Here is a 57,047-nt window from a genome sequence, read left to right on the forward strand (position 1 = left end):
TCGGCAGCAGGCTGGAGTTGAGTACGGCGCCGCGTGGGTCCTTGGCCGGCGCCGCGACCACGTCGGTGATCTGAACCTGCGTGCCCTGCGGGCTCCCAGCGGTTACCGCCTGCTGCAGCAGCTGGGCCACCACCGTGCTCGCGGCCGAGGCGGTGAGCAGTTTCGGGCCCTGCTGGGTGACGACGACCGCGCCGTAGACCGTCCGGGCCTCGATGGCTTCACGGGCCGCGGCTTCGTCGGCGTACCGGTGGATCTCGAACGCGCCCGGCTTCTGCTGCAGTTGCTTCTGCACGCCTTCGGTCGCCGCCGCGGGGCCCGCGACACCGATGGGGAGATCACGCGGTGCCATCCGGCTGGCCGGCCAGGCGAACGCCCACAGGGCAAGGGTCACGAACACCGGGATCAGGACTATGACGGCGATCACACGCCTGCCCTGTGGCGGAGACGGCGGCGCGGAAGTAGCGGAGGAGGTGGACATCGAGGCTCCCAAAACAAAGAGAATGAGCATTCGTTTTAGATGGGTCACTGTGTTGCAGGGCGTGACGCTTGTCAAGAATGAATGTTCGTTCTACGTTGAGTGCATGGCTCGCGTATCCCAAGAACATCTCGACGCCCGCCGCCGCCAGATCTTGGACGGCGCCACGCGCTGCTTCAGCCGCAACGGCTTCCACAGCGCGTCGATGCAGGACGTCCTGCGCGAGGTCGGTCTCTCCGCGGGCGCGGTCTACCGCTACTTCACCAGCAAGGACGAGCTGATCGCGGCCATCGCGACCGAGGCTCTCGCCACCGTCCGGGCCGCGTTCGAGCAAGCTGCCGAGGAGCACCCGCCGCCACTGCCCGACGTACTGCTCACCCAGACACTTGGCAAGGTGCTGACCGGAGGGCTGCTCGGCAGCGGTGGCCCGGGAGCCGGCGACGAGCCCGAGTTTCCCCGAGTGGCACTGCAGGTATGGGCGGAAACGCTGCGCAACCCGGAGTTGGCCAAGGCGCTGCGCCAGGGGTTCGACGAGATGCACGGGGCCTGGAGCAAGATCGTCACGGCCTACCAGGAGGCCGGGCTGATGAGGGCCGACGTACCGGCCGACCGCGTGGCGCGAACCTTGATGGCGCTGGCGCAGGGGTTCATCGCCCAGCAAGCCCTGTTCGGAGATGTGCAGGTCGAACAGCTCCGGGACGGGCTGCGCGGCCTGATGTCCATGACGGGCCCCAGAAACGGCTGACGAGCGGGGGGGCAAGCCGACTCGGCCCTGACAGCCGCCCCCACGCCACCCTTCTGCCGGCACTGGGAGCGCCGTCGGCAGTCAGGCGGTGCAATTAGGGAGATTCGCGAGGCGACCGTATGGAGCCGACGCGACGCGAGATGTATCGCGCTGGCCCTGACGTACGGCTGCAAGGTCCCGACTCGGATGTCACGGAAGTCAGGCACCCTGGACGGGGTGGTTTCAGCAGATGATCAGGGCTGGTCCGCGATCCGGCGGCTGAGGTGTTCGAGGAACTCCTGCAAGCTGGCCGCGACGAGCTCGTAGTCGTCAAACCAGGAAGCCGTGGTGGACTTCCAGACCTGTCCGCTGTCTCCAATCGCGAACAGGCAGCCCCCGCCGCCGCTGGCGAAGACGATCGCGGTCCATTCGCCCTCAATCGGAGCGGGGCCGTACTCGCGGAACTGCTCCGCCGCCGTCGCGGGTGAGTGAATGAAGTACCCGCTGTCGACGTCGGGCAGGGAGGCATCGCTGATCACCCAGTAGAGCGTGGTCAGGTCGGAGGGGATCGGTGTCAGGTCCACAAGTGCGTCCGTCGCCCGGTCGCTGTCGTCGGTCGTGAGCGTCACAGCGTTGCGGCCGGGCGGGAAGCCGTGCGCCGGGAGGAACTCCTGCACTAGCTTCGTCAACGCCACATCAGTCTGCTCCCACCAGGACCGGACCCAATCCGCGTCAAGCCGCTCACCAGGCACGTTTCCCCCTCGACTACGCGTGGGACTCGCCAGCGCGGAGTCTGGAAGAACATAGCCGAGGGGCCGGCATTGGCGCGGCTGAGACCGACCGTCAAGTTCGAGACGCCCTTCGATGTCGGACGTCAAACGGCAAGCTAAGGGTCTTTGCAGAACGTGCGTGAGGGGGCATCCCCCTTGTATGGGTGGGGTGTTGAGGTGGCTGCCGTTGCCGGACCGGGTGCTGCTGGTGGCGGTGTTCTACCGGACGAACCTCACGATGCACCAGCTCGCCCCCGCTCTTCGGGATCTCCCCGGCCACCATCTGCCGGATGATCGACAAGCTCGGTCCGCTCCTGGCGCTGGAGCCGCCACCGCGGCCCACCGACCACGTGCACCATTTGTGGATCGTGGACGGCACCTTGATCCCGGTCCGCGACCGTGCGGTCGCCGCCGCGTCCCGCAGTTACCGGTTCTCGGCGAACGTGCAGGTCATCGTCGATCCGGACAGCCGACTGGTGATCGCATCAGCCCCTTTGGCGTCCGGGAACAAGGCCGACGCCCACGTCTGGCGCGAGTCCGACCTGCCCGCGAAAGCGGCCGGTACCACCGTGATCGCCGACGGTGCCTACCTCGGGACAGGGCCGCACGTCCCGTGCCGTAGGCGAGCAGGGCGCCCGCTCCTGCGCGGGCAGGAGGAGGAAAAGGCCGAACACCGACGGGTCCGCGCCCGCGTCGAGCACCCCTTCGCCCGCATGAAGAACTGGAAGATCCTCCGTGACAACCGCCGGCAAGGAGACGGCCTCCACCACGCCGTCGCCATCATGCACAACCTCGCCACGGGCTCGATGAAACAGCAGGTCAGCCACCCCACCGCTCATCGGTTGATCGGATCTGTCTGTTCAGTTGGTGATCACTGATCAATGTGGGGTCGGATCGAGCCGTTGATGCCGGCCGATCCGGCCCGCGCTCTGCGACGGGCCAACCACCGCCGAACCCTGGAGGCCATCGCGTGGAAGTACCGCACCGGCTCGCCCTGGCGGGACCTTCCGGACGAGCCGGGCTCATTCCAGACCGGGCACGTGAAGACGTGAAGACGTACTACCGCAGGTCCGTGCTTGGCCGGCGACGCCAGTCCCATCCCGGGTGCTGTTCCAACAGTGTGAGGAACTCATGCGCTGGCAGGATTTCGTGATGGTTGGTGTCGACAAGACCGTCAAAACCATCGAGAACGCGACGGAGGAAGGCTCGGGCCGCGTCCATGGACTCGCACGAGACATAGACCCCATATGGCTCACCGATCTCGGATCTCACCTCCTCAAGCTCGTCCGGCTCGTAGTCCGCCAGGATCCTGCCTGAGAGGTCGAGATAGTACGAGTTCCCGTGCCAGTGGAGTCGCTCGTCACCCGTCGCAGCGTCCGGCACGAGACCAAAGGAACGGATTAGCCCCTCAAACGACGGACGTCGCTCCACAGGGGCAAGAACGATCACAGACGGCCAGGACACGAGCTTCCACCTCCACAGCGACCGTATCCGAGCAGTCCCCTGACGTCGTCTGACTTCTCGACCAGCCGGCGCAGCCGGCACTGATTCCCGATCAAGGAGACACGCTCTAGGTGGGCCCCGGGAGGCCGACGGAACTCCTCGAGGACTCGGCGTACCCAGGGGTGCCTGGAACGGGGTGGGTGAGGAGAAGGCGGGCAGCGGGGTGTCTCCCGGGGTGCAGCTCGCCGAGCAGTCGGTCGCTGGCCGGCCTCGATCGGGCCCGGCGTGACGGTGCCGAGCAGTGGGCGGTGTTACCCGCCACGGGTGGTCCTCTATCGGGGCGTCCTGCTCGCGGCGCCTGCGCGTGCGAGCCTGCCGCACGGTCCGGGCAGGAACGGAGATGGCCCGCAGACCACCGCGTTTCACGGGTTGTTCAGTTCGGCGTGCTCGGTGAAACAGGCCCGTGCAACGTGAAGATCGTCTCGTTGTGGGCCCACAGGGCCGGGCCGCCCACCACCCGGCCACCGTGAAGTTCCCCAAGATCAAACGCCACAACGTGTCGTCGCGCGTGAGCGATTCCATCGGGAAAGGCGACTCCAATCGACCGACCGTGAGGAATATCCGTTGGCTGTCGGTGTTCCCTGCTGGAACGATCCTGGGATGACCGACCACCGTGACGCCGTCCTCAGCCTGTGGGGTCGCCAGCTCTATGAGCGTCAGAGCGAGCCACTCGCCTGGGCGGAGGCGGTCCTGGAGGCCACCGGTCGCCCGCCGACCGCCGTCACCGCGGCGATGTCCGGCCGACTCGGCGCCCTCTCTGGTTCCCCATCGGACCGGGCAGATCTACTGTTTCGAACGGTCGCCAAGTTGGCCGCGAACCTGCGGGGCGACGGCCAGTACGACGCGGACGTCGGCACCCGAATCGGCCCCCTGGCCCTGCGACTGGGCGAGCTCGAACCAGCGCTCGCCGGCCCGCTCGGGGACGCCCTGGGCCACCTGCCGGACGGGCCGGCATCCCTCGTCACCGTCCACGCGGCCGAATTGAGCGGGAACCGCACGCTCCGGCTGCGGGCGATCGACGCCCTGCTGGAGTGGGCCGAACTCGGCCATCCGCAGGCCCGGGCCGCCCTGTCCGAGGTCGCCTCCGACCACCGGACGCAGGATGTCACCGTCTGGACCAAGGCACTCAACCGGATCGCGCTGTTCGGCGACGCGAGCGTCGAACCGGGCCTACTGCGCGCGCTCGCCGACACCGGACACCGCGGGGTGCGGTGGTCGGCGCTCGCCTGTGCCGAACTCGGCTTCCGCCGGGCCGTTCCGCTGGTCACCGCCCTGCTGGAGCATCCCGATCCGATGGTCCGCGAGGGTGCCTGCGAGGCGCTCGGCCTCTTCGAGGAACGGTCCGCCGTGCCCGCCCTGACAGCCCGGCTGAACGACGAAACCAGCTGGGTACGCAGCAGGGCGGCCCTGGCGCTCGGCCAAATCGGCGGCGACCGGGCACTCGCTGCGCTCTGGGAGGCCATGATGGAACGCCGGAACCCCAAGGCCGGCCATCTCGCCTCAGCGATTGCGACCTTCGGCCCGCCAGTGGTGGACGACCTGATCGCCCTGACCACCGATCCCGACCCGGACCTCCGAGCACTGGCCTGCCGCGCTCTCGGCTCCACCGCCGACGACTGGGCCCTGCCGGTACTGGAACGCCTCGCTGCCCACGACCTCGCCAGAACCACCCTCGGCGGCCTCGTGGCAACCGCCGCCAAGCAGGGACTGCGGACCGCGCACCGCATTCGCGCGCGCACCGCATCGACCTGAGCTCGACGCTCGTCTCGACGGACGTTCACCGTGTGGAGATGCGTCAGCTCTTCTGATTGCGGGGCGCGGGTCAGGTCGCGGTTGCCTGCTCGGGCGTCCCGAGGTGCCGGCGTGTACTTCAGCCAGACCATGAACAGGCCCAGATCCCAGCCCGCGTCCGGCCACGACCGCCTCGTCGACCTGCACCACCTCAGGTACGGGGCAGCCCCCCCGCCGACGTTGGCCTTGGTCGCCAGTTCGGCCCGGTACCGGCCGAACCGAAGGCTCCACAGCCAGTGATCGGCGGCGGGGACAACCTCCAGGTCGTCATCAAGGACCGTCCGTACATACCGTGGCTGATCTAGCAATTGAGGGAGACGGTTGGCGGTCCGTCCATCAGCGAGCGGAGCTCATGCTCATGCCAAGGTCACCCGCATGCCGCCCCCGACCAGGACGTCGAGGACCTCGGAGAACAGGTCGTAGGGCTGGCCGTCTGCTTGCAGGGTCTGCGACAGGTGCTCGCGCGCGGTCGCGGCGTTCCTCCAGAGCAGGGTGGCGGGGGCGGTGTAGCCGAACGTGCCGCCAAGGCAGTCGTCCAGTGCGGCTAGGCTGCCGCCGAAGTAGCCGCCGGGCCCGTTCACCGCCTCGCCGAGCGCGAGGTAGAGGCCCGCTCCATCGGTGATGGGGCGGCCGTCGAGTTCGTATGCGTGCCCGGCCGGCCGGTCATGGTGCGTGCGTCGGAAGGCTCGCTCCTGTACGAGTTCGAGCCAGGCCCCGCGGAGTCGGGTGTCGAGGCTGTTCCAGGTGCCCAGGGTGTCCGGCGGCCCGGCGAGCCATCGCTCCCAGACGGTCCGGGCGTATTCGGGGACAGGTGTGAAGTGCTCTCCGTCGAGCTCCAGGTCCATCAGATCCGTCCCGTAGGAGGAGGGGCACCAGGCGCTGACTCGGGCCCACAGCAGGCGTTGGGCGAGCGGCTCGCCCTGGTCGTCTCGTATCTCGAGGGCGGCCTCCTCCAGGTCCAGCGCCCGCCGGGTGCCCTTCATCAGCGCCGCCCGCAGTTGATCACCCGGTGCGAGTCCCCGCAGGACGAGTGGGGGCGCCGCCTGCTCGTGCGGCATTACGCGGGCGAACTCCTGGCACGAGCCCAGCCACCGGTGCCCGTCGTGCACGCGGACAGGACCCGTGTGCCCCTCCGGTGGACCTTGGTAGTCGTCCAGACCGGTGAGCACGAGACTGTCCGCCCCGGCGGACTGCCCCAGGCTCTCCGCGTCCTCCAGTAGCCAGGGCCCGAGTGCTTCGTCGTCCGGCACCAGCCAGACCCGACTGCCCACCCAGCCACGCACCTCAGCTCGGTCCGGTACCCAGTCGAGCATTTCGTACGTCCCACGCCGGGGGCTTCCGAACAGCCCCTCCGCCTCGACACAGGCGCCCCAGGCGTGGCCGTGCTCTGTCTCGGCCAGCGTGTACCGCATGCGCCCGCGATGCTTCTCGTGCTCATCCACGGTGGGAATCATGCCCCGACCACGCTCCGACGCTGAAGCCGTGCGTTTCCTCCGGGCAGCCCTCAGCGAGTTCCGAGGAGCGCCTGGAGTTCAGCATCGTCCGCAGCCAGATCCCACCTCGGCTTCGCGGCCACCCAGTGCGCGGCGTACGCCCAGTGAGAGGACCCGTCCGACGGCAGCCACTGCGCCGGGTTCCTGTCCGACTTGGGTCTGTTCGACTTCTCGGTCACGGCGATCAAGATGAGCGGCGCGGCCGACACACCCTGGCCGCGCCGGCCAACGGGAACAGCGCCCGGTCAGGTGCTGGGTGCCGGGTCCGGCATGGGTGGCCGCGGTGGGGGAGCGGCAGCCAGTGGCGCAAGGCCCCAGGCGCGTCTGACCCGTTCGACCAGGACGAGTGCGCTGTACGGGGATACGGCCAGTTCCAGGCGTATGTCCGCCAGGCGCTGGACCGAGCCGTCCGGGTCCGCCCGCTCGACGTCATCGCTGCGTCGGCTGAAGTCCGCAGGGGTGAAGATCTGGAGCAGGGTGAGCACGTAGGCGACGTATGCGCGGGCCTCGGCGACGAGCGGACGCGTCGCTTCCGGCAACGGCGCGTCGTGCGGTCCGGCAACTCCCGGCACGACAGGCGCGGTCGGCGTCACGAAATTCTGCAAGGCGCGTACGAGCACGTCCTCGCCCTGTTGCGGACGAGCACCATCCAACTGGTCGGTAAGGATCCGGTAGTCGACCATGACCGGCGCGGTCTCGGGCGTCCACGGCTGGGCGGCGAGCAGGGTCCGGAAGCCGGCCAGGGTGTCGGACAACTCTTCCGCCAACATGACGAGCGCGATGTCGCGCAGTTCCACGAACGGGGTGCTCTGGCGCAGCTCTACCAGGCCGAGGGCGTAGCGGATGAGGTCCCGCGGGATGCCTCCGGACAGGGCGTGGGCGAGGGTCGCGTAGGGCAGGGGGAGTCTGGGTACGCGCTCCTCCAGGATCGCCACCGACTCGGCATGCGTCATCGGGCGGATGTGGACGACGTCGTCGAAGGCGCTGTCGGTGCTGTCGCGGTGCGGCATGCCACGGCGTACGAACCCCGCGCTGATGTCCTCGGCAACGGACACCAGGCAGTAGACCCGGGGCACGCCGAGGATCGCCTTGACCTCGCTGAGGAACGTCCGCGCCTGCGCCGGGGTGGGCATTCGGTCCAGCTCGTCGATGCACAGGAACACCCGCGCGTCGCCCCGCTCGCCCAGCTCCTGCGCGATCGCCTCGATCATGGACCGGAACTCCGCGACCAGCTGGGGGAAGTTCGGCGGCACGGTGGACAGGGTGGAACCGTGCGCGCTTCCGAAGGGCGTTCCCGAAGCGAGGTTCAGTGCGGCCGTTGTGCCCTGGACCGTGCGGAGCCGGAAGAGTTGGTCCAGGCAGCGTCGTGTCAGGTCGCTCTGCTTCTTCCGCTGCGTGCGCCGTTCGAAGGAGCTGCGGACGAGGACCAGCCCGAGCAGGAGCAGCGCGAGCCGGCCGGGGTTCTCGGGGTCGGTTACGGCGGGCCGGGCCGTCGGGGAGAGCTGCATGAACCCGATGCAGGCCAGCCCCGCCAAGGTGATCGCCAGAAGAAGGCGGTCGCGGACGGTCAGACGTCGCGGGAAGTCCGAAGACGTGACGAGCAGGAACACGAACAGCGACACCAGCAGCGCGGCGAAGAAGACGGTCAGCCCATCGCGGGGCAAAACAGTTCGGCTGCTCCAGCTGATCCGGTCGGGCACGATGTCGACGGCGTCGTACACGGCCACCAGAACGTCCAGGACCGGCGCCGCGACCAGCAACCAGCCGAGTGCCCACAGCAGTACCCAGCCGGCCCGGCGTTCTTCCCTCAGCCCGAGGAACCTTCGCAAGCGCCCCGGCGTACGAAGCCCCCACACGAGGAGGCTCGTCCAGGCGATCATCAGGCTGACCACGACGTACTGACCACGCCAGAGTCCGTCCACCACATGGGTGACGGACTGCGCCCCGTCTGCTGCCAAGGACACGAGGCCCGAACGTCGGCCGCCCCACCAGACACGTACCGTCACAGCTGCGCCCAGGACGAGCAGGGCGGTGGCGGGCAGGGCGAACAGGAGCCACCGCACGGTGCGGTGGGCCAGACCCCTGAAGCGGCGGCCCAGCCGCACGAAACCTGACAGCCGGGTGAAGTCGGGTACGGGCTGCCCGCTCCGCCGCAGGTACTGCTCGCACACGCCGACCAGGCACGAGAGAAGGAAGTCGTACGGCGTGTAGGCGGCGGGTACGGCGACGCGGATCACCAGGTCAGGATGGGCGGCTTCCGCCGTCGCGGGCCGGAGCAGACTGCTCGCGGCGTCCAGGAGGGTGGTCTTCCCCACGCCCCGGGGGCCGCTGAGTGCGATGGTGCCGCCGTCGATCAGACTCAGCTTGCGCGCCAACTGCACCGCGCACAGGCTCCGTACGAAGAATCGGGCGTCCCGCCGCGCCCGCAGCCCGTGATAGCCGTCGTACACGAGCACGGAGTGCGGGTCGTCGCCGAGCAACGCCTCGATCACCTCGAGGAGGACCTGGCGCATGCTGCGTGCGTTCAACTCCGCCGCGAGCCGCTGCAGGGCAGTGTCGACGTAGGAGGTGCTGATCCACACCCCTAACCGGCAACGGATGTAGGCGGGCATGCTGCGCAGTTGCCGACGTGCGCGAGGGCGGCGCCAGAGCCAGGCGCCCACGGCACATGCGGCCACCGCCGCCGCCCCCTGCGCGGTGGACCAGAAGCCGCCGGACCCGTTCAGACTGGCGAGAATGCCGACTGCCACCAGGAGGGTTGCCACCGTGGCCGGTTCCAGCCCGAGCTGGGCCCGGGCGCGGGCCAGGCGCCGCCGCTGCCTCGTCCTCGAGTCCAGCGCCGAGACGACGGCCTCGTGGTCGACCTGCGCGAGCAGCATGACCCGTTCCACGACCGCGGGTCGGTGCATGGCCGCGCGCACCGCGTCGGCTGTGACCTCCGGGCGGCTCTGCAGTCGGTCGACGACGGCCGGTTCGGCCAGGAGCTCCTCGACACCGTTCTCGTAGACGGCGGCCTCCGCCGCATAACGCCAGCCTCTGAAGGGCGGAAGGGGAGTCGCCGCCTCAGGCGCAGTTGCTATCGCGGTCACTAGTCGGCTCCTCACCCACGGCGCAGCCCGGTGAGCGTAGAACACCGGACCCGCTCCGCGCAGACGAACCCCCACCCGGACCGGGCTTGATCCGCTTTGACGGACGTGTTGTGCCTCCAAGGTCTCCCGGACCGCCTGCCCCGTGCACACCGAGTTCGGCGAGCGTGGCGGCGACTTGCCCGAGGTGGGGGCGGGGTCGCGGCCCGGGCGGCGGGGGAGCGGACCCGGTACTACGGGAGGTTCACGGTCACCGCGGAGGTCCGACCTCTGCTGCAAGCGCCAGTGCGTCCCTCGCCGTGGTCGGCCCGAAGATGTCGCGGCCTTGGTGGCGTTCCTCGTAGGCCCCTCGGCCTCGTTCATCACTGGGTAATCCGTCTACGTTGATTGCGGCTGGCTGCTCCACTGAAACCACCAACAAGCAAGGAGACAGACCGAAATGAAGGAACGAGTCCGCGCCGTCCTCGTCACCGCTGACGACACGATGCTGGTCATCCGCCGTACCAGGCCCGATGTCCCTGAGTACTGGGTGCTCCCCGGCGGGGGCGTCGAGCCCAGCGACGAGTCTCGCGAGGCTGCCCTCCACCGGGAGATCCACGAGGAGATCGCAGGGAAGGCCGACATCATCCGGCTCCTCCACACGATGGAGTCCGACGGTGAGCGCGAGCTCTTCTACCTTGCCCGCATCGCGACATGGTCCTTCGAGGACCGCACCGGGCCGGAGTTCAGGGCCGAGGGACGCGGCGAGTATGCCCTGAAGGAAGTCCCGCTGACCGTGGAGGGGCTCGACGGCATCGACCTCAAGCCCGAGGAGATCGCCCACGTCCTCCGAGGCGCCATCGGCGACGGCACCCTTCAGGTAGGGGCCTAGGAATAGCCGCTCGTCTTTGTGGACCTTCTGTCGGGACCAACGCCGAGGTGTGTCGGCTCCGACGGCGTGCTCCGGCTGCCACTCCTCGATGTTCAGTAGCGGGGAGAGGTCTTAGGGCTGAGGCCGAGGACGGAGGGTCCGGCATCTGTGCAGCTGAGGCCTTCGAAGCGCCAGCTCCGCGCCCTCGATCCACACCGTCGGAACTGAAGCTCGGCCATCAGCCGATCGGTCTCCTTTCGGGCCGTCACCAGCAGCGGATCCTCGTTGCACGCGTGGAGCCCGACGATCTTCGACAGGAAGAAGACCGACATCAACTTCCCGTCCCGGCTCTCCAAGTCCGCACGCCGTTCCTGCTGGACGCGGTCCGCGAGCGCCGGGACGGCGAGCGTGTTGCGGCACAGCGTTGCGGCTTCCCATCTCCGTGGAGCCGTACCCCAGTCCTCCCCGTCGATGATCGAGAAATCTGGTCCATCACCTTGGCCCAGGTCAGATCCGCATGAGCCGGTACCCATCGCTCGATCCGCTTATCCAGTGCACATCAGGGCCTTTCTCCGCCCTCCGGCACGTCTTCCACGGGCTGGCTGACGGCGCAGATCCACCTGGGGGGCAACTTCCCAGTCTCGAAGTCAGCCACTCCGGCGCACCAAAGCCGGCCGGATAGGCGGTACCCAGGCCGGCACATCCTGCTGGATGGGCAGCCACATTCCGCCGGGACTGCCCGACCCAGCCGCGATCCGGTCGGCGAGGTGATCCGAAGGGACCCACCCGTGACCCTGAGCGCGTGCGCGCGGGTCTGTGCCGTGGCGGCCAGAACCGCACCCCGGTGCCCAGCGCGCAGAACCTGCCGACGATGGGTTTCTCCGGCCCGGCCCGCAGTGGTGGAGGACATTGCGCGTCTCGAAGGCGGTGGGGTCGTCCGGGTCGTCGTGGCACGAGTACTGCCCGACCTCGACGTGAGGGGACTTCGCCAGCGGCTTCAGCAGCACCATCCGGGGCTGCCCCGGCGTCGGATGGAGGACGTTCGGGCCCGCGGGTACGGGCATGACGGCCGACTGCTCGGCGATCGAGTGGCGGTGACCCTTCCACGATCGTGCGGCGGGGCCGTCCAGAACACCGCATTGCGGCGCGCCCTCACTTGCAGGCCCTCACTTGCAGAAGGTCTCCTTCGCCACGGCCGCACCCTTGGTCCAGCCGTCCGAGAACGCCTTGTTCGCCGAGGCCGGGGGCCTGGCGTCGCAGTTGTCGGCCACGGCGTCCCAGCCCGCGGTCAGTCCGGCCTTGTAGGTGGTGCCCGGCGTGGTGGAGGGCTTGGCACCGCCGGTGCACGGCGTGGTGCTCCCTGCCTGCGTCACCGCGTATCTGTCGTCGGGCTTGCTCCCGATCGTGAAGGCCCCGCCGTCGGGAACGTTGAAGGTCGTCGGCGCCGCACCCGGCGAGGACAACAGGGCCTGTCCCTTCGCGAACCCCTCGCCCGAGAGGCTGACCCGGCCCGCCGGATCCGCGGCGGACACGGTGCAGGCGGCGGTGGGCGCCGCAGCGGGAAGTGCGGTCGCCGTCGGCGCCGCGGCGAATGCCGAGATCCCCAGTGCGATCAGAGCGGCGGTGATGTGCGGGCGTCGGTGCATGGTGCTACTCCTCGTCAGGGGTCCTGACGCGCACGATCGGGCACTGTGCCTGCCCGCGCGTCGACGCGCCGCAGTCACTCCATGGTCCCCCGCAGGGGTGAGGGTGTCGACCGCACGGGGGACCGGCCGGTGATGGCGTACGGGGCATCCGGGCTGGTCAGAGGTCCAGGATGACGGCGTAGGCGAGGAAGAACAGGGCATAGGCCAGGACCATCAGACGATGACCACGAGCGGCGCACTGCTCCAGCCCCGGGTGAGGGGACGGTAATCGCCGTCTCCGGGACCCGCTCCTGCGACCTTGCCGGGCGGTACTGCGACCTTGTCATCGCCACGGAACCGAAACGGGAACTCCTGGAGCAGTTCTTCGCCTACGGCGCCGCGGGCAAACCGCTCACCGGGCCTGGGACAGGTTCCCGTCCGCCCTCTGATTCTCGATGACGACGCACAGGGATGCGCGCCGCCTGGCAGGGCAGGTGCCCAGTGAAGGCGCATCGAGGTCCCCTCCTGCCTCGCCAAAGGCAGAGGACGGCACCTTGGCAAGCGCTCCGCGAGGCCGCAGATCAGGAGAGGCCCATGTCCGACAAGGGACCGGAAGCCGACCGGGACACGCAAGAGCAAGCACCCGCACTACCGGACAAGGGATCGATGGTCGATGAACACGGCCGTCCGCCCGGCACGCCGTCGCGCACGGGCACCGGCTCAACCGCGCCGGCCGCCCATCCGGACCGCGTGGAGCGAGCCGCCCACGACACGGAGTCAGCGGTGGATCGCCGCCGCGAAAGCCCCTAACCCGCGGTGGCGAACGCGGGGTCGCCAACCCCGCCCTATCGGCGGGCTGGAGACGGTGGAGTCACCGGATGCACCTGATGCGAACGCGCTATATGCCCTTGTTGCACCGCACCGTGGTGGTGCGTTCGCCGACTCCGCCCCCCCGGTCTGGCGCGGTGTCATCGAGGTCAACCTCATCGGCAGCGCGGTCACCGCCCGCTGCTTCCTCCCCGACCTCCGCGCGCACCTGGGCGATACAGCCCGCGGCGCCCCACCGCCATTCGGGGTCCTTCCTCGTATTCGGCTCGATCGAGGGTAGGGGCACCACATGATTGCTACCGATTTCCTCGCGGCCGAGGCCGTCAGCTCACTTCTCCTGATCATCGTTGGGGTGGTCGTAGCCGTTCTCTTGATCGGCGCCTTCTGGTACGGCAGTCGGCGCAGCGCGCGCCGCCGCGCCCCTGCCCAGCCGGCTCAGCAACCCCCTGAGGCACAAGCCCGCCAGGACTCCTGGCAGACCCCCGACGACGAGGGGCCCGGCCAACCGCCCCGCACGTGACGGATCGCCGGATCCCAACGCGCAGCCGGGCCTGGGGACCGGCACCCCAGGACGGCGCCCCCGCCCCATTGCCCCCGGTCCGCAGGACCGCCCACCGTGGCAACGGCGCGGCGTGTGGCGCAGGCGCGTCGCTCTTGCGGGCCGATCTCGCCCGACCGCTGGGCTAGGAGGCGGCCCGCCGGGCACCGCCGTCGGGGCGGCCGGCGGCGGCGCCCGGCCCTCGACGCGGCCAACGAGCGCTTCGACGCCAAGATGACGGTCCTCATCGAGAACGTCCGCCATCACGTCGAAGGGGATGAGGAGTGGTTCCTCGGCGTCCGCAAGGCCATGGGGCGCAAGCGGCTCACCGGACTCGGTGAGCAGATGGAGGCGGCGAAGAGGGGCGCCCCGGGCGACCCGCTCGCCGTCCCCAGCACCGAGCACTGATTCCGTCCGCCAGCATGCGGTACCGGCACCGCGGAACTGTTGCGACGAGGGGTCCGGGGCCCGTCCCCTTTCACCGGTCCGAGATCGACTCCTACGCGTGGTCCTCCTGTGCCTGGTCCGAGCGATGTCCCTCTGGTGCTGTAGCCGCTCCGAAGGAGTGCGAGGCCGGGGGCGGTAGGTGCCGCTGCCTGTGGTGCCCGGCTTACGTGTGCCGCCGGCCGGGCCGCTACCAGGGGGCGTAGGCGTAGATGGTCTTTCCGCCGTCGGGGGTGGGCTCGGTGCGTGTGTGGGTGGTGAGGCTTTTGACGAGGTGCATTCCGTAGCCTCCGCTGCCGTCGATTTGGGGTACGCGAGGCTCGGCTGCTGTGGGGCTGGTGTCGGTGACGCGGATCTCGATGTGGTCGTCGTGGAGTTCGAGGTGCAGGGCGGCGGGGCCGGTGGTGTGGCGGATCGCGTTGGTGACGAGCTCGGTGACGACCAGGAGGATCGCGTCGGTGTACTCGGGCTTGGACGGGGTGCGGACCTGCGCGGCGTGGTGAAGGAAGTCGTGAGTGGCGCCCCGTACCGTCGTCGCGGGCCGGCCGGTGCGTGGCACAGGCTTGTCGAGGACGAGCATGGGCGGAAACACAGGGCTCCCTCCACAGGGTGGCTTGCACGGCGCCTGCCCCCTCTGCGGGTCCCCACCCTCATTCGCCTCGGCCCACTGGGCTTTTTCTGCCCCAGTGGTCAGGTGTTCGTTTCGCGGCCTTCGCCGTGAGGGCCGTGCCAGTCCAGACACAGGACGGTGGCGTCGTCCTTCGGCGGTCCGCCGTCGTAGGTGTCGCTGACGGCGCCGACCAGAGTGCGTACGACCTCGCGTGGATGCTCGGCCATGGTCTTGCGCCGGAGGGCCGGGAGGTCGACGGCTTCAGCGTCGCGTTCCCGCATGCCGTCGGTGTGGAGCAGGAGCCGGTCGCCGGGGCGCAGGTCGAGGTCCTGGACTGTGTAGGGGCCGGTGAGGTAGGCGCAGCCGAAGGGGAGGTTCACGGCCAGGCGCAGCTCGGTGACCGCACCCTCGCGCAGGACGAGTGGCCAGGGGTGGCCGGCGTTGACGAGCTGCACGCCGCTTTCGTCGAGTGCGATGCGCAGCAGCTGGCCCGTGGCCATGGTCCGCCGGCCGTGGTCAAGGAGCGCTTGGTGGACCTGGCGGCCAGGTCTTCGCCGGCGCTGGATCTGTCGTGGACCCGGAGCAGGCGCCGGCCCACGACGTCGACGAACAGGAAGGACACGGAGCGCGCGTCGAACCGGTCGCGCAAGTTGCGGGCCACGACATCAAGGGAGTCCACCGGCGCGGCAGCCTCAGCGGTCGCCAGGACTTCGCCCCCGTCCGATTCGGTTGCGCTCCGCGTCAGCCTCCATCGATCACGGACCGGCCTGTCCGCCGGCGCAGCGGAAACCTGGCTGTGTCAGATGCGCATCTCGGGAGTCGTCAGGTCTTCTCGCCCGGACTGCGCTCTGGATGCGCGGAAGGGCCATCTTTTCGGGACCAACCTGACATGAGTGCGCCGCGCTCAGCCGGGCCATCGCGGCAAGGCTGATTCGATGATTGCCTTCAAAGGGGACCAGGACAGCGGGTGCTCGCCGCTGATCCTCACCCCGATTGCGGGGAGTCTCACCGCGGCGGCCGACGTGCGCCTTGCCCTCGGCAGGGCGGCGGAGACTCCCCGTCGGATCCGCTCAGCGGCGCCCGCGCAGGCGGTTGAGCAGCCGTCCGGCCTGAGCGCGCCTGCGGGGGTCAGCAGCGGCCTGTCGGGCCGAGACCGTCAACCGCTGCCCCTGCGGGCTGCGCGCGAACTGCTTGATACGGGTCAACAACGCGGACATGGCGCCTCCTTGGGGATGTCAATCGCGTGTGCCCCGCCCCGGGAAGGCCATGCGTTCCACAGACGGGTTCCTCATCGGGGAGCCCGACGGTATGGGCGGCGGCGAAGAGGAAGACGACACGCTGCCTCGATGGCCCGGCACAGGTCGGGGGTGATGACGCCGCCCCCGGGAACCAGGCGGGTGCAGAGTCCGCGCCGATGGCAGGTGAGGGTGGTGGCGTCGAGCGGGGCTGCGGTAAGCGGTAATAGGCACGCCGAGGCTCTCTACGGAGTGCCCATGGTCGGTCGAGCCGCCAAAAATGCCGTACGGCGACCACGGCTGCGTTTCCCTGTTCGCCCGGGACCTGGGGGCAGACCGGAGCGTGAACTGGTGGGTCGCGACGGCACAGTGATCCCCGCTAGTCGATCCCTTGTACCAAAGCAGGAAAGGACCGAGGCCTCGCCTAGGGGCAGGCTCGCCAGCCTATGGCTTCCTTGCCGGTGGTGAGGCCTCGGTGAGGTCGGCGCCCTTGGCCGCGTCACGTTCGAGGTTGGCGATGCCGTGCCAGTCCAGGCACATGACGGTGGCGTCATCGTCGAGGTGTCCGTTGCCGGCGTCGACGATCGCTTTGATGAGGGTGCGGGCGGCTTCGCGGGGATGCAGTGCGTGGGTGCGGATGATGAGGTCCGGGAGGTCGAGGTGCTCGGCGTGGCGTTCCAGCATGCCGTCGGTCAGCATGATCAGCCGGTCGCCGGGCCGCAGGTCCAGTGTCTGCACGCGGTAGGTGTTCGGCTGTGAGGGGTGGATGTTGAGGCCGAAGGCCCGGTCGACCTTCGGCACGAACTCGTGGACCTTGCCGTCGCGCAGGCGCAGTGGCCAGGGGTGGCCGGCGTTGACGAACTCGGTACCACCGTCGAGGAGGCTGATGCGCAGGAGCTGGCCTGTGACGAAGCCGCCGCGGCCGTGGTCGCGCATGGCCTGATCGGCTTGGCGGGCCTGTTCGGCGAGGTCGGCGCCCTCGCGCCGGGCTCGTCGCAGGGCGCCGATCACGAGGGTGGCGAGCAGCGCGGCGCCGACATCGTGGCCCATGGCGTCGGTCACCGAGAGCTGGACGGTGTCCCGGTCGATGACGTAGTCGAAGGTGTCGCCCCCGACGTGCTCGGCGGGCTCCAGCGCCCCGGCCACGGCGAACTGGGCGGCCTCGCAGGCCAGGGATGCGGGGAGCAGGCGGTGCTGGATCTCTGCGGCCAGGCTCAGGGGCTTGGTGCGCCGACCCCACTGGTAGACGTCGGTGTGGGTTCGGTTGGCGATGACGATGTAGGCGAGCGCGTGCGCGGTCTCGCCGATCTCCCGCATCACTTCGTCGTCCGGTGCTGCGGGGAGGAAGAGTTCGAGGAGCCCGATGGCGTCTCCGCGGTTGGTCACCGGGGCGACCACGCGGACGTGCTGGCTCTCGCCCCGGTGTTCGACCTGTGGCTGCTGGGTGCGGATGACATCGTCGTAGAGGGTGCCGTGCAACGGGATCCGCTGGGGCGGCTCGTCGGTGTCGATGCTGTCGGCGGTCCCCAGCCGTACGACCGAGCTACCGGTGAAGTCGGTGATCAGGAACGACACCGACGCGGCCTGGAGGTGCTCCTTGAGCATGCGTGCGACCACGTCCAGCGACTCCACGGGCGCGGCTGCCTCCGCCGCCTCCAGAGCCCCCGACAACGTCATCGCCTCACCCAGGCGGCTGCCGTCCGCGTCAGGACGAGAGGTCCGCCCGCCACCTGGTTCTCCTGTGGTCACAGCGACCCCTTCCGTTGCTACCGCCCGGGGTTCCCGGAGGCGCGAGGATCCGCGCCAAGCGGCTTCGGATAGGCCCCATTGCACCATGAGGCCCTCAGCGCCTGGCCGGCTCAGTGCCTCGGCCGTCCCCCCGTCGGCCGGTGTCGGGCGTGGGGCGGCCAGAGAGCGACGGGGCATCCGGCTGCCTCGGTGTCACCCGGAGGCTGATCGGCCGGTCCGGTCCGCCGGACAGCCGCCGGTCGTGCGGATCGCCTCGGGCGGGCGAGGAGGGCGCGACGGTCTTCCCGTCGGCATGCCGCGGGGTGAGGGCGGGCTGATGTCGAGGCGGTTGACCATGGTCGGCCGAACCCCCGGTGCCGTCGTTCAGGTCGGGGGTCCGTCCCAGCGGGTGGGCAGCCTGCCGGAGTGCCGTGCCCGCCGGGTCCAGAACCCGGTGATCGCTTCGCGGCCGAGGTACCGGTGTCACACAACGGCCGCGTCCTGGGCATGGTCCAAGGCGGCCGCTTTCGGCCGCCTGGTGGTATTCCGGAGGGCTGCCGAAACGGCAGCCCTCCCTGATCCGCCGGCCGCCAGTCGCGGCTCTCTCGCGGCTAAGGTCGCGAATCGTCGGTGGATGCCGGACTGCTCGCACCTGTGACGGCAGCGACGGAGCCGCTCACCCGGACAGCCCTGGCGCGGCTTGCCTGTGGATCCCGGCCGTCTTCATGCCGGGGATGACGGCGCTGCCAGTACGGATTGTCGTGGGGGAGCTTGCTCGAGACACGGCCGTACATTCCGAAGGTCATGATGATCAAGCCCATGCCGAAGCTGAACATCACGTTCGTCATGCCGAAGCCAAGGATATTGGCGTCCTTGTCGAGGATGAAGATGTGCGCGAACCCGCTGAGCAGGAACAGGGCTCCCACCGTGATGTTGAGGGTGGAGGCGAAGTTTCCGCCGATGACGGCGCCCGCTGCGAGGGCGACCCCGACGACGACGGAGATGACGCTCAGGGTGGTGTTGGTGGTCAGGCCCGCGATCGTCTCGCCTTGCGTGTCGAAGGGGCGTAGGGCATCGGCGAAGCCGAGCACACCGAACGCGACTAGGGTCAGCCCGCAGAGAAGGGCGCCGTATCTGTAGACGGTTGCCAGCCTGTGATCGACTGGGAGTTCGTCGCTCAGCTTCATGCAGACTCCTCAGCTGGTGTAGCCGTGGTGCTTCACTTGCTTCACTTCTCGTAGTGCGCGAGGGCCGGGCCGATGCTTGTCACCCCTGCTTCGTGCAGTTGCTTGACGATCATGACGAAGGCCCCTTCGGATCGTTTCGGGTGAGCGCCACCCCCGTCGGGGGGCCGGTACGGCCGAACGTATCCGCAGCCCGAGTCGATGGGCGACTTGCACCGTTTATGCACAATTTTGAGGTCGCGCCGCGGCTTACCCGCTTTCTGGTGTGGCGCAGTCGATGTGCAGGGCCGCCCACCATGGGCCCGGGTGGGCGGCGGATGCCGGAACCGGAGAGTGAAGGCTCCGGCACCCGCCACGTCTCAGCTCTTCGTCAGGGTGCAGGTGTACGGAGAGCTGCCCGAGCTTTGGTACGCATCGAGCTCGAGGTAGTAGGTGCCGCTTCCGGCGGCGGTTCGGGTGAAGGTGAGGGACTCGTCCGTGCCCACTCCATCGTTCACGGACCGGTCGATGGTGCTTCCGCCGGAGTCCAGCAGGTAGAGGTCGGCGTCATAGGCTCCGTCCGGAATGGCGCACTGGATGCCGACCTGCTCGCCGGTCGAGAAGGAGACGCGGAAGTAGTCGCGGTCGGTGGTCGACTTCATGCTGCCGGTGAGTGAGGCGGGGTAGGCCAAGGCGCTGGCGTCGTCAGCGGTGGCGCGGGTGTCGTTCGCTTCGGTTTCCGCCAGGGTGTTCGTGCCTCCGGGTGGGGGGCAACTGGCCTGTGGGGTACCCGCGTACAGGTTGGGGTCGGCGACTCCGCTGGTGACGCTGCGGAGGTAGTAGCCGCAGGTGGGGCGGTTCTTGAAGTCGTAGGTCTGCCCGGGCCCAAGGCGCCAGATCTTGTAGTTGGAGAAGGTCAGTGGTTTGCCCGAGGAAGCCTGCTCCGGCTGGTGGTCGCCCAAGACGACGTAGGCCTCCTTGCCGTAGAGGGTGGCTGCTCCGTTCTTGTCGAGGAACAGGGAGCTGCCTTCCTCGACCCCTACGCCCCAGGCCTTGCCTCCGGAGGTCCGGCCGTCCTTGATGGCGCGGGCGACGAAGGCCATGGTGCGGCCCATCCGGTCGCGGGTGGTGAAGTGGGAGTCGTTGATGACTCCGCCATAGTTCGCCCAGTCGAACATGCCGGTAGTGAAGGTGATGTAGCTGTCGTACGGGTTGGCGAGGGCTTCTGGGCTGGTGACGCTGCCCTTGCAGGCGTCGTAGACGACGGGGCTGTTGATGTGGTGGCCGGCGCTGCCGCCGCCCGAGCCGCCGCCCTTGGCCACGACGGACTCGACCGATGCCTCCAGCGCGCTGCCCTTCCAGGCGGCGTAGCGGCACTGGTCACCGCCGGCGAAGTAGACGAATTCGGCGTTGCGGATGTCGGTGTTGACCTGGCTGTTGTTGCCGTCAGCGGCGGCGGTCAGGGTCCAGGTGGTACAGGAGTTGACGCCGGGCAGCGCCATGGCGGCGTCGCATTCGGGCGTGGCGCTGCCCGAGGTGGGGGCGGAGCCGGCCAGGACGACGACGTCCAGGCTGCCGGTGCCGCCGCGGATGGCGTCGATGGCGGCCGACATCGAACCGGGGATGATCTTGCCGTCGCCGTTCATGGTGAAGGCGGGCCCCTGCCACGACGTGCGGCTGACGTCCGAGCCGCTGCCCGAGCGGACCCGCGTGGCGGCCGCCTGCGCGCTGCCGGTCGAAGTGAGCGTGGCGGCAAGTGTGAGCAGTGCTACGGCGGTCGAGGTCAGCGAGGCATGTCTGATCCGTGTGCCCATGGCTTCTCCAAGGGGTGGGGGAGGGGTGGGGTACTGCGGGGGAGGCAGGGCGTGGCGACGCCCTGAGCGGCGCTTGGGGAGGTGCGCCGTCCTGTGGGTGCAGTAGCGGAACTTACAAGCCGGTCCGAATGAGCGGTAGATGTAGAGCGGGAATCGATTCACTCTTGCGGTGCGTGGGCGATTTGGTCAGCTCAAGTGCCAGCTCGAAGGGCTCTCGCGGCCGACGGGGTGCCCGTTACTCCAATGTAACGAGCGATACATCTAGCCATCGGTCACATGTTTCTGTAATTTTCGGGTTGTAGTCGACGGCGAGCACCCCGTCGGCCCGAAGACCGGAGAGGCATACGCCTGATGAACACCCGTCTGTCCAGAAACCTGATCGCGGCGCTGACGGCCGCGACCGCGCTGGCCACGCTCACTTCCTGTTCGGACTCCGCCGCCGACACCGCCGAGGCCACCGGCGGACAGCCGGCCCCTGTCGCGGGGGTGGCGGTCGCGAAGGACGCCGCGCTGCACGACGCACTGCCCGGCGCGATCAAGAAGTCGGGCACCGTCCGCGTCGCCACGGACGTGCCCTACGCGCCGTTCGAGATGTTCGTGGCCGAGGGCAAGCCCGAGCTCACCGGGCTCGATTACGACCTGGGACAGGCGCTGGGAGCCAAGCTGGGCGTGAAGTTCGAGTTCGCGCCTCAGAAGTTCGACGGGATCGTGCCGGCCATTCAGGCCGGGAAGTTCGACGCGGCGATGTCGGCGATGACGGACAACAAGGAGCGCCAGGCGGTCGTCGACTTCGTCGACTACTCCGTCTCCGGGTCCGGAATCATGGTGATCAAGGGCAACCCCGAGAAGATCACCACTCTCGATGACCTGTGCGGCAAGAAGGCCGCAGTGCAGGCGGCGACCAACCAGCTGGACCTCCTCAAGGAAAACCAGGCGAAGTGCAAGGCCGCCGGGAAGAGCGAGATTGACATCCAGACCTTCCCCAAGGACTCCGACGCGCAGCTCGCCCTGCGTTCCGGCAAGGTCGTCGCCCAAGTGCAGACCAAGCCCGCCGCGGGCTGGACGGCCAAGACCGCCGACGGCGGCAACGCCTTCCAGGTCGTCGACGATCCCGCTGCCGCGGGCGGCTACGGGGCCTCGCCCAACGGGATCGCGGTCTCCAAGAAGCTGCCCCAGCTCAGCGACGCGATCCTCAAGGCTTTGCAGGCTCTGATCGACGACGGAACCGTGACCAAGATCTTCGACAAGTACGGTGTCGCCTCGATCGCCGTCAAGGAGGCCACCAAGAACGCGGCGGTGGACTAGAAATGACCGCCACCACGGCTCCCGCCGACATCGATCGCCCGACCCCCGAGCCCGAGCAGCTCACCGTCGTACCGCTGCGCCACTACGGCCGTTGGATCGCCGCTGTCGCGGCCATGACCGCACTCGTCGGCGTGGCCGGATCACTGGCGAAGAACGGCAATCTCCACTGGGAGATCATCGGGCGTTTCCTCTTCGCCGACCTGATCTTCTCCGGCCTCGTCACGACTCTGTGGCTCACCGTGGCGGCGATGGCCCTCGGACTTCTCCTGGGCACGCTGGTCGCCGTGATGCGGCTGTCGTCCAACCCGGTTCTCTACGGCATGTCCTCGCTGTTCGTCTGGTTCTTCCGCGGCACCCCGCTGCTGGTCCAGATCATCTTCTGGGGATACGCCGCCGCCCTCTACCAGTACGTGAAGATCGGCATCCCGTTCACCAGCGTCACCTTCTTCCAGGTCGAGACGAACTCCCTCCTCACCCCGGCCGTCGCAGCCCTGCTGGCCCTCGGCCTCAACGAGGCCGCGTACGCCTCGGAGATCGTCCGGGCCGGCATCCAGTCGGTGGACCCCGGCCAGACCGAAGCCGCGCACTCGCTCGGCATGCGACCCGCCCAGACGATGCGCAGGATCGTGCTGCCCCAAGCCATGCGGGTGATCATCCCGCCGATGGGCAACGAGACGATCAACATGCTGAAGATGACCGCCCTGGTATCGATCATCTCGGCGCACGACCTGATGTCCAACATCCAGGACGTGTACGCGCAGAACTACCAGGTCATCCCCATGCTCGTCGTCGCCAGCCTCTGGTACCTCGGCCTGGTCACCCTGCTCAGCATCCCGCAGGCATGGCTGGAGCGCCGCTACGGCCGCGGAACCGACCGCGGCGGCCACGTCTCACCGCTCCGCCGCATGCTCACCGGCGCACTGGCCCAGCCTGCCGGCCGGCCCGCCCGCACGAAGAAGAACACCAAGGAGGCGGCCGGATGAACGTCCCCATGGTCCACGCCCAAGGCGTACGCAAGCACTTCGGGAACCTCGAAGTCCTCAAGGGCATCGACCTGACCGTCGAACGCGGCCAGGTGTGCTGTCTGCTGGGCCCCTCCGGCTCAGGCAAGTCGACGTTCCTGCGCTGCATCAACCACCTCGACCGAGTCGACGGCGGGAAGCTCGCGGTCGACGGCGACCTGGTCGGGTACCGCCAGAGCGGATCGCGGCTCCACGAACTCCGGGAGAAGGAGGTCGCCGCGAGACGACGCGACATCGGCATGGTCTTCCAGCGCTTCAACCTGTTCCCTCACATGACCGCTCTGGACAACGTCATGGAAGCCCCCGTCAACGTCTGCAAGACCGACAGGTCGCAGGCGAGGGACGAGGCGCAGCACCTGCTGGAACAGGTGGGCCTCGGGGATCGGGCGGGCCACTACCCGGCCCAGCTCTCGGGCGGGCAGCAGCAGCGCGTCGCCATCGCGCGAGCCCTGGCGATGAAACCCAAACTCATGCTCTTCGACGAACCCACCTCCGCCCTCGACCCGGAACTGGTCGGAGACGTCCTGGACGTGATGCGCCGGCTCGCGGCGGACGGCATGACGATGGTCGTGGTCACCCACGAAATCGGCTTTGCCCGCGAGGTCGGTGACACCGCCGTCTTCATGGACGACGGCGTCGTCGTCGAATCCGGTGACCCGCGCCAGGTCCTTGTCGAACCTCGGCAGGAACGCACCCGCGCGTTCCTCTCGAAGGTCCTGTGACCGCCCCCTCACGGGAGCAGCTGCACACCAACACGCTGCTTCCGTACGCCGAAGCGCGCCTGGAAGGCTACCTCGCCGACCTTGCCGGCCTGGTCGCCATCGACTCGGGCTCCTACAGCCCCGCCGGCGTGAACCAGATGGCCGACTGGACCCGGAACCGGCTGCTGAGGCTCGGATTCGACGTCGAGCGCGTGGCTCCCGACCCCACCCACGGGCACCCTGTCGGCGATGTGATCCTCGCCCGGAAGGTCGGCGACCTTCCGGTCGAGCAGGGCGGACGACGCCTCCTGCTCGTCGCGCACCTCGACACCGTCTTCGACGACGGAACCGCTGCGGCGAGGCCCTTCCACCTCGACGGCCACACGGCGCGAGGCCCCGGTGTCAGCGATGACAAGGCCGGACTGCTGGCCGGTATCACCGCTCTGGAGATCCTGGAGGAGACCGGGGCAGGGCAGTACGCGGAGCTCGTCTTCCTCGCCACCCCGGACGAGGAGATCGGCTCACCGGCGAGCCGCCCGGTGACCGAAGCAGCAGCCCGTGGAGTCCACTTCGCCCTGGCCCTGGAATGTGCCCGGGAGAACGGTGACCTGGTCATCGCCCGCAAAGGCGTCGCCGACTTCCGTGTGAGCGTCACCGGCCGGGCGGCGCACGCCGGCATCGAGCCCGAGCGCGGAGCGAACGCCGCTCTGACGGCCGCCCACCTGGTCGTGGCCCTGCAGTCCCTCAACGGCCACTGGGACGACGTCACCGTCAACGTCGGCGTCGTTCGGGCCGGCAGCCGCACCAACATCGTCTGCCCGGAAGCCGAACTGCGCGTCGAGGTCCGCTCGGCCACTGCCGCCGGACTCGCCGCGGCCCACCGCGCGATCGAGTCCGCCGCCGCACGGCCCGCCGTCCCCGGCACCACCGCGACCGTCGAGCAGCTGGACCTGTGCCCTCCCATGGAGGACACACCCGCCTCGCGCCGCGTGTTCGACCGGGCCAGGCACATCGCCGCCGGCCTGGGGATCAGTTTGGGAGGCGCGGCGACCGGCGGCGTCGGGGATGCCAACTTCATCGCGGGTCTCGGGGTTCCCACCCTGGACGGCCTCGGCCCGGTCGGCGGCGCCGACCACACCCCCGAGGAATGGCTGGACACCTCGACCGTCCCGGCCCGCGTCGCTCTCCTGGCCTCCCTGATCGCCGACCTCGGCGATAGCCGCACCGGCTGACACCCCCATAGACGTCCCGTACCGGTTTGATCGCGCCATTGCCCGGTAGGGGACCCCAGCCCCGGCAGCCCCTCCCACCACGCACCGGGGCTGCCGGCCCGCGCCGGGACCGCAGCCGCCATCAGCCGCTGCGGTCCCGGCCCCCACCCGACCCCACTCACAGGAGGCATCCCCATGCCCGTCCCGACCGGAGCCCGCCGTACCGCACTGGCGGGCAGCACCGCTCTCCTTCTCGGTCTCACCCTCGCCCCGGCCGCCCAGGCCCACACCGCCACGCCAGCCGGCGGCCGCGGCTCGCTCGTCCTGATCGGCGGCGGCCTGAAAGCCGACAACACGCAGGTCTACGGCGAGATCATCAAGCGCGCGGGTGGAGTGAATGCGCGCATCGGTGTCCTTACCGCCGCCTCGATCCCCGCCAGCCAGGACCCCGACGCGGGCGACCCCGAGAAGTGCAGCAACTCAGCCTGCAACGGCGCCTACTACGCCGGACTCTTCAAGCACCACGGTGCCGCCGACGCCCAATGGATCCCCGTCGACCTCGACCACATCACCCATGCCGACTCCGACGAGGTAGTGCGGCAGGTCAACTCCATGACCGGCTTCTTCTTCGGCGGCGGCGACCAGTACCGCTACGTCACCACCCTGCTCCACGGCTCCGCCCACACCGACTCCAAAGTTCTCGCCGCCATCCGGGCCAAGCTCGCCGCCGGGGCCGTCGTATCCGGATCCAGCGCCGGAGCACAGATAGCGGCCGGAGCCGACATGGTCACCGGAGGAGACTCCTACGAGGCACTGCGCGACGGCAGCAGCCCGGGCTACTTTGACGACCCGGCCCGGCTCGGCTACCTCCCCGAGGGCGGCTTCGGCTTCCTCCGGTCCGGACTGATCGACACCCACACCGGGACGAACGGACGCGAAGGCAGGGCCCTGCGACTCGCCGCCGACACGGGACACGACCGCGTGTACGCCCTGGAAGAGAACACCGCACTCATCGTCGAAGATCCGAGCACGCCCCGCGAGCGACTGCGCGTCCTGGGCCCGCAAGGCGTCGCCATTCTCGACCTCCGCCAAGCCCGCACCAGCAAGAACCCGTCGGCCGGATGGGCCCTGACCGGCGCCCGCTACAACTACCTCTCGAACGGAGACCGCTACGACCCGAACCGCTGGCAGATCCTGCCCGCCGGCGGCAAGCGGCCCCTCATCCCCCTGCCGGCCTCACCGATACCCGCCAACTCGGACGTCTTCTACTCCCCGGCCAACCCCGCGGGCATCCCCTACTCCTTCCTGAACACCGCCCGCGCCCTGGCCGCCAGCACCCGGCGCACCACCACGGCCGGCACCTTCGAGAGCGGCCCCCGATTCACCGTCACCTTCACCAAGCAACCCGGATTCACCGCCTGGACCAGCGACGACGCCACCGCGCACACCGTCACCGGCCTGCGGATAGCCGTCGCTCCGGAGTGACTCTGCCCTGACGCGCTCCGGGCGACAGGGCCGGCCGGAACCCGCGGGTTCCGGCCGGCTTCACCGCTCACGATCGCCAGTAGGCTCGACCTTGAACCTCGAAACCTCGACCGCCCCACCCACGCATACGAAGGAAGACCCAGCGCATGGCCCCTGGCACGCTCGCCGACGAGATCCGCCTCAAGCTGGGCGACGCCAGCCCCGCCGAACGCAAGGTCGCACGCGTGCTACTCGCCGGCTACCCCGCAGCCGGTTTCGAGACCATGGCCGTCCTCGCGGAACGCGCCGCCGTCAGTACCCCGACCGTCCTGCGCTTCATCAACCGGCTCGGCTACCGCGGCTTCCCCGACTTCCAGACCGCGCTCCGCGCAGAGCTCGACGAACGCAACGCCTCCCCCCTCTCCCTCTACGAGGCAACCGACTACGGCCGCAGCCAAGACGGAGGGGAGGACCTTTCCCTCCTCCAGCGCGGCAGCAACGTCTTCAGTGCCGCCGTGGCGCAGACCCTCGCCGAACTGCCCCCGCACGATCTCGAACACGCGATCGCGCTGCTCTCCGACGGCAAACGCCGCATCACCCTGGCCGGCGGCCGGTTCACGAACCTCTTCGCCCAGTACCTCGGTCTGCACCTCATGCAGGTACGCGACGACGTCCGCTTCCTGCCGGACCGGGACGTCGAACGGACCGCGCAGCTCGCGGCGGTGAACCGACGTGATGTCTTCGTCCTGTTCGACTACCGGCGCTACGAGCCGGACAAGGTCTCCTTGGCCGAACTCGTCCAGGAGCAGGGCGGCAAGGTCATCCTCTTCACCGACGTATGGCTTTCACCCGCGGCCGCCCACGCACAGGTGGTCCTGCCGAGCCAGGTCGCCGCACCCTCTCCCTACGACAGCCTCGTCCCTACGCTCGCCATCATCGAAACGGTGGTCGCCGGCGTGCTCACCGCCCTCGGCGAAGGCGCCCGCCAGCGGATGCAGCACGGAGAGGACACCGCCCGCCGGATGGGCCTGTACTGACCACCACCTGTGCACACCCCCTCCCACCCATGAGTCGGCGCAGCGGTTCAGGCCATCACATGGATCAGTCTGCCCGCCGCTTGCGCGGGGCCGCGTGAGCGCACGTGCCGCCGCAGTTCATCGAGGGCGTGCCGGGGTGCGTCCAAGAGCGCGGAGACGGCACGGCCCGCGCTGCCGGCGTCCAACCCGTTCGGGTCGAGACACACCGCCGCCCCCGCCCGTTCGGCATCGTGCGCGATGGAGAACTGGTCGCTGGAGAAGGGGAGGAGGAGGGCGGGCACCCCGGCGGCCAGGCACTCGGTGAAGGAGTTGTTGCCGCCGTGGTGGACCATCGCATCCACGCGCGTGAGCAGCGCTTGCTGCGGTACGGTCGCCGCGATCGAGACCCGAGGGCCGGCCAGGGAGGCCAGCGCACCAGCACGGTCCCCGGCGGCGAGGATCACCGAGGTGTCCTCGCACTCGGCCAGGATCCCCCGGGCCACTGCCTCCAGTACGTCATGCCGGGCCGAGAGGAATGTTCCGAGCGCCACCAGCACCACGCGTCGGCCCCCCTGCCGTAGCCTGCGCAATTCGGATTCCCAGAAGGGACCGGGCCCTTCCGGTTCGGCGCGGGTGAAGTGCCCGCTGAACACGTATTCCGGGCCTTCGGGGCGCGGGGGGAGCCAGTCCAGCCGCGGATAGTGCAGAACCACTGCTCGGGGCGAACAGAGCGTGAACGCCCTTTTCGGTACCGGTCGGTGCGGTGCGTGAAGGGAGATGAACCGTGCGAAGAGCGCGGTGAAGGAGCGATCGTTCGCCAGTGCTTCCCGGCGCAGCGTGTGCAGCCCGGCGGCCGCCGGCCGTACGGCCTGCGGCCACGCATAGGGCACGCCGAACAGCGCGTCCGGCGCGGCCGGCAGATAACTGGGATGCCCCGGGCAGAACGTCGCGTACGGCAGGTCCAGACAGTGCAGCGCGAGGGTGACGGAGTAACTCAGCTGGTCCACCACGTACCAGTCCGCCGGCCGGCGGGCGTGCAGTGACCGCAGGTCCTCCAGCACCCGCTCCGGCTCGGCGAGCATGTCGGCCCTCCGATGGCGGGCCTGAACCAGCAGTGCGGGAACGGCCCCGGCGAGCGTGGCATCGAGGAACTCCTCCAAGCGCCGAGACTCGTCTTGACCCTGCACCGTGCGCCGGGCGATTCCGGTGTTCGCATTGCGCGTGACCGTCAGCGGGGTGAAATCCACCCCCGCTGCATCAGCCAGAGGCGCGAACGCTTCGGCGCAGGCGAAAGTGACCTCCGCCCCCGCTGTACGGAGCTCTCCCGCCAGCACGGACAACGGGGCCGCGTGCGAATGAAACGGTGGAGCGATCACGGTGACACGCGGCACGAAGGCCTCACTTCCGGCAGACGACTGTCCTGCTGTCTTCGGTCGGAGGCGGGCATCCGGAGGCAGCACGGTGGCTGGTTGCCCGCTCCTGCGCATCCAAAGCTGTGAACGCGGCGGAATCAGCGGTGACCATCCGCCCGAGCGAGAGCAGCGCCCCATGGACGCAACCACCCCGCAGGAAGGGCTCGACCCCTTTGTCGTGGCCCGACAGGGCTTCTGGAACACCAAAGAAGCGCCGCGGACACCCGCGACATTCGGAACACTGGCCTCCTTCCTCAACGCCGAGTACCGCCCGTGGCACGAAGACCATCCGGCCGGCCGCCTGCCAGATCCCGGCGACAGGAAGACGGCCCTCCTGCGTCGCACCCTGCGCCTGCGCGGGTCCGTCGACCCCGAAGAACTCCTGGCCGCCACCCTCAACGCAGACCAACGGCTGCGCAGCACCGTCACGGAAGCCTGGCCGCTGTCGCTACGTCGCCACGGAACCGAGTCCGTCCGCCGCACACTCACCCGGGAAATCCTGCACTGCACCGACCCCGAAACCTTGGCTCACCTGATCGACCTCGCCACCGCGGGTCGGCTCCACATCATGGATGCGGCCAGGTGGGCTTCCCACACCCGCCGCAGCCCCTTGAACAACAGGCCGGCCAGGTTGGCGCTGTGGCGCCACCTCGCGGGCCAACCCGCGTGTCGGCATCTGCTCCCGAAGCCCGATACCGCGACCGAGGCCTATGAACGGCTGCTCCTCACGGCCGCCACAGGTGAGCGCCTGTTCGAACCTCCTGCACAGCCCCAGGCGGCCGGCCTGCTGGTGGTCCAGTCGATGCTGCTCGGTGAGATGGACACCCCGGGGGAGGGGAGCAGCGGAGGTCTCGGAGTCCTCCTCGCCGGCCTGGGTGACGCGCTCGCGCGGACCGAGGGCATCGAGGCCGTCATCACCCTCGTGACGAAAGACGCGCGTGAGCTCTTGGCCGAGCCCACCCTCCTGCGAGGTCGCGGACCGGGACACTGGACGCTCAGTTTGCCGACCGACCCACACGCCCCTACCACTCCAGGGATGGGACCAGTGGGCGACGCGAGTGCGCTCACCTGGTGGACGCGCATGCTCCTCGAAGGGCTCGGAAGACGGCCCGACCTCGTCCACGTCCGGTACGCCGACGACAGGTCCCTGGCAGTCGCCGAAGCAGCGCGCGAACTCGGCACCCGGCTGGTCTTCACCGCGACACCTGACCCGCACCGCCGTGTCAGCGAGCGGCACGCGGGGCGAACGGTCACCGGCGACACCCCAACGGAGGACCTGCGCCAAGACCTGCACCGCGTCTTCGCGGCCGACCGGCTCGTCGATCGCGCCGACGCCGTCATCGGCATCCCGGGCCGCGGCGGAACAGCCGAGTTGGTCCGCTACCTTCCCCAACTCGCAGCCGCCCGCTGTGGACGAGGACCGATCGCGCCGCCAGAGGGGATCACCACCTATCAGCCCGCCGTAGACGAGCCCCAGAGAGGCGAGCGCCTGCTGGAAAGTCTCTTCGAGACCGGACTGCCCGCAGCGCTCGAAGCCGACGAGCGCAGTCAGCCCATCCTGCTCACCGTGGGGCGCCTGCACCCGCTCAAGCAGCAGCACGTCTTGGTGCGGGCATGGATCGAGTCCGGACTGCATCTCCGCTCGACGCTCGTGATCGTGGGCGGATCCCCTCGCGTGGATCGGGCGGATTCGGGAGAGCGCCAAGTGCGGAAGGCGATCGCCGATCTCATGGCGGCGACCCCGGCGGCGTCTTCGAGGCTGGCCATGGTGGCAGCGATGCCCAATACCGCAGTCCGCCGACTGGAGCGGGCACTGGCCCGCTCTGGAACCAGGGGCCGGGCCTACTACGTCTGCCCGAGCGCGAAGGAGGAGTTCGGCATCGCCGTACTCGAAGCCATGGACGCGGGCCTGCCGGTCGCGGCCACGAGCCGTGGCGGAATTCCTCACTATCTGGAGGACGGGGTCAACGGTCTGCTCCTGGATACCTCTTCGTCCAAGGGCTTGGCTGAGGGGCTGGAGGCACTGCTTTCCCTGAAGCCTGCGGCTCTCGACGCCATGGCGCGCCGGGCTCGGACAACGGTTGGTGCGAGCTACTCGATCGACGCCGCGGCGTCCGCCTTCGCCTCCGTCTACACGGAACTGCCCGGGATCGACACCACCGTTCCCCACACGTCGACGACCTGCCGGTTCTGAAGGAAGCCGCGGAGGTCGTGTACGTGTCACTCAGCGGACGTGCCCCACTGCTCTCCGTGACGTCGCGCCCCCGGGACGTACCCATCCGTGCCGGATGCATCCGGCACGGACCTCAGAGCGAAGAGTAGGTGCAGGCTCGAAACGCTCCGGCAGAGACGGAGGCGGGAGAAAGGGCGAAGGACAGTGATCACGGTGCAGCGCAGTTTCATCGTCGGGGTTCCACCCGACGACCTTGTCGCCTACCTCGCGGACTTCGGCCATGCCGAGGACTGGGACCCGGGCACCGTACGGTGCGTCCGGACCGGCCAAGGGCCGGTGCGGCCCGGGGCCACCTGGCACAACACCTCTCGCTTCCGCGGGCGGACCACGGATCTGGTCTACGTTCTGGAATCCCGCGAGCCGCACCAGCTCGTTTTCGCGGGGGCGAACAAGACCGTGTCCGCCAGGGACGTGATGAAGTTCGAGCCCTCATCGCCCACCGCGACCCGGCTCACCTACACCGCCTCCCTGCGGTTCAAGGGCCTTGCCAGAGTCGCCGAACCCTTCCTGCGCTCGGAGTTCGAGGAGCTCGCGGACAAGGTCGCGGAGCGACTGCCCATCGCGGCCGAGGCCCACCACGGGTGACGGACACCCCCATCCGTGCCGCTCCCGAGCGATGAAAACCCCAGAGAACGACAGAGCGCGAGGATCCCTTTGTAGGAGGAAGTCATGGCTATCCACAACGTCCGCCGCACCGCCGCACTGGCGGCAGCAGCGTTCGCCCTACCCCTGGCGCTGGGCGTGGCAACCCCGGTATTCGCCGACTCCCAGCAGGCGGACCCGTACGGGCCGGCCTGCGCATCGGTCCCCAAGGAAGGCTCCGGCAGCCTCGCCGGCATGGCCAAGGACCCCGTGGCCACCGCGGCGTCCAACAACCCGGCCCTGTCGACGCTGGTCACGGCCGTCAAGAAGGCCGGCCTGGTCGACACCCTGAACAACGCCAAGGGCATCACCGTGTTCGCTCCGACCAACGAGGCGTTCGCGAAGATCCCGAAGACCGACCTGGACAAGATCCTGGCCGACAAGGCGGAACTGACCAAGATCCTCACCTACCACGTGGTGGGCGAGAAGATCACACCGGACCAGCTCGACAAGGGCTCGTTCAAGACCCTCGAGGGCAGTTCCCTGACCACTGCCGGATCCGGCGAGAGCTTCACCGTCAACGGCAAGGCGAAGATCGTCTGCGGCGACGTCCAGACCGCCAACGCCACGGTCAACATCATCGACACCGTCCTCACGCCGATGTGACCTGACCGCCTGCGAAGAGGACGGCAAGCGTGAGCGTACGAATGAGTGGATCGGTCGCGTCGTTCGCGGTCGGCCTGGTCCGAGTTGGTTGGATGCGGGCATGAGTTCAGTGCACTGGCTGTTCGGAGACCAGCTCGGCCCGCACTTCACCGCCACCTCCGGTGGCGGGACACCGAGGAACGTCCGGTGGCTGCTGATCGAATCCCGCGCCGTTCTGCGGCGACGCCGGTTCCACCGGGCCAAGGCCCATCTCGTGCTCAGCGCCATGCGCCACCGGGCCGCGGACCTGGGCGAGCGAGCCCAGTACGTCAAGGCGGAGACCTACCGGGAAGGGCTGATGCGGGCCGTCGGCGACGCACCCGTTTCCGTCCACCACCCCACGTCCCGTGCCGCCCTCGCCCTGGTGACGTCGCTCCCGCAGGTCACCGTCCACCCGGCCCGCGGCTTTCTGGTCGGACACCGGGAGTTCGCCGACTGGGCCGCGCGGCAGAAGGGCCGACGGCTTCTGCAGGAAAACCTCTACCAGCACACCCGCCGCACCCACGACATCCTCATGGAAGGAGACGGGCCGGCGGGCGGGCGGTGGAACCTGGACCACGACAACCGCGAGCCACCGCCCCGCGGCCGAACCACGCTCGGTGCGCCGCCTCCGTACCGCCCCCGCGAGGACGAGATCGACGAAGGAGTCCGGCGGGACCTGGACCGCTGGGAGCGGGAGGAGGGCATCACCTTCGTGGGACGCGACGGCCCCCGCCTCTTTCCCGCGAGCCGCCGCGAGGCACTGGCCGCGCTCGACCACTTCGTCACCCACCGGCTCGCCGGCTTCGGCGCGCACGAGGACGCCATGCTGGCCGCCGACCCCGTGATGAGCCACAGCCTGCTGTCCTCCTCCCTCAACCTCGGCCTCCTCGACCCGTGGGAGTGCGTGAGCCGGGCCGAGGAGGCCTACCGGGCTGGGCTCGTACCGCTCAACAGCGCCGAGGGCTTCATCCGGCAGGTATGCGGCTGGCGCGAGTACGTGTGGAACCTCTACTGGCACCTCGGCGAGGACTACCGGCACCGCAACGCACTGCGCCACACCACACCGGTCCCGGCATGGTTCGCCGAGCTGGATGCGGACGCGGTAGGGGCCCGCTGCCTGTCCACGGTGCTGGCGCAGGTTCGGGATACGGGATGGACGCACCACATCCCTCGTTTGATGGTCCTCGGCAGCCACGCCCTGCAGCGGGGCTGGGATCCGGCGGAGGTGACGGACTGGTTCCACCGGTGCTTCGTGGACGGCTACGACTGGGTGATGCTGCCCAATGTGGTGGGCATGTCCCAGTACGCGGACGGCGGGCTGATGACCACCAAGCCCTATACCTCGGGCGGCGCCTACATCCACCGGATGAGCGACCTGTGCGAGGGCTGCCGGTATCGGCCCACGGACCGCAGTGGCGAACGGGCCTGTCCCTTCACCGTCGGCTACTGGTCCTTCCTGAACCGGCATCGCGCACGGCTGGAGGGCAATCCCCGCATGGCCCGAGCCGTGAAGGGCCTGGACCGGCTCGGCGACGTCGAGCAGGTAAGCCGGGCGCACCGCGCCGCGGGCGACACACCCCCCTGAGCCGATCCGGTCGTCGGCAGGCAAAGCCGTGGGGGAGCCGGCTCCACCGGGAGCAGTCTCAACTACGGGGATTCCGGTCCCTCAGGCACGTGAACGAGAAAAACCTCGTCTACGAAACACCATGCCCAGGCCTCGTCGGGATCCATCGACAGGACCACGGGGTGTCCCGTCTGCGCGTGATGGGCGTACGCGTGGCGCCCTCGCGAACTGTCGCAGCATCCAACGTGCCCGCACGTCGCACACCACCGCAGCCGGGCCCAAGTCCACCCGCGTTCGCGGCACTCCGCGCACACCCCCACAGGTATCGTCGGTCGTCGGGGCAGCGCGGCGAGGTGGGAACACGTACGTTCTTCGAGACGGCCGCCATCAGGTGATACCGCCCATGAGGAGAGCCGTCGTCGCAGACCCTCGCGATCGGCGCCGATGTGATCCAACTCGTTTCCTTTCCTCGGCCCCCCGGGGGGACACAGCCCACGTGCGTTCACCGCGACTCTCAGGTTCGTCCTCCGCGGTCGGCTGCTTCCGCGAGTTGGCCGACCATCGCAAGGACGGCCGCACCGGGGTCGGCTCCCGTCGGCAGGGCGGGCGCGCTCCCTGTCACCGGCCTTTCCGAGAAACCGGTTTCCAGATGCGGGAGCCGGAAATCGAGCACCTGGAGACGCCGTGCGCGCCCTTCACGCGCTACGACATCGAGCCAACAACTCAAAGCGGTCTTGGACGCCGCGTAGTCGGCTGTTCCCAGCATCGGCCGGTCCACGATCGCTCCCGTCGCGGCGGCCAGGAAGCCTCCCTCCGCCACGCAGGTAACCGCCCCGCGCAGTACCGCTGCGGGGCAGAGGAAATTCACGGTGAACAAGTGCTCGGCCACCGCATCAGGCACTTCCTCGGCCCGCCCGAAACCGGCTACCCCCACCAAAACGAGCACCCCGTGCAGCGCACCCAACTCCTGCAGAGCCCAAGGCGCGAGAGCGGCGCAGCCGTCGAGGTCATATGCGTCGATCAACCGAGCGGGACCGCCGAGAGCCTCGGAGCAGGTGGCCAATCGCTGTTCGTTCCTCCCTGCCAAGGCTAGGAGGGCCCCCCGTGCGTGGAGCTCTTGAGCGGCGAGGTGGCCGAGCGCCCCCGTGGCGCCCACGACCAGCAGCCGGGCTCCCCCCATCCCCGTGGCGGTCATGGCCGTACCAAGGGGCCTTTGCTCGCCCCGGCCTCCCGTGCAGCCCAGTCGCGCCGGGACGCCCGGCGAGTCCGATGCCACATGCGATCACAACCCGGCGATCCGGGCTGCGAAGAAGCCCGCCACCAGGACCGCGCCGAGGGCGATCAACCCCAAGAACAGCCAGGGGTGCTCCCAGAGGCCACCGTCCGGCCGCTCTTGATGCGCCTCGGCGGTGCAGCCCTCACCTGAGGGAGTTTCCTCCGGCGTGACACCGTACGAGTTCATGGTGCCTCCTCGGCTCAGTGTGGTTATTCGCACCTTCCATATTTCTGCGAGGGTCCACCTCGCGCCTCTCGCATCGTTTGTGCACGGTCTGGCGAGACGATGCCCTGATGCGGCGGCGGTCGTGGATGTGGTCCAGACCAACCCCTTGACAGGGCTTTCATTCACTACTTAGATCACTAAGTGATGAAAGGGTCCACTGGGCTCGACTCGTCACCTCCATCCCTGTCGATGCGGCAACCGTTCGGGTTCCCTCACGCTCCCAGTGTTGTCATATGCATGCCACAGGGCGATAGCTCCGTCATGCTCCCTGGAAGGGAGAGTCATGCACCCCCCACACTTATCCCGACGCCTGCTGCTGTCTCTGCTCTCGGTCCTCACCCTCGCGTCGCTGTCCACCGGACTTGCGCAGGGTGCGCCCGGGCCGACGGCTCGGCCACCCGCGACTGGGGCCGCCGCAGCGGCCGCTGCGGCCTTCTCCGACGAGTTCGACGGACCGGCGGGCTCCGCCGTGGACGGCGGGAAGTGGCAGATCGAGACGGGCGACAACGTCAGCAACCACGAGCGGCAGTACTACACGGCGGGCAACCGCAACGCCGCCCTCGATGGCCAGGGCCACCTGGCCATCACCGCCCGCCGTGAGAATCCGGCCAACTACCAGTGCTGGTACGGAAGATGTGAGTACACCTCCGCGCGGCTGAACACGGCCGGCAAGTTCACCACGACGTACGGCCGCGTCGAGGCCCGGATGAAGATCCCGCGCGGACAGGGCATGTGGCCCGCGTTCTGGATGCTGGGCAGCGACATCGGCCAGGTCGGCTGGCCCAACTCCGGTGAGATCGACGTCATGGAGAACGTGGGGTTCGAGCCGTCCACTGTCCACGGCACCCTGCACGGTCCCGGGTACTCCGGCAGCGGCGGAATCGGCGCCGGGTACGCCCTGCCCGGTGGTCAGGCGTTCGCCGACGCCTTCCACACCTTCGCCGTCGACTGGAGCCCCGACGCGATCACCTGGTCCGTCGACGGCACGGTCTACCAGCGCCGCACCCCCGCCGACCTCGGCGGTAGGCAATGGGTCTTCAACAAGCCCTTCTTTCTGATCCTCAACCTCGCGGTCGGCGGCTACTGGCCCGGAGACCCCAACGGCAGCACGGTCTTCCCCCAGCAGCTCCTGGTCGACTACGTACGGGTCAGCACCGACAGCGGTAACCCGGGCGGCGGCGGTCCGATCACCGGAACCGGCGGCAAGTGCGTGGACGTCGCGGGTGCGGGTACCGCCAACGGCACCCCCGTACAGCTCTACGACTGCAACGGCACCGCCGCCCAGCGCTGGAGCGTGGGCACCGACGGCACCATCCGCGCACTCGGCAAGTGCCTGGACGTGGCCTCGGGAGGTACGGCCGACGGTACGCCGGTCCAGTTGTGGGAGTGCAACGGCAGCGCCGCCCAGCGGTGGGCCGTCCCCGCCGCTCAGGACATCGTCAACCCGCAGGCGAACAAGTGCCTGGACGCCTCGGGCGGCAGCTCGGCCAACGGCACCCGATTGCAGATATGGACCTGCGCCGGGGGAGTCAATCAGAAGTGGACGGTGACCCGATGACCACGAGACTCCTGCGCAGGCCCACCGTGCGCGGTGTGCTGGGCACAGCGGCGGCAGCCGCCCTCATCACCGGCCTGAGCGGCAATCCCGCGATCGGCGCGGCAGCGGCGACCGGCCGGATCACCGGCCTCGGCGGCAAGTGCGTCGACGTCGCCGGGGCGAGCAGCGCCAACGGCACCGCCGTACAGCTCTACGACTGCAACGGCACCGCCGCACAGCAGTGGAACGTCGTCGGCGACGGCACGATCCGTGCGCTCGGCAAGTGCCTGGACGTGGCCTCGGGCGCCATCGCCGACGGAACCCGGATCCAGCTGTGGGACTGCAACGGCAGCGCCGCCCAGCAGTGGTCGGCCACGGCGGCACGCGACATCGTCAACCCGCAGGCGGACAAGTGCCTGGACGCGACGGGCAACAGTTCGGCCAACGGCACCCGGCTGCAGATCTGGAGCTGCACCGGAGCCGCCAACCAGAAGTGGACGGCGCCGGGCGGGGGCGGCACTCCGGCACCCGGACCGGGGGCCATGGCCGTGGCGCCGTACCTGTACAACGGCTGGGGGAGCCCGCCGAGCCCCACCACCGTGACGAACGCGACCGGCGTCAAGTGGTTCACGCTCGCCTTCGTCCTCAGCAACGGCTACTGCAACCCGCAGTGGGACGGCAGCCGGCCGCTCACCGGAGGTGTCGACCAGCAGACGGTCAACACCGTGCGGACGAACGGCGGCGACGTCATCCCTTCCTTCGGAGGTTGGAGCGGCAACAAGCTGGAGAGCTCCTGCGGCAGCGCGGGCGAGCTTGCCGCGGCGTACCAGAAGGTCATCAACGCGTACGGGCTGAAGGCCATCGACATCGACATCGAGGCGGCGGCGTACGACAGCCCGACCGTCCAGCAGCGCACGGTCGACGCGCTGAAGACCGTCAAGGCGAACAACCCCGGCATCAAGGTGTACGTCACCTTCGGCACCGGGCAGAACGGCCCCGACAGCAGCCTGATCAGCAAGGCCGCCGCGTCCGGGCTGACCGTGGACAGCTGGACGATCATGCCGTTCAACTTCGGCGGCGCCGGCCAGAACATGGGTCAGCTCACCGTCCGTGCGGCCGAGGGCCTCAAGAACGCGGTCAAGAACGCCTACGGGTATTCGGACGACCTTGCCTACCGTCACACCGGCATCTCCTCGATGAACGGCATCACCGACAACGGAGAGACGGTGACCGTCGACGACTTCCGCACCATTCTCGGCTACGCCCAACAGCGCCACCTCGCACGGCTGACCTTCTGGTCGGTCAATCGTGACCGGCCCTGCACCGGCGGCGGAGCCGACACCTGCTCAGGCGTCGCCCAGCAGCCGTGGGACTTCACCCGGGTCCTCGCCCAGTACAACGGCTGACCCTCACCCCTCCCACCCCTGCCCATCCCCCCACTCATGCCGTACAGCCGGCACAGGAGAAAACGTGCTCAGCTCCCCCCGCACGCCCAGAGCGGTTCGCCATGGCGCAAGCCGGGCCCGCGTCACACGGCCCTGGCTCGCGGCCTTCGTGGTCGCCGCCTCGGCCGCCTCGGTCCTCACCGCCCTTCATCCCAGCCAGGCCGCCACCCCACTGGCCGCCACCCCGAACGCTTCCGCGAAGGCGGCCGCCGCCCTGCCGACGGGCTGGTCCACAGCCGTCAACGCGGGCAGCGGCAAATGCCTGGACGCGCGGTCGGCCGCGACCGCGAACGGCACGGCGGTACAGCAGTACTCCTGCAACAACAGCACCGCGCAGCAGTGGAGCTTCACGCCGACCAGCGACGGCTTCGTGCGGATCGGCAACCGCAACGCGAGCAATCAGGTCGTCGACGTGAGCGACACCTCCTCGGCCGACAACGCCGCCGTGCACCTCTGGGCGTACGGCGGCGGCGACAACCAGCAGTGGCAGGCCGTCGACGAGGGCGGTGGCGCGTACCACTTCGTCAGCCGCCACAGCGGCAAATGCCTGGACGTCCCGGCCGCCTCGACGGCCGACAGCGTCCAGCTGGTGCAGTACACCTGCAACGGCACGGCGGCCCAGCGCTTCCAGGTGGCGCCCGTGAACACCGCCCCCGGGGATGTCGACCTCGGCCCGAACGTGGTCGTCTTCGACCCGTCCATGCCGTCGTCCACCATCCAGAGCCGGCTGAACTCCATCTTCCAGCAGCAGGAGACCAACCAGTTCGGCTCCCAGCGCTACGCCGTGATGTTCAAGCCGGGTACGTACGGCAACGATGTCAACGTCGGCTTCTACACCCAGGTCCTCGGCCTCGGACAGTCGCCCGACTCGGTGACGATCAACGGCGCCGTGCACGTGGAGGCGGACTGGTTCCCGCCGCAGAACGCCACCCAGAACTTCTGGCGCGGCGCGGAGAACCTGTCGGTGAACCCGACCGGCGGCACCGACCGGTGGGCGGTCTCGCAGGCCTCCGGCTACCGGCGCATGCACGTCCGCGGGAACCTGGAGCTGAGCGACGGCGGCTGGGCCAGCGGTGGATTCATGGCCGACAGTAAGATCGACGGTCAGGTCCGGTCCGGCACCCAGCAGCAGTGGCTGACCCGCAACTCCCAGCTCGGCAGCTGGACCGGTTCCAACTGGAACATGGTCTTCGTCGGCAGCCAGGGCGTGCCGGGCAACACCTTCCCCAATCCGCCGTACACCACGGTGAACCAGACGCCGACGGTCCGCGAGAAGCCCTTCCTGTACGTGGACGGCACGGGCGCGTACAAGGTGTTCGTACCGTCCCTGCGCACCGACTCCACGGCCACCAGCTGGGCGAACGGCAACGCGGCGGGCAGCTCGCTCGGCATGGACCAGTTCTACGTCGTCAAGGCAGGGGCAACGGCCGCACAGATCAACGCCGCACTGGCCGAGGGCAAGAACCTGCTGGTCACCCCCGGTGTCTACCACCTCAGCCAGACCTTGAAGGTGACCCGCCCCGACACCGTCGTCCTCGGTCTCGGCCTCGCCACCTTCATTCCTGACAACGGTGTCACGGCCATGACGGTCGCCGATGTTGACGGCGTGAAGGTCGCGGGCGTCCTCTTCGACGCCGGAACCACCACCTCGCAGACCCTGATGGAGATCGGCCCGGCCGGCGCCGCCGCGAACCACGCGGCGAACCCCACCTCCCTGCACGACGTCTACTTCCGGGTCGGTGGCGCCGCCGTCGGCAAGGCGACGACGAGCCTGGTCGTCAACAGCGATCACGTCATCGGCGACCACATGTGGATCTGGCGCGGCGACCACGGCAGCGGCATCGGCTGGAACACCAACACGGCCGACACCGGACTCGTCGTCAACGGCGACGGAGTCACCATGTACGGCCTGTTCGTCGAGCATTACCAGAAGCACCAGACCATCTGGAACGGCAACGGCGGGCGGACGTACTTCTACCAGAACGAGATGCCGTACGACCCGCCGAACCAAGCCGCCTGGATGAACGGCTCCACCCAGGGCTACTCGGCGTACAAGGTCGCGAACTCGGTCACCAGCCACCAGGCCTACGGGCTCGGCAGCTACTGCTACTTCAACGTCAACCCGAGCGTGACCGCCGAGCGCGCCTTCGAGGCCCCGAACAACCCGAACGTGCGCTTCCAGAACATGGTGACCGTCTCGCTCGGCGGCACCGGGACCATCCGGCACGTCGTCAACGACCGGGGCGGACCCTCCAACGCGTCCACCAACGTGGCCAACCTGGTGAGCTACCCGTGAGGCGGCTCGCAGCACGGCTGCTGATCCTGCTGGCCGTGGCGCTGGGGCTGACCGCCCCGGCCCACGCCGGACTCAAGGCCTCCGCCGCACCCCAGGCCCCGGCCTTCAAGGTGATCGCCTTCTACAACGGCACCTGGGACGCCGCACACATCGACTTCGTCAAGGAAGCCAACGAGTGGTTCCCGCGGACCGCCGCGCAGAACAACTTCACCTACACGCCGACCACGAACTGGGAACTGCTGGCGAACGGAGGGGTGAACGACTACCAGGTCGTCCTGTTCCTGGACGACGCACCCAAGACGGCCGCCCAGCGGTCCGGCTTCGAGCGGTACGTGCGGGCCGGCGGCGGCTGGATGGGCTTCCACTCCTCCGCGTTCACCACCAACGCCGGCTCATGGCCCTGGTACTACAACGGGTTCCTGGGCAGCGGGAACTTCAGGACCAACACATGGGGTCCGACCACGGCGGTGCTGCGCACGGAGGACCGGACGCACCCCTCGACCACCGGGCTGCCCGCGACGTTCACCTCGGCGGTCAGCGAGTGGTACGGCTGGTCGAACGACCTGCGCGCCAACGCGAACATCAAGGTCCTGGCCTCGGTCGACCCGACGAGCTTCCCCCTGGGAACGGACCCGAACCAGTCCTGGTACAGCGGCTACTACCCGATCCTCTGGACCAACACCCAGTACAGGATGCTGTACGCCAACTTCGGGCACAACGCCATGGACTACGGCTCCAACACCCGGCTGTCCTCGACCTTCGCGAGCCCCACACAGAACCGCTTCCTGATCGACGGGCTCAAGTGGCTCGGCGGAGTGGCCGGCAGCCCTACGCCAACCGACCCGATCTCGGAGACCGCGTGGTACTCACTGGCCGACGGGGCGAACGGCGCCTGCGTCGACGCGCGAGCGGCGGCCACGGCCAACGGCACGGCGATCCAGCAGTACACCTGCAACGGAACCACCGCCCAGCAGTTCCAGTTCCGTCCCACCGACGGCGGGTACACCCGGATCGCGATCCGGGGCAATCCGCAGCAGGTCGTCGACGTCACCGGGGTCTCCACCGCCGACGACGCACCGCTGCAGCTGTGGTCCTACGGCGGTGGCGGCAACCAGCAGTGGCTGCCGGTACGGGAAGCCCCGGGCCGCTACCACTTCACCACGCGGCACAGCGGCAAGTGTCTGAGCACCACAGGTAGTGCGGCGAACGGCGTGCAGCTGGTGCAGCGCGCCTGCGACGGCTCGGTCGCCCAGAGCTTCCACCTGACCGTTCACCCCTGAGGCTCTGCGCCTCTGATTTCCACGCTCGGAAGAGAAGAACAGCTTGCCGCCCGGGTCGCCCCCGGGCGGTACAGCTCCGCCCTGCCTTCCGGACCGGTGGCGGGTCGCGCATGGCCCTGTCATTCCAGCGGTTTCCAGCATCCCGCCGTGCGGGCGTATCGGGCTGATTCAGGCCCTTCCGGCAAGGCCGGAACCTTGCCACCGCACGGCACGCGGGCCAAGGAGGTCCTGATCATCGGCGTCCCGGGAAGACGTGCCGCGTGCTCCGGAGCGTGTCTGTCCGCATCCCCAGGAGGCGGTGTCATGCCGATCGGGCAGACCATGGATCCGTAGGACCCGGTTCCCGGAGGGCCCGCCCGAGCGGCTCGGGGCCTGACGGCGACCGCGGACGCAGGGGAGACTGCGGCGTTGGGTACAGGTGCCAGATGAACGAGCGCGTCCCGGTCGACGAGCTGATCAGCAGTGCCGCGCAGGCTGCCGGCGGATGGCTGGGCGCCTTGCCGGTCGCGCTGGTGGCCACCAGCGCGGACGGAACGATCGTGCGCTGGAACCAGGTCGCGCAGGAATTGCTCGGCTACGCCCCTCCGCAGATGCTGGGGCGCAACATCGCAGACCTCCTCCATCCAGGATCCGATCGCAGTCTGGGCCGCTCGCTCTGGGAAGCCGCGGCCGCCGGGCGGGGCGTGATGGGCACGGTGACCGCCTGGCACCGCGACGGGCACCCGCTGGAGCTGGAGATCTGGGCCTCTCCGGTGTCCGACCGCCGGCACGACGTGGCCACAGTGCTGGTCTTCGCCGCCGATGCCCACGCGGCACGGCGCATCCGAGGGTCGTCGGCGGTATGGGACGGCTTGTTCGCCCGCTCCCCGGTCGGCATCGCGATCCTCGACTCGCAGCTGCGGTTCCTCCAGGTCAACGCCGCGCTCGAAGCCATGAACGGTCTGCCGGAATCGGCACACGTGGGGCGCAGCCTGGCGCAGATCCTCCCGGAGGTGAACGCCCGCGAGATGGAGGAGGCCATGCTGCAGGTGCTGGAGACCGGGCGGCCCGTTCTCGACCGTCGCCGGGTCGGACGGACGCCCGCGGAACCGGACCATGACCGCGTGTGGTCGTGCTCCTACGTACGGGTGGAGGATCCCGCCGGCATGCCGATCGGCGTCATCGCCTCGCTGGTCGACATCACCGAGCAGCAGCGCGACCACGTCGAAGCCGAAGCCGGACGGCGCCGGCTCGCCCTGCTCAGCGAGGCCAGCATCCGGGTCGGCTCCAGCCTCGACCTGGAGCGCACCGCGCAGGAACTCGCCGATCTCGCCGTACCGCGCCTCGCCGACGCCGTCACCGTGGACGTCCTGGACGCGCTGGCGCGCGGGGACGAGCCCGGCATGGGGCTGACCGGCGGGGCCGCCCTGCGGCGCCTGGGCAAGGCCCCGCTGGCCGGATCCAAGGTGACCGACATTCTCGCCCCCCTCGGCAGGACGCTCGTCTTCCCCGTCGCCGCCCCCTACACGCAGGCCCTCGCGTCCCGGCAGCCCTTCCTGATCGCCCGTCTCGACGAACAGGGCGTCGCCTCCGCCGCCCGGCACTCGGCCAAGCCCGCCCAACTCGTCTCGGTGGGTGTGCACTCATTGGTCATGGCACCTCTGGTGGCCCGGGACACGGTGCTCGGCGTCGCCACCTTCTACCGCACCGGCCCGGTAGGACCCTTCGGCTCCGAAGACGTCACCCTCGCCGGTGAACTCGCTGCCCGCGCCGCGCTCAGCATCGACAACGCCCTGCTCTACCACCGTGAGCACGATACGGCGGTCGTCCTCCAGCGCAGCATGCTTCCCCAGCACATCACCCCGCCGGCAGGCATCGCGGTCAGCCACCGCTACCTCCCCGCGAGCGACGTCAACGAGATCGGCGGGGACTGGTACGACGTCCTGTCCTTGGCCGGCGGCAAGGCGGCCCTGCTCATCGGCGACGTCATGGGGCACGGCATCGGCGCCGCCGCGGTCATGGGCCGACTGTCCGCCTCCGTACGGGCCCTCGCACGCCTGGACCTTTCGCCCGTACAGCTGCTGCACCAGCTGGAAGCCGTCCTCGGTGATCTCACCGAGCCGATGCTCGCAACCTTCCTGTACGTCGTCTGCGACCCGGCCACCGGACACTGCACCGTCACCCGGGCCGGACACCCGCCGCCCGCACTCGTGCTCCCCGACGGCACGGTCCGGCTCCTGGAGACCCCGCCCGGTGTCCCCCTGGGGGTCGGGGGCATCGCCTTCACTCCAGTCGAGATCAGCGTGCCTCCCGGCAGCCTTCTCGTGCTCTACACCGACGGACTGATCGAAGCCCGGAGCCGAGACCTCGACGAGCGGCTCGCCGAGCTGACGCAGCTGCTCGCGGATCCACAGCGGCAGCTGGATCACCTGTGCGACTCGCTGATCACCCACCTCGTTCCGGCGGCGGCCGACGACGACGTCGCCCTCCTGATCGCCCGCATCGGCGGGCTGCCGTGAGGGGCTCTCGGGCTTCCGCGGCACCGGGCGCGAGTCCGCTGATCTTCGCCTCCGCCGAACAGGCCGACGCGTTCCTGTAGTGCGAGCGGCACTGTGCGTGTAGCGTCAGCGCCAGCTGTCATGGTTCCGAAGTACCGGTCGTCCGTGAGTGCAGGATTCACGGGCGATTTTGCTGTTCACAGTCTCTGAGGACCAGGGCGATCACCTCCGGCTCCCGCATGGTGCGGGAACGGTTTCTAGTCCTTTGGAGGGCACATGGCTACCGGAACTGTGAAGTGGTTCAACTCGGAAAAGGGCTTCGGCTTCATCGAGCAGGAGGGTGGCGGCCCGGACGTCTTCGCCCACTACTCGAACATCGCCGCCCAGGGCTTCCGTGAGCTGCAGGAGGGCCAGAAGGTGAACTTCGACGTCACCCAGGGCCAGAAGGGCCCCCAGGCGGAGAACATCACCCCCGCCTAAGTCTTTCCTCCTCATGGCGGGCGCCGCGGTATCGGCGACGCTGCTGCAGGAAGGCCCGGCCGGCCTCGTTGCCGGCCGGGCTTTTGCATGGGCACCGCCGGGTGAGGGCGCGCTGCGGGTCGCCGGGCCTCCCCTCGGGGACGATACTGAAGGTCACGGTGCGTGGAGGCGACATGCGTGAACCGGAGCGTCGTGGCCCGAGGCCGGCCTCGGTGCCCGTCAGCGAAACGGCAGCGGTCGTACTGGACGGCGCAGGAGTGGTCGTAGCCCGTTCCCAGTCGGCTGCGACCCTGCTGGAGTGTTCGCCGGGTCAGATCTGTGCTCCGCTGCTGGGGCTGCTGGCCCGCGCCGGGACGGAGGTGGGACCGGCAGGGCGCCTCGTCACCGTTTCGGGTGGCGATGTTCCGGGCGGCGATCACGCGGGCCGAAAGGTCCCCCTGGTCTGCACGGTCGTCCGGCTCGCAGCTCGCACACCGGCCGATTCCGACGCCGAGCCGCAGTGGCTCGTCCTGGTCACGCCAACGGAAACCGCGGTGGAGGCGGCCGAGCGGGATGCGCGTCGACGCCGGATGGTGCTCTCGCGCGCTGCCGCCGCGGGCATTGGCGCTTCCCTGGACGTCATCGAGTTGGCCGAGACCCTCGTGAATCTGCTCGTCCCTGATTTCGCCGATCTGGCGACCGTGGACATCGCCGAGCCTGTGCTGGTCGGCGACGAGCCCCCGCACCTGGACACCAGCGGCGACGTCCGCCTGCGCCGGACCGCTGCCGCGCAGAGTCCGGAGATATCCGCCGAGGATCTCCTGGCGGTGGGAGAGGCTCTTCCTCCCGTAAGGGACAGTACGTTGATGCGCCCCCTCATGAAGGGGCTGCCCGTGGTGGTGCCGGACGTGTCCATCCTGCACGCGAAGCTCGGCGTGGATCCGGAGAGCCTGCCGTTGTTCGTCCCGCGCGGGGCGCACTCCTCGGTGGCGGTGCCGCTCTACGGACGAGGCCTGATCCTCGGCTGCGTGACGGTCTGGCGCAGTCGGCCGGCTTCCGCGTTCGGTGAGGAGGACGCAGTCCTGCTGCAGGACGTCGTCTCCAGGGCCGCCCTGGGCGTGGACAACGCGCGCCGCTACACGAAGGAGCACCAGTCGGCGCTGGCTTTGCAGCGGAGCCTGCTGCCACGCTCGGCCTTGGACTGCGCCGCCGTGGAGACGGTGGGCGTCTACCGGCCGGCGAGCGGCGGCATGGGAGTCGGTGGGGACTGGTTCGATGTGATCCCCCTGCCGTCGCTGCGCGTGGCGTTCGTCGTCGGGGACGTCGTCGGCCATGGACTGGAGGCCACCGCGGCCATGGCGCGGCTGCGGACGGCGGTGCAGGCCTTGGCCGACCTCGATCTGGATCCGGGTGAACTGCTCACGCACCTGGACGATCTGGTGCTCGGGTTCTCCAGTGAGCAGATGACCGGCGAGTCCCGCGCGGAGCCCGCGGTGCTCGGAGCGACGTGTCTGTACGCCGTCTACGACCCGGTGGCGGGGCAGTGCGTCGCCGCCACCGCAGGGCATCCGCCGCCTGCCCTTCTGCCACCAGGCGACGAGCCGGCCTTCGTCGGCCTGGTGCCGGGACCGCCGCTGGGAATCGGCGGAATGCCGTTCGAGGTCACGGAGTTCGACGTGCGGCCCGGCAGCATGCTGGCGTTCTTCACGGACGGACTCGTCGAAAGCCGCGGCGGCGACATAGGCGAGGGAATGGACAGACTGAGGAGCGCGCTCGCCGGTGCGAACCCGAGCCTGGCGCTGGGTGAGATCAGCCAGGACATCTTCGACCGCGTGCTGCCCCGGGAGCCCTCGGACGACGTGGCCCTCCTGCTCGCCCGCACCCGCGTCCTCTCGTCCGATCAGGTCGCCGAGTGGGAACTCGATCCCGATCTGTCCCTTGTTGCGCATGCCCGTGAGCTGGTGACGGATCGGCTGTCCGACTGGGACCTGGACGAACTGGGCTTCGCGACGGAGCTCGTCGTCAGCGAGCTCGTCACGAACGCGATCCGCTACGCGGGCGGACCGGTCGGGCTCCGGCTGATCCGTGATCGAGTGCTCGTCTGCGAGGTTTCCGACCCCAGCAGTACCCAGCCGCGCCTGCGTCGCGCACGGGAGACGGACGAAGGCGGCCGCGGCCTCTTCCTCGTGGCCCAGCTCAGCGACCGTTGGGGCTGCCGGTTCACCAGTACCGGGAAGACCATCTGGACGGAGCAGCCCATAGGCGGGACCCTCGGCTGAGTTCCTACGGCCGCGGCCCGGCCCCGGCCCCAGTTGCCGCCGTCCTCCGTCAGTGCGGAGCGGGATGCGCAACGACCGTGGTGACGGTGTCGAAGCGCATGATGGTGCGGGAGCGCCGGTCGTACCGGTCCCAGCGCGGCATGGCCGGGTGGTTGGGGTCGCCCGTGCGGATGAACGCGATCCACGCCCGGTGCACGGTCTTGGCGAGGCCGTCCCTGATCGTGGTGTCCATTCCCACGAGGAACGGCGCGTGCGACCACTTGTCGAAATTGTCGAAGACGAACGGCAGGTCCAGGCAGTGCGGTGCGCCCAGGCGGCCGTCGTGCGCGGGGGAGGGGAACCCGAACTCGTATGCCCAGACAGGGCGACCCCGTAGCGCCCGCGCTTCCGCGAACGCCAGGGTGGGCTTCCTGAACAGCTCGTCGGTGCTCAGGTCGATGAGTACGTCGATCGGCCGTGCGCCCGGGCGCGCGGCCTCGTACGCCGCGTACGCTTCGGCCGCACCGTCGCCGAAGCTGTCCCGTGCCCGGCGGAGCACCTGTTCCTTCGTCGCCGACGCGTACGTCTCGCCGAGCGCGAAGGTGAAGGCGGACTCTTCCCCGGTCCAGCCGATGAGGACGTCGATGTCGGCTCCAGGGCCGTCGAGCAGGTTGTCGACGGGTTGCTGCGGCGCCGTTTCGCTGTCGAGCACCGGCATGAACGGCGCGGTCCAGTGTCCCCATTCCATGGTGGCGGTGAGGAGCCGGCCGGTGGCCTCGACCAGGCTCGGCCACGGCACCGTGCGCAGTTCGTCTTCGTCCTTGGCGCCGACGATCTCCAGATAGGCGGCGGTGCGGGCCTGCGACTCGGCAGGCGTGGCGAGGGGCATGGCGAGCGGGACGCTCTGCAGGATGGCCCGGTGGAAGAGACGGCCGCCACCTGCGTGGGCCGCGAGCGCCGCGGTGGAAAGGGCGCCGGCGGACTGGCCGGCGACGGTGACGTTGCCGGGATCCCCGCCGAAGGCGGCGATGTTGTCCTGGACCCAACGCAGCGCGGCGAGTTGGTCGGTGAGCCAGAGGTTGCTGCCGCCCTCGGCGCCGTCGTCCGGCGCGATGGACAGCAGGCCGAGCGGCCCGAGCCGGTAGTTGAGGTTCACCACCACCAGGTCGCCGTGGAGCGCGAAGGTCTCGCCGGAGTAGTTCGGCATCGCGCCGGACCCGGAGATGAAGGCGCCGCCATGGATCCAGACAAGGACGGGACGCCGGGCGTCGTCGGTACCGGGCGTCCACACGTTGAGCGTCAGACAGTCCTCGTCGAAGGGCGGGACGCCGTGGCCCCCGAGTATCGGGTCGCCCTCGCGGACGGCCTGCGGGGAACCGGCACCGTACGCCGTCGCGTCGAGGATGCCGGTCCATCCCGCATGCGGCTGCGCGGGGCGCCACCGCAGGGGCCCGACGGGCGGCTCCGCGTACGGAACGCCCTTGAACACGGCCAGGTCGCCTTCGACGACGCCGAGGATCGCGCCTGAGCGCGTGTTCACGACGGGAGCGGTGCGGTCCTGAGTGGAACCCATGGCGCTGCGTCCTTCCGGACCGGGATCGAGGATCTTGGACAACCTCACGTTATTGCGTTTTTATGGCGAGCGTCAATATTCTTCGATTCGCCATAAGGGGAGGCCCGAATGGCAACGTGGCGTATCGGAGCGACGACGATCCAGACAGTGCTGGAGGCGGATCACGGGGTGTGCGACGGCGTACGCCTGGAAGCCGCATCGCGGGCAGGGGCGCGTCCTGTACCTACAGGAGCGCCTCGGGTGACACGGAAGACAGACCCCCGAGGCCCACACCAGCCGCTTCCCCGATCATCAAGGCGATCCGCCGGGAGGAGGTCCACCAGGCATCGGGCTCGCGCCTCAGGCGCAGACCTCGGGAGGCGCGGAGTCCGACCTGCGGGAACTGATGCCTGGACCGGGTGGCGATGGCCGCCCGGTTCAGGCGGCTGCTGCCTTTGGCAGGCCGCGAGTGGTGACGACTCGGGCGCTGCCGTCGACAAGCCGGTAGGACAGGCCCACCACGGCGGTCTGTCCGGTGGCGACCTGGTCGGCGAGGGCTCGGGAGCGGTCCGGGAGGAGGTCGACGGTGTGCCGTATGTGCTCGGCGATGACGTCGTCGTCCTGGGTGAGCCCGGCGGCGCGGGCGGCGAGGACGCCGGGCGTGACGCGTTCGATGACATCGCGTACGTATCCACCGGCGGTGACGCCGTCCGTCAGGGCGGCACGGGTGGCCGCGACCGCGCCGCACGTGTCGGGTGCGTCGCTCGTGGCCGCAGGCTACGACCCCGCCCGGCTCGCCACGGAGCGGGGTCCGCCGAAAGGGCGCGGGTGCGCCGGTCCGGGGCCGGGGTCAGGGCACCTGCAGGTCGGGTACGACCTTGCGCAGGTCCTCGGCGCTGATTGCGCCCGCTCGCTTGAGGACGGGTACGGGGCCGGTGAGGTCCACGATGGAGGAGGCGACGGCAGCCTCGGTGGGCCCGCCGTCGAGGTAGACGGCGACCGAGTCGCCGAGCATGCCCTGGGCGGCATCGCAGTCCTGGGGGGAGGCGTGTCCGGTCAGGTTGGCGCTGGAGACAGCCATCGGGCCGGTCTCGGCGAGCAGCTCGAGCGCCACCGGATGGGACGGCATCCGGACCGCGACCGTGCCGTGGGTCTCCCCGAGATCCCAGGTCAGCGACGGCTGGTGGCGGGCGATCAGAGTCAGCCCGCCTGGCCAGAACGCCTTCACCAGGGCCCAACCCTGGTCGGGGAAGTCACTGACCAGATCGTGAAGGGCGTCCGGGGAGGCGACCAGCACCGGTGAGGGCATGGCCCGGTCCCGGCCCTTGGCCTCCAGAAGCCTGTCCACCGCATCACGGTCGAAGGCATCCGCGCCGATGCCGTAAACGGTGTCCGTCGGCAGCACCACCAGCTCACCCCGGCTCACCGCCAGAGCGGCGGCGCGCAGCCCGTCGATCCGACCCGACGCCGTGGTGCAGTCATAACGAAGGGCCATGGTCGACCTCCATCCCAGCGGGCGCTCGGCCCGCACGTACTGGCTCACCCCGGCAGGCTACCGGCACGGCCACCCCGCCCACTGGCACTCATCGCACAGTGCGTGGTGATGCGGCATGCAAGGCCCGCTCTCGCCGGGCCCTTCCGCTGGTCGCTTGCACGGCAGATTCACCCATCCGTGCAGTATGAGACTTGATGGGCGGCCCGGCCGCCCCGCCGCCGGTGGCGCGGCCGGGTGGCTGCCATCATCGGCCGTGCGGGTCGTCCTCCGTCACGGGCGAGGGCGTGAGTCGTTGGCCCCGGCATGACTGACTTCATGGTGCAGGTTCCGGCCGACTGGCTTGCCCGCGTGTTCCTCTCCCTGCGGCGTGGCACGTCGGACGACGCACATACTCTCGCGGCCGAACTTCAGCCGTTCACGGAGAAGCCGGGCCAGAGGGTACCGGTGCCCAGAACGACGGTCCTGCGCACCGAGCTCGCACTGCGCGGTGAGCTGCGGCAGGTGAAGGGGGACGAGCGGCGCCAAAGGCTCTCCGAGGAAGCCGAGTACCTGATCAACGCCCGCTTGGGGCAGTAGAGGCTGGAACTCACAGGACCCGGACCCGAAGCGCCCCCGACCGACCGACCAGCCCGTTCCCGCCCCACCTGCCGCCTGTCGGCCAGGACCGACGAGCCCGGGCGGATGTCTGCGCTCCGACCGTTTGGGCTTCCGGAGAACGGCCATAAGAGGGGACACGGGAGTCCGCGACGGTGAGCGGCGCGGGGTCCCCAGCAGGCCCGAGCCGCGTGGTGGCCTCCCCCCGCCATCACGCGGCCGGGGCTTCGTGGCCGCGGCAGCGGCCGGGGTCAGCCGGGCGCGCCTCCGCGTTCACCGGCCCGCACTGTCGCCTCCGGCTACATGGGGGGCATGCCGTAGTAGCGGGCGAACTGCTCCAGGTAGCCGGGCTCTCGCGAGTGCTTCGCCTCGTCGAACTCGGGTGCGTTCTTGATCTTCTCCTTGGTCCGGTCGACGCAGACCTCGCATCTCCTTGCCCTCGTGGCTCTTCGGGCTGACCCGGTGCCGCCGCCCCGTGGCGGGGTTCGGTACGGGTCCAGGCCGGTCGAGGCGGCTTGCCTCGTCCAGAGTGAAGCCACCCTGTTCGCCGCCGGACAACCGCTCGCATCACCACCGGTCGACTGGGCATCCGACTGGCAGGCGGCCGACCCGGCCCGCCTCACCCACTGAGGGCCCGAGTCGTCACAACCCGCTGCCCTGAACTCCACCGAAGCCGCCGCCCGCACCGAGGGGGCCGCACCGTCCGGAAGGACATTCCTGTGGCACGCACCGTCGCCCATGTCATCGTCGACGCATTCAAGGAACTGGGGGTCCAGCAGGTCTTCGGAGTCGTCGGAGACGCCTTGAACCCCCTGACCGACGCGATCCGCACCACGGACGGCTTGGACTGGATCGGCTGCCGGCACGAGGAGGCGGCGGCCTTCGCCGCCGGAGCGCAATCGCAGCTCTCCGGAACCATCGGGGTGTGCATGGGCACCGTCGGACCGGGCTCCGTGCACCTCCTCAACGGGCTCTACGACGCAGCCAAGAGCCACACCCCGGTACTGGCGATCTGCGGCCAGGTCCCCCTCGCGGAGATCGGCAGCGACTACTTCCAGGAAGTCGACAACGACCTCCTCTTCCGTGACGTCGCCGTCTACCGGGCCACCGTCACCTCCCCGGACCAGATGCCCCGCATGCTGGAGTCCGCGGTACGCGCGGCCGTGGCACAGGGCGGAGTGGCCGTCCTGACTGTCCCCGGCGATCTCGGTGACCAAGAGCTGAGCGAGGACCGTCCCATACGCTTCGCCCTCGATCACCCCGTCACCCGGCCCGACGACCCGGCCCTCGCCGCGGCCGCCGAACTCCTCAACACGGCCTCCCGCGTCACCCTGCTCGTCGGCTGCGGAGCCCGCGACGCCCGCACCGAAGTCCTCCGCACTGCCGATCTCCTCGCCGCGCCCATGGTGCTCACGCTCAAGGCGAAGGAGGGGTTCGAGGACGACAACACGTTCCAAGTGGGCCAGACCGGTCTGATCGGCAACCCGGCCGCCGCCCACGCCCTCGACCATGGCGATGCCCTTCTCATGCTGGGCACCGATTTCCCCTATCGCGAGTGGTATCCGAAGGACTGCAAGGTCGTCCAGGTCGACACACGCGGGGAGCATCTGGGCCGACGGGTTCCCGTCGACGTCGGGCTCGTGGGCGATGTCGGCGCCACGCTGCGCGCCCTGCTTCCGCTCCTGAAGCCGGCCCCCGACCGCGCGCACCTGGAGGACGCCCGGGAACGGTTCGCCCACTGGACCGAGGGCCAGCAGAGGCTCGCCGACCCGGCTCACGACCGCCGCTGGACCGGCAGGCTGCGGGCGGCGCTGGACAACCACGATCACGAGATCCGCCCCGAGGCGCTGGCCGCCGCCGTCGACGCGTACGCGAGGGAGGATGCCGTCTTCACCTCTGACACCGGCATGGCCACCGTCTGGCTCTCCCGCTTCGTCACCATGCGCGGCACACGGCGCCTGATCGGCTCGTACAACCTCGGGTCGATGGCCAATGCCATGCCGCAGGCCCTCGGAGCCCAGCTGTGGGCGCCGGACCGCCAGATCGTCGCCTTCTGCGGAGACGGCAGCCTGAGCATGCTGCTGGGCGACCTCATGACGATCAAGACCTACCGGCTGCCGGTGAAACTCGTCGTCTTCGACAACCGGCGCCTGGGCATGGTCAAGCTCGAACAGGAACAGGCCGGCCTGCCCGAATTCGGGACGGAGCTCGACAATCCCGACTTCGCGGCGGTCGCCACGGCCCTCGGGCTGACCGGCATGCGCGTCACAGACCCGGCCGATCTCCGCGACGCCGTGCGCCGAGCCTTCGACACTCCGGGCCCGGTCTTGCTGGACGTCCTGACCAATCCCGAAGAGGTGGCCGTGCCGGCCAAGCCCGGGGTGGGTCAGGGAGTGGGGTTCGCCCTGGCCAAGATCAAGGAAGTGCGGACGCGGAGGCGGGTGCCCAGGTGAAGATCTCGGTCACGCCGGTGAGGGCGAAGCGCCTCAGGCGCATGCCGATCGCTACGGCCGGCGAACCTTGCCGACTGTACGGGGCCGGATCTACGTGTCCTGCGGCGCCACCACGCTGAAGAGCGCTCCCTCGGGGTCGGAGAGAACCATCCACCGGCTCGTGGTGGACGTCTGTACGGGAGAGGCGGCCCTGCCGCCCAGACCGATGGCGGCATCGATCGCGGTCTCGAGGTCGGGCACGTGGAAGTGCAGGTGCCAGCGGGGGCGTACCGCGGGGTCGGGTGCTTCCTCGAGTGCGCCGCCACTGATGTGGGCGACGGTGTCGTGGCCGTGGCGCAGCACGACGTGTTCGTGTTCGTAGGAGACCGTGCAGCTGCCGGGCCGCTCGCTGTCCCAGCCGAGCACCTCTCCGTAGAAGATGGCGGCGGCGAACGCGTCCCTGGTCCGCAGTTCCAGCCGGGCCGGGGCGCTTCCGCGGCCCATCGACCAGTCGGGGACGGCCTCGCCGTGCCAGAAGCCGAAGACGGCCCCTGCGGGGTCCGCTGCCAAGGCGGCCCGTCCGGTGCCGAAGTCCAGGGGGCCGACCGCCATGGTCGCGCCGCGTTCACGGATCCGTGCGGCCGTCGCGTCGGCGTCCTCGACGGCGAAGTACGGCGTCCAGACCACGGGCAAGCCGGGGCTCCCGGCGAGTGCGCCGATGCCCGCGACGGGGGCCCCGTCGCGGAAGGCGACGATGACGCCGTCGCCGAGATGGGTGGGACGGAATTCCCAGCCGAGCACGGCACCGTAAAACCTCTGGGCGGAGGGGAGATCCCTGGCCAGGAGGCTGACCCAGCACGGGGTGCCGGGGATCTCACGGCTCGACGTCGACACAGTTGCCGGCCTCATCTGCTGCTCACGTGGGACGGGACCCTTCCCACAGTAGACCGGACGACGGCGACGGGCAGGCTCCGCGGTGTCCCGGCCGTGTCGGCGGCGGGCGGACGTCTGAGAGGGCGGCCTTGGACCCTCGCAGGGCCGAGATGGTCGCGGTGGGGGTTTCCGAGGGCGCGATAGCGGCAAGGCGCCCTTCATGGTGCGAATCGGATACACGATGATGACCGAGCAGGCCGGCCCCCGCGAGCTGGTGTCCCACGTGGTGAGGGCGGAGAACGCCGGATTCGACTTCTCCGTCATCTCGGACCACTCGTTCCCTTGGCTGGAGTCTCAGGGGCATGCGTCCTACGCGTGGAGCGTTCTGGGCGCGGCCGCGCAGGCGACCTCCAGGATTCCGCTCATGACGTACGTGACCTGCCCGACGTTCCGCTACCACCCGGCGGTCGTCGCCCAGAAGGCCGCGACCATGCAGATCCTGTCCCAGGGCAGGTTCCGGCTCGGGCTGGGCTCGGGCGAGAACCTGAACGAGCACATCGTCGGCGCCGGCTGGCCCGCCGCCCACGTGCGCCTGGAGATGCTCGAAGAAGCCGTGGGAATCATCCACTCCCTCTTCGCCGGCGGGTACGTGAGCCACCACGGCGCGCACTTCGACGTCGAGAACGCCAGACTCTGGGACCTCCCGGACGATCCGCCCCCGATCGGGATCGCGGTGTCCGGGGACCGCTCCTGTGAGATCGCGGGACGGTACGGAGACCTGCTCATCGCCACCGAGCCGAAGCAGGAGCTGCTGACCGCGTTCGGCGCGTACGGCGGCGCCGGCAAGCCGCGGATCGGGCAGGTTCCCGTCTGCTACGACCCTGACCGCGACGCGGCGGTGGCCCGCGCCCACGACCAGTTCCGCTGGTCGCTCGCCGGCTGGAAGGTCAACGCCGAACTCCCCGGCCCCGCCGCCTTCGAGCAGGCCGCACAGCACACGCGGCCCGACGACGTGGACGCGGCGGTCGCGTGCGGCGACGACGTGGACGCCTTCGTCGCAGCGGTCCGCCCGTACGCGGAGGCGGGCTTCACCGAGGTCGCCCTCATCCAGATAGGCGGCGAACATCAGACGCCGTTCCTGGAGTGGGCCGAGACGAAACTGCTGCCCGCCCTACGGGACCTGTGAGGAGGCCACCGTCATGGACCGCGCTGCTCTCTTCGACGTCGACGGCACCCTGACCGATACCAACCACCTCCACATCACCTCCTGGTGGGAAGCCCTGCGCCAGGCCGGGCACCACGTGCCCATGCACGCCGTCCACCGGGCGATCGGCCTGCCCGGCGAAGACCTCCTCGACCATCTCCTGGGCGAGGACCGGGACCACTCCGGCGACGCCCGGCTCAGCGCCGCCCACGACACCCTGTACGCCACGTACTTCGACCGGCTCCCCGCCTTCGAATCGGCCGCGGAACTGCTCCGTGCCCTGTCGAAGGCAGGGTGGAAGGTCCTCCTCGTTACCTCGGCGACGGACCGGGAACTCAAGGCTCTGCGGCAGGCCATCGGTGCGGAGGACGCCATAACCGACACCGCGACATCCGATGACGTCGAACAGGGCAAGCCCGCGCCGGACCCTGTCCAGCACGCCCTCGAACTGGCGCAGGTGCCGTCCGGGCGTGCGGTGTATGTCGGTGACTCCGTCTGGGACATGAAGGCGGCCTGCCGGGCCGGGGTGGCCGCCGTCGGCCTGCTGTGCGGGGGAATCCCCGGTGACGACCTCGAGGAGGCCGGCGCGGTTGCCGTCTACCGCGACCCGGCTGAACTCCTGGCCGGCCTCGGCGACAGCCCGTTCTCCCGGGTCCCACCCGAACCTCTCGACGCCGTCAGCGGCGTGATCGCCGGGACATCCAGGCTCCTGCGACGCCATGCCGTCACGGCGTCTGGATCGGGGCGGACGGGGCAGGCGGTGGGCATGAACGAATCCCTTGCGAACGTGTCCAGCAGCTACTACGTCACCGTCCGAGGAGAGCGCTTCACCTGCGGTGAAGTGACGGGTCTGGGTCCCCAGGGGGACCTTGGCCTGCCCGGGCAGGTGCTCACGCTCACCCTCGACGACTGCGTCCTCACCGACGCGCCCGGGGCGCAGGAATGGATCCTGTCCACCGAGGCTTCCGCCGAGCCCTACAACGTCAAGATCGAGGAGATCAGGGCGGGTTCGGTGGCCCCGCTCACCACGTGGTACCTCACAGACGCCCGGCCGGACTCGATCACCGACCACAGCACGACGGCAACCAGTCACGAAACGCGGATCGGCCGACTCACCATGCACGCCGCGAAGATCTCTCCGGACACCCCGTAGTGATCCTCTCCGGGTGACGAAGGACGCCGGCTTGCCTTCGCCACCCCCCGGTCTATCAGCCGCCTGCTTGGCCGCGGTGTTGAACAGCTGGACGAGTGCGGCCGGGGCATCGATTCCGCGCGTGGGATCTTCCGTCGGATGCGTTCCGGCCGTGGAAGCCGATGCGTACCTGTGTCTGCGCGGCCAGGCCGCGGGGGCGCGCGAAGCGTCTGAGGGGGACAGCACGGGGTAGTCGCCGGAAGAAGGCACCACCGAAGGAGGACCAGATGACGGCCCACGAGAATTCCCGGAGTCACCCGCGCACCACGCCGTCCGAGGCCGAGGGGGAGAGCGGCGACCGCGAGGCGCGGCGGCAGGCCGACGAAGCCGTCGTCCGGCGTCCCAGCGGGGGCGACGGGGAAGCGGATGCCAACGGACACGAGGCCAAGCGGCAGCGCCCGGGCATCGGCCGCGAGGAGCAGGACAGCCCGCACGGCTCGAAGCCGTGAGTCGACCGGACCCGATGAGCCAGAACCAATGAAACGGAGTGATCGCTGATGCGCACCACAGCGGCACGGGTGATGGGCGTGGCCACCCTCGGTTACGGCGTGGCGGTCGCCTGTCGGCCCAAGGTGCTG

At 69.5% G+C, this 57,047-nt stretch carries 47 protein-coding genes and 7 pseudogenes (2 of these 54 only partly in view); 32 read left to right on the forward strand and 22 right to left on the reverse strand.

The annotated features are described in order from the left end of the window. Nucleotides 1-478, reverse strand: partial view of an ABC transporter permease gene (locus ACFYYB_RS34630; RefSeq protein WP_389440861.1) — the start only. The gene continues 560 nt to the left of window position 1, outside the view; 478 of the gene's 1,038 nt are visible here — the first part of the coding sequence; the start codon lies at nt 476-478; its stop codon lies off the left edge, out of view. Nucleotides 479-581: 103 nt separating this feature from the next. On the opposite strand from ACFYYB_RS34630, the gene ACFYYB_RS34635 reads away from it, so the two are divergent. Continuing rightward, nucleotides 582-1,220, forward strand: a complete 639-nt coding sequence (locus ACFYYB_RS34635) for a TetR/AcrR family transcriptional regulator (RefSeq protein ID WP_389441266.1) — start codon at nt 582-584, stop codon at nt 1,218-1,220. A 233-nt stretch (nt 1,221-1,453) separates the two neighbouring features. Here ACFYYB_RS34635 and ACFYYB_RS34640 read toward each other — a convergent pair whose 3' ends face one another. After that, nucleotides 1,454-1,894, reverse strand: a complete 441-nt coding sequence (locus ACFYYB_RS34640; protein WP_389440863.1) for a hypothetical protein — start codon at nt 1,892-1,894, stop codon at nt 1,454-1,456. 256 nt (nt 1,895-2,150) lie between these two features. On the opposite strand from ACFYYB_RS34640, the pseudogene ACFYYB_RS34645 reads away from it, so the two are divergent. Both ACFYYB_RS34645 and ACFYYB_RS34650 read left to right on the forward strand, forming a co-directional pair. Further along, nucleotides 2,151-2,766 (forward strand): annotated as a pseudogene (locus tag ACFYYB_RS34645) (transposase); the annotation flags it as partial. A gap of 55 nt (nt 2,767-2,821) precedes the next feature. Beyond that, nucleotides 2,822-3,009 (forward strand): annotated as a pseudogene (locus ACFYYB_RS34650) (transposase); the annotation flags it as partial. Between the two features lie 19 nt (nt 3,010-3,028). On the opposite strand, the gene ACFYYB_RS34655 reads toward ACFYYB_RS34650, so the two are convergent. Next, on the reverse strand, nt 3,029-3,433 hold the full coding sequence (locus ACFYYB_RS34655) for a hypothetical protein (RefSeq protein WP_389440866.1): 405 nt from the start codon (nt 3,431-3,433) through the stop codon (nt 3,029-3,031). 639 nt (nt 3,434-4,072) lie between these two features. On the opposite strand from ACFYYB_RS34655, the gene ACFYYB_RS34660 reads away from it, so the two are divergent. Next, on the forward strand, nt 4,073-5,224 hold the full coding sequence (locus ACFYYB_RS34660; protein WP_389440868.1) for a HEAT repeat domain-containing protein: 1,152 nt from the start codon (nt 4,073-4,075) through the stop codon (nt 5,222-5,224). Between the two features lie 395 nt (nt 5,225-5,619). On the opposite strand, the gene ACFYYB_RS34665 is transcribed toward ACFYYB_RS34660, so the two are convergent. After that, nucleotides 5,620-6,717: a barstar family protein gene (locus tag ACFYYB_RS34665; protein WP_389440871.1), complete on the reverse strand. Its 1,098-nt coding sequence runs from the start codon at nt 6,715-6,717 to the stop codon at nt 5,620-5,622. Nucleotides 6,718-7,001: 284 nt separating this feature from the next. Further along, the gene (locus tag ACFYYB_RS34670) at nt 7,002-9,845 is read right to left on the reverse strand and encodes a hypothetical protein (protein ID WP_389440873.1); all 2,844 of its coding nucleotides are present in this window, start codon (nt 9,843-9,845) and stop codon (nt 7,002-7,004) included. Nucleotides 9,846-10,281: 436 nt separating this feature from the next. On the opposite strand from ACFYYB_RS34670, the gene ACFYYB_RS34675 reads away from it, so the two are divergent. Beyond that, complete coding sequence (locus ACFYYB_RS34675) at nt 10,282-10,713, forward strand: NUDIX domain-containing protein (protein WP_389440876.1); 432 nt, start codon at nt 10,282-10,284, stop codon at nt 10,711-10,713. An 810-nt stretch (nt 10,714-11,523) separates the two neighbouring features. Here ACFYYB_RS34675 and ACFYYB_RS34680 read toward each other — a convergent pair. Beyond that, a pseudogene (locus ACFYYB_RS34680) lies at nt 11,524-11,756 on the reverse strand (antibiotic acetyltransferase); the annotation flags it as partial. Nucleotides 11,757-11,858: 102 nt separating this feature from the next. After that, a complete protein-coding gene (locus ACFYYB_RS34685) occupies nt 11,859-12,338 on the reverse strand; it encodes a hypothetical protein (RefSeq protein ID WP_389440878.1) in 480 nt (159 codons plus the stop codon). Nucleotides 12,339-12,911: 573 nt separating this feature from the next. On the opposite strand from ACFYYB_RS34685, the gene ACFYYB_RS34690 reads away from it, so the two are divergent. From ACFYYB_RS34690 to ACFYYB_RS34705, 4 genes and pseudogenes are all read left to right on the forward strand, one after another. After that, on the forward strand, nt 12,912-13,127 hold the full coding sequence (locus tag ACFYYB_RS34690; protein WP_389440881.1) for a hypothetical protein: 216 nt from the start codon (nt 12,912-12,914) through the stop codon (nt 13,125-13,127). 115 nt (nt 13,128-13,242) lie between these two features. Then, nucleotides 13,243-13,344 (forward strand): annotated as a pseudogene (locus ACFYYB_RS34695) (short-chain dehydrogenase); the annotation flags it as partial. Nucleotides 13,345-13,434: 90 nt separating this feature from the next. After that, on the forward strand, nt 13,435-13,665 hold the full coding sequence (locus tag ACFYYB_RS34700) for a DUF6479 family protein (protein ID WP_389440883.1): 231 nt from the start codon (nt 13,435-13,437) through the stop codon (nt 13,663-13,665). Between the two features lie 252 nt (nt 13,666-13,917). After that, nucleotides 13,918-14,091 (forward strand): hypothetical protein, encoded by a 174-nt coding sequence (locus ACFYYB_RS34705; RefSeq protein WP_389440885.1) that lies wholly within the window; start codon nt 13,918-13,920, stop codon nt 14,089-14,091. Between the two features lie 226 nt (nt 14,092-14,317). Here the strand turns inward: ACFYYB_RS34705 and ACFYYB_RS34710 are convergent, their stop codons facing one another. From ACFYYB_RS34710 to ACFYYB_RS34735, 6 genes and pseudogenes are all read right to left on the reverse strand, one after another. Continuing rightward, nucleotides 14,318-14,719, reverse strand: coding sequence for an ATP-binding protein (locus ACFYYB_RS34710; protein ID WP_389440887.1), 402 nt, complete (start codon nt 14,717-14,719; stop codon nt 14,318-14,320). Between the two features lie 98 nt (nt 14,720-14,817). Next, a pseudogene (locus ACFYYB_RS34715) lies at nt 14,818-15,279 on the reverse strand (PP2C family protein-serine/threonine phosphatase); the annotation flags it as partial. Between the two features lie 528 nt (nt 15,280-15,807). Then, nucleotides 15,808-15,954, reverse strand: coding sequence for a hypothetical protein (locus tag ACFYYB_RS34720; protein WP_389440890.1), 147 nt, complete (start codon nt 15,952-15,954; stop codon nt 15,808-15,810). A 462-nt stretch (nt 15,955-16,416) separates the two neighbouring features. Further along, complete coding sequence (locus tag ACFYYB_RS34725) at nt 16,417-17,649, reverse strand: PP2C family protein-serine/threonine phosphatase (protein ID WP_389440893.1); 1,233 nt, start codon at nt 17,647-17,649, stop codon at nt 16,417-16,419. A gap of 662 nt (nt 17,650-18,311) precedes the next feature. Beyond that, nucleotides 18,312-18,887, reverse strand: coding sequence for a DUF4383 domain-containing protein (locus ACFYYB_RS34730; RefSeq protein ID WP_389440896.1), 576 nt, complete (start codon nt 18,885-18,887; stop codon nt 18,312-18,314). A 356-nt stretch (nt 18,888-19,243) separates the two neighbouring features. Next, nucleotides 19,244-20,677, reverse strand: coding sequence for a pre-peptidase C-terminal domain-containing protein (locus ACFYYB_RS34735; protein WP_389440899.1), 1,434 nt, complete (start codon nt 20,675-20,677; stop codon nt 19,244-19,246). 351 nt (nt 20,678-21,028) lie between these two features. Between ACFYYB_RS34735 and ACFYYB_RS34740 the strand changes: the two genes are divergently transcribed. From ACFYYB_RS34740 to ACFYYB_RS34765, 6 genes are all read left to right on the forward strand, one after another. Further along, the gene (locus ACFYYB_RS34740; RefSeq protein WP_389440901.1) at nt 21,029-21,982 is read left to right on the forward strand and encodes an ABC transporter substrate-binding protein; all 954 of its coding nucleotides are present in this window, start codon (nt 21,029-21,031) and stop codon (nt 21,980-21,982) included. Nucleotides 21,983-21,984: 2 nt separating this feature from the next. Next, entirely contained in the window at nt 21,985-22,965 is a 981-nt protein-coding gene (locus ACFYYB_RS34745) for an amino acid ABC transporter permease (RefSeq protein WP_389440903.1), read from the forward strand. Beyond that, on the forward strand, nt 22,962-23,726 hold the full coding sequence (locus ACFYYB_RS34750; protein ID WP_389440905.1) for an amino acid ABC transporter ATP-binding protein: 765 nt from the start codon (nt 22,962-22,964) through the stop codon (nt 23,724-23,726). The genes ACFYYB_RS34745 and ACFYYB_RS34750 overlap by 4 nt, the downstream gene beginning before the upstream one ends. Then, nucleotides 23,723-24,937: a M20 family metallopeptidase gene (locus ACFYYB_RS34755; RefSeq protein WP_389440907.1), complete on the forward strand. Its 1,215-nt coding sequence runs from the start codon at nt 23,723-23,725 to the stop codon at nt 24,935-24,937. Before ACFYYB_RS34750 ends, ACFYYB_RS34755 begins: the two co-directional genes overlap by 4 nt. A gap of 174 nt (nt 24,938-25,111) precedes the next feature. Further along, nucleotides 25,112-26,401, forward strand: a complete 1,290-nt coding sequence (locus tag ACFYYB_RS34760; protein ID WP_389440909.1) for a cyanophycinase — start codon at nt 25,112-25,114, stop codon at nt 26,399-26,401. A gap of 146 nt (nt 26,402-26,547) precedes the next feature. After that, nucleotides 26,548-27,417 (forward strand): MurR/RpiR family transcriptional regulator, encoded by an 870-nt coding sequence (locus tag ACFYYB_RS34765; RefSeq protein ID WP_389440911.1) that lies wholly within the window; start codon nt 26,548-26,550, stop codon nt 27,415-27,417. Nucleotides 27,418-27,464: 47 nt separating this feature from the next. Here ACFYYB_RS34765 and ACFYYB_RS34770 read toward each other — a convergent pair whose 3' ends face one another. Beyond that, nucleotides 27,465-28,787: a glycosyltransferase gene (locus ACFYYB_RS34770; RefSeq protein ID WP_389440914.1), complete on the reverse strand. Its 1,323-nt coding sequence runs from the start codon at nt 28,785-28,787 to the stop codon at nt 27,465-27,467. 157 nt (nt 28,788-28,944) lie between these two features. On the opposite strand from ACFYYB_RS34770, the gene ACFYYB_RS34775 reads away from it, so the two are divergent. From ACFYYB_RS34775 to ACFYYB_RS34790, 4 genes are all read left to right on the forward strand, one after another. Beyond that, nucleotides 28,945-31,002 carry a glycosyltransferase family 4 protein gene (locus ACFYYB_RS34775; protein ID WP_389440916.1) on the forward strand — a complete coding sequence of 686 codons (2,058 nt, stop codon included), beginning with the start codon at nt 28,945-28,947 and terminating at the stop codon, nt 31,000-31,002. A gap of 192 nt (nt 31,003-31,194) precedes the next feature. Then, on the forward strand, nt 31,195-31,626 hold the full coding sequence (locus ACFYYB_RS34780) for an SRPBCC family protein (protein ID WP_389440919.1): 432 nt from the start codon (nt 31,195-31,197) through the stop codon (nt 31,624-31,626). A gap of 84 nt (nt 31,627-31,710) precedes the next feature. Beyond that, nucleotides 31,711-32,289: a fasciclin domain-containing protein gene (locus tag ACFYYB_RS34785; protein ID WP_389440922.1), complete on the forward strand. Its 579-nt coding sequence runs from the start codon at nt 31,711-31,713 to the stop codon at nt 32,287-32,289. A gap of 100 nt (nt 32,290-32,389) precedes the next feature. Further along, nucleotides 32,390-33,895, forward strand: coding sequence for a cryptochrome/photolyase family protein (locus ACFYYB_RS34790; protein WP_389440924.1), 1,506 nt, complete (start codon nt 32,390-32,392; stop codon nt 33,893-33,895). Between the two features lie 62 nt (nt 33,896-33,957). On the opposite strand, the gene ACFYYB_RS34795 is transcribed toward ACFYYB_RS34790, so the two are convergent. The 3 genes from ACFYYB_RS34795 to ACFYYB_RS34805 form a co-directional block, all read right to left on the reverse strand. Beyond that, nucleotides 33,958-34,218, reverse strand: coding sequence for a UBP-type zinc finger domain-containing protein (locus ACFYYB_RS34795; RefSeq protein ID WP_389441268.1), 261 nt, complete (start codon nt 34,216-34,218; stop codon nt 33,958-33,960). Nucleotides 34,219-34,388: 170 nt separating this feature from the next. Then, nucleotides 34,389-35,069, reverse strand: coding sequence for an SDR family NAD(P)-dependent oxidoreductase (locus ACFYYB_RS34800; RefSeq protein ID WP_389440927.1), 681 nt, complete (start codon nt 35,067-35,069; stop codon nt 34,389-34,391). Between the two features lie 87 nt (nt 35,070-35,156). Beyond that, nucleotides 35,157-35,336, reverse strand: coding sequence for a DUF6480 family protein (locus ACFYYB_RS34805; protein ID WP_389440930.1), 180 nt, complete (start codon nt 35,334-35,336; stop codon nt 35,157-35,159). A gap of 322 nt (nt 35,337-35,658) precedes the next feature. On the opposite strand from ACFYYB_RS34805, the gene ACFYYB_RS34810 reads away from it, so the two are divergent. The 7 genes from ACFYYB_RS34810 to ACFYYB_RS34840 all read left to right on the forward strand — a co-directional run bounded on the left by ACFYYB_RS34810 (nt 35,659) and on the right by ACFYYB_RS34840 (nt 47,148). Further along, nucleotides 35,659-36,933 (forward strand): lectin, encoded by a 1,275-nt coding sequence (locus ACFYYB_RS34810; protein WP_389440933.1) that lies wholly within the window; start codon nt 35,659-35,661, stop codon nt 36,931-36,933. Beyond that, nucleotides 36,930-38,318, forward strand: a complete 1,389-nt coding sequence (locus tag ACFYYB_RS34815) for a ricin-type beta-trefoil lectin domain protein (protein ID WP_389440936.1) — start codon at nt 36,930-36,932, stop codon at nt 38,316-38,318. The genes ACFYYB_RS34810 and ACFYYB_RS34815 overlap by 4 nt, the downstream gene beginning before the upstream one ends. A gap of 148 nt (nt 38,319-38,466) precedes the next feature. Next, nucleotides 38,467-40,653 (forward strand): RICIN domain-containing protein, encoded by a 2,187-nt coding sequence (locus ACFYYB_RS34820; protein ID WP_389441271.1) that lies wholly within the window; start codon nt 38,467-38,469, stop codon nt 40,651-40,653. Continuing rightward, entirely contained in the window at nt 40,650-41,933 is a 1,284-nt protein-coding gene (locus ACFYYB_RS34825; protein WP_389440939.1) for a ThuA domain-containing protein, read from the forward strand. Before ACFYYB_RS34820 ends, ACFYYB_RS34825 begins: the two co-directional genes overlap by 4 nt. Before the next feature lie 425 nt (nt 41,934-42,358). After that, a complete protein-coding gene (locus tag ACFYYB_RS34830) occupies nt 42,359-44,431 on the forward strand; it encodes a SpoIIE family protein phosphatase (RefSeq protein ID WP_389440942.1) in 2,073 nt (690 codons plus the stop codon). A gap of 255 nt (nt 44,432-44,686) precedes the next feature. Beyond that, nucleotides 44,687-44,890 (forward strand): cold-shock protein, encoded by a 204-nt coding sequence (locus tag ACFYYB_RS34835; RefSeq protein WP_114041062.1) that lies wholly within the window; start codon nt 44,687-44,689, stop codon nt 44,888-44,890. A 173-nt stretch (nt 44,891-45,063) separates the two neighbouring features. Next, a complete protein-coding gene (locus ACFYYB_RS34840) occupies nt 45,064-47,148 on the forward strand; it encodes a SpoIIE family protein phosphatase (protein WP_389440945.1) in 2,085 nt (694 codons plus the stop codon). A gap of 49 nt (nt 47,149-47,197) precedes the next feature. On the opposite strand, the gene ACFYYB_RS34845 is transcribed toward ACFYYB_RS34840, so the two are convergent. The 3 genes and pseudogenes from ACFYYB_RS34845 to ACFYYB_RS34855 form a co-directional block, all read right to left on the reverse strand. After that, nucleotides 47,198-48,700 (reverse strand): carboxylesterase/lipase family protein, encoded by a 1,503-nt coding sequence (locus ACFYYB_RS34845; protein ID WP_389440948.1) that lies wholly within the window; start codon nt 48,698-48,700, stop codon nt 47,198-47,200. Nucleotides 48,701-49,117: 417 nt separating this feature from the next. Then, nucleotides 49,118-49,432 (reverse strand): annotated as a pseudogene (locus tag ACFYYB_RS34850) (carbonic anhydrase); the annotation flags it as partial. Between the two features lie 97 nt (nt 49,433-49,529). After that, on the reverse strand, nt 49,530-50,174 hold the full coding sequence (locus ACFYYB_RS34855) for an L-threonylcarbamoyladenylate synthase (RefSeq protein ID WP_389440951.1): 645 nt from the start codon (nt 50,172-50,174) through the stop codon (nt 49,530-49,532). 315 nt (nt 50,175-50,489) lie between these two features. Here ACFYYB_RS34855 and ACFYYB_RS34860 point away from each other — a divergent pair, with 315 nt between their 5' ends. Further along, nucleotides 50,490-50,750, forward strand: coding sequence for a hypothetical protein (locus ACFYYB_RS34860; protein WP_389440953.1), 261 nt, complete (start codon nt 50,490-50,492; stop codon nt 50,748-50,750). Nucleotides 50,751-51,067: 317 nt separating this feature from the next. Here ACFYYB_RS34860 and ACFYYB_RS34865 read toward each other — a convergent pair whose 3' ends face one another. Beyond that, a complete protein-coding gene (locus tag ACFYYB_RS34865; RefSeq protein ID WP_389440955.1) occupies nt 51,068-51,307 on the reverse strand; it encodes a hypothetical protein in 240 nt (79 codons plus the stop codon). 180 nt (nt 51,308-51,487) lie between these two features. Between ACFYYB_RS34865 and ACFYYB_RS34870 the strand changes: the two genes are divergently transcribed. Beyond that, nucleotides 51,488-53,221, forward strand: a complete 1,734-nt coding sequence (locus ACFYYB_RS34870; RefSeq protein ID WP_389440957.1) for a thiamine pyrophosphate-dependent enzyme — start codon at nt 51,488-51,490, stop codon at nt 53,219-53,221. A gap of 90 nt (nt 53,222-53,311) precedes the next feature. Here ACFYYB_RS34870 and ACFYYB_RS34875 read toward each other — a convergent pair whose 3' ends face one another. Continuing rightward, nucleotides 53,312-54,043, reverse strand: coding sequence for a VOC family protein (locus ACFYYB_RS34875; RefSeq protein ID WP_389441274.1), 732 nt, complete (start codon nt 54,041-54,043; stop codon nt 53,312-53,314). A gap of 250 nt (nt 54,044-54,293) precedes the next feature. Here ACFYYB_RS34875 and ACFYYB_RS34880 point away from each other — a divergent pair, with 250 nt between their 5' ends. From ACFYYB_RS34880 to ACFYYB_RS34895, 4 genes and pseudogenes are all read left to right on the forward strand, one after another. Continuing rightward, nucleotides 54,294-55,259, forward strand: coding sequence for an LLM class F420-dependent oxidoreductase (locus ACFYYB_RS34880; protein ID WP_389440960.1), 966 nt, complete (start codon nt 54,294-54,296; stop codon nt 55,257-55,259). Between the two features lie 13 nt (nt 55,260-55,272). Then, nucleotides 55,273-55,926, forward strand: a pseudogene (locus tag ACFYYB_RS34885) (HAD family hydrolase); the annotation flags it as partial. A 770-nt stretch (nt 55,927-56,696) separates the two neighbouring features. Further along, nucleotides 56,697-56,918, forward strand: coding sequence for a hypothetical protein (locus ACFYYB_RS34890; RefSeq protein WP_389440963.1), 222 nt, complete (start codon nt 56,697-56,699; stop codon nt 56,916-56,918). A gap of 48 nt (nt 56,919-56,966) precedes the next feature. Further along, a protein-coding gene (locus ACFYYB_RS34895; protein ID WP_389440965.1) for a hypothetical protein crosses the window boundary here: on the forward strand, nt 56,967-57,047 show its 5' portion. Its footprint extends 348 nt past the window's final position; 81 of the gene's 429 nt are visible here — the first part of the coding sequence; its start codon is at nt 56,967-56,969; its stop codon lies off the right edge, out of view.

Source organism: Streptomyces sp. NPDC002886 (genome assembly GCF_042888445.1).
Taxonomy (GTDB): Bacteria; Actinomycetota; Actinomycetes; order Streptomycetales; family Streptomycetaceae; genus Streptomyces.

What these genes read in the sequence shown, in the direction of transcription:
- ACFYYB_RS34635 (WP_389441266.1), top strand. Translation starts at nt 582, where the DNA reads ATGGCTCGCGTATCCCAAGAACATCTCGACGCCCGCCGCCGCCAGATC.
- ACFYYB_RS34660 (WP_389440868.1), top strand. Translation starts at nt 4,073, where the DNA reads ATGACCGACCACCGTGACGCCGTCCTCAGCCTGTGGGGTCGCCAGCTC.
- ACFYYB_RS34665 (WP_389440871.1), bottom strand. Translation starts at nt 6,717, where the DNA reads ATGATTCCCACCGTGGATGAGCACGAGAAGCATCGCGGGCGCATGCGG.
- ACFYYB_RS34675 (WP_389440876.1), top strand. Translation starts at nt 10,282, where the DNA reads ATGAAGGAACGAGTCCGCGCCGTCCTCGTCACCGCTGACGACACGATG.
- ACFYYB_RS34685 (WP_389440878.1), bottom strand. Translation starts at nt 12,338, where the DNA reads ATGCACCGACGCCCGCACATCACCGCCGCTCTGATCGCACTGGGGATC.
- ACFYYB_RS34690 (WP_389440881.1), top strand. Translation starts at nt 12,912, where the DNA reads ATGTCCGACAAGGGACCGGAAGCCGACCGGGACACGCAAGAGCAAGCA.
- ACFYYB_RS34700 (WP_389440883.1), top strand. Translation starts at nt 13,435, where the DNA reads ATGATTGCTACCGATTTCCTCGCGGCCGAGGCCGTCAGCTCACTTCTC.
- ACFYYB_RS34705 (WP_389440885.1), top strand. Translation starts at nt 13,918, where the DNA reads ATGACGGTCCTCATCGAGAACGTCCGCCATCACGTCGAAGGGGATGAG.
- ACFYYB_RS34720 (WP_389440890.1), bottom strand. Translation starts at nt 15,954, where the DNA reads ATGTCCGCGTTGTTGACCCGTATCAAGCAGTTCGCGCGCAGCCCGCAG.
- ACFYYB_RS34725 (WP_389440893.1), bottom strand. Translation starts at nt 17,649, where the DNA reads ATGACGTTGTCGGGGGCTCTGGAGGCGGCGGAGGCAGCCGCGCCCGTG.
- ACFYYB_RS34730 (WP_389440896.1), bottom strand. Translation starts at nt 18,887, where the DNA reads ATGAAGCTGAGCGACGAACTCCCAGTCGATCACAGGCTGGCAACCGTC.
- ACFYYB_RS34735 (WP_389440899.1), bottom strand. Translation starts at nt 20,677, where the DNA reads ATGGGCACACGGATCAGACATGCCTCGCTGACCTCGACCGCCGTAGCA.
- ACFYYB_RS34740 (WP_389440901.1), top strand. Translation starts at nt 21,029, where the DNA reads ATGAACACCCGTCTGTCCAGAAACCTGATCGCGGCGCTGACGGCCGCG.
- ACFYYB_RS34745 (WP_389440903.1), top strand. Translation starts at nt 21,985, where the DNA reads ATGACCGCCACCACGGCTCCCGCCGACATCGATCGCCCGACCCCCGAG.
- ACFYYB_RS34750 (WP_389440905.1), top strand. Translation starts at nt 22,962, where the DNA reads ATGAACGTCCCCATGGTCCACGCCCAAGGCGTACGCAAGCACTTCGGG.
- ACFYYB_RS34760 (WP_389440909.1), top strand. Translation starts at nt 25,112, where the DNA reads ATGCCCGTCCCGACCGGAGCCCGCCGTACCGCACTGGCGGGCAGCACC.
- ACFYYB_RS34765 (WP_389440911.1), top strand. Translation starts at nt 26,548, where the DNA reads ATGGCCCCTGGCACGCTCGCCGACGAGATCCGCCTCAAGCTGGGCGAC.
- ACFYYB_RS34775 (WP_389440916.1), top strand. Translation starts at nt 28,945, where the DNA reads ATGGACGCAACCACCCCGCAGGAAGGGCTCGACCCCTTTGTCGTGGCC.
- ACFYYB_RS34785 (WP_389440922.1), top strand. Translation starts at nt 31,711, where the DNA reads ATGGCTATCCACAACGTCCGCCGCACCGCCGCACTGGCGGCAGCAGCG.
- ACFYYB_RS34790 (WP_389440924.1), top strand. Translation starts at nt 32,390, where the DNA reads ATGAGTTCAGTGCACTGGCTGTTCGGAGACCAGCTCGGCCCGCACTTC.
- ACFYYB_RS34800 (WP_389440927.1), bottom strand. Translation starts at nt 35,069, where the DNA reads ATGACCGCCACGGGGATGGGGGGAGCCCGGCTGCTGGTCGTGGGCGCC.
- ACFYYB_RS34805 (WP_389440930.1), bottom strand. Translation starts at nt 35,336, where the DNA reads ATGAACTCGTACGGTGTCACGCCGGAGGAAACTCCCTCAGGTGAGGGC.
- ACFYYB_RS34810 (WP_389440933.1), top strand. Translation starts at nt 35,659, where the DNA reads ATGCACCCCCCACACTTATCCCGACGCCTGCTGCTGTCTCTGCTCTCG.
- ACFYYB_RS34815 (WP_389440936.1), top strand. Translation starts at nt 36,930, where the DNA reads ATGACCACGAGACTCCTGCGCAGGCCCACCGTGCGCGGTGTGCTGGGC.
- ACFYYB_RS34830 (WP_389440942.1), top strand. Translation starts at nt 42,359, where the DNA reads ATGAACGAGCGCGTCCCGGTCGACGAGCTGATCAGCAGTGCCGCGCAG.
- ACFYYB_RS34835 (WP_114041062.1), top strand. Translation starts at nt 44,687, where the DNA reads ATGGCTACCGGAACTGTGAAGTGGTTCAACTCGGAAAAGGGCTTCGGC.
- ACFYYB_RS34840 (WP_389440945.1), top strand. Translation starts at nt 45,064, where the DNA reads ATGCGTGAACCGGAGCGTCGTGGCCCGAGGCCGGCCTCGGTGCCCGTC.
- ACFYYB_RS34845 (WP_389440948.1), bottom strand. Translation starts at nt 48,700, where the DNA reads ATGGGTTCCACTCAGGACCGCACCGCTCCCGTCGTGAACACGCGCTCA.
- ACFYYB_RS34855 (WP_389440951.1), bottom strand. Translation starts at nt 50,174, where the DNA reads ATGGCCCTTCGTTATGACTGCACCACGGCGTCGGGTCGGATCGACGGG.
- ACFYYB_RS34860 (WP_389440953.1), top strand. Translation starts at nt 50,490, where the DNA reads ATGGTGCAGGTTCCGGCCGACTGGCTTGCCCGCGTGTTCCTCTCCCTG.
- ACFYYB_RS34880 (WP_389440960.1), top strand. Translation starts at nt 54,294, where the DNA reads ATGGTGCGAATCGGATACACGATGATGACCGAGCAGGCCGGCCCCCGC.
- ACFYYB_RS34890 (WP_389440963.1), top strand. Translation starts at nt 56,697, where the DNA reads ATGACGGCCCACGAGAATTCCCGGAGTCACCCGCGCACCACGCCGTCC.